The organism is Fundidesulfovibrio putealis DSM 16056 (genome assembly GCF_000429325.1).
In the GTDB taxonomy this organism is placed as follows: Bacteria; Desulfobacterota; Desulfovibrionia; order Desulfovibrionales; family Desulfovibrionaceae; genus Fundidesulfovibrio; species Fundidesulfovibrio putealis.
The window spans coordinates 396,576-453,710 of the sequence record NZ_AUBQ01000004.1; the positions used below are offsets into that span (position 1 = coordinate 396,576).

The window sequence follows — 57,135 nt, forward strand, 5'->3', positions numbered from 1 at the left end:
TTCAGGGCCACGGGGTTGCCCTGGTCGAACTCGAGTTCGATGTATTCGGCCTCGTTGGGGGCGTCCTCGGGGCGGCAGCACAGCAGGTAGCTGTGCGGGCCGGGCTCGTTCCAGGGATCTTCCAGCTCGCCGCCCTCGAAGGAGAGGTGCATGAGGTTGCGGTCGCAGCTGTAGGGCTTCTCCTTGGTGACGGGCACGGGGATGCCGTTGTCCTTGGCGAAGGCCATCAGGTCGGCGCGGCCCTTGAAGTCCCATTCGCGCCAGGGGGCGATGGTCTTGAGCTGCGGGGCCAGGGCCATGGCGGTCAGCTCGAAGCGCACCTGGTCGTTGCCCTTGCCGGTGGCGCCGTGGGACACGGCCTGCGCGCCTTCGGCCAGGGCGATCTCCACCATGCGCTTGGCGATCAGCGGACGCGCAATGGAGGTGCCCAGCAGATAGCGGCCCTCGTACACGGCTCCGGCGCGCAGCACGGGGAAGACGAAATCGCGGGCGAACTCCTCGCGCAGGTCGTCGATATAGGCTTTGGTGGCCCCGGTGTTCAGAGCCTTTTCCTCAAGGCCGTCCAGTTCCTCTTCCTGGCCCAGGTCGGCGGTCATGGTGATGACCTCGCACTGGTAGGTTTTCTTGATCCACTTGAGGATGACCGACGTGTCCAGGCCGCCGGAATAGGCCAGGACGACTTTCTTTATGCTGCTCATCGTTTAAATCTCCGCGAGGGTGTAAGGGGCGGCGTCGTACTGCTTGGTGTAGACCCACTCCAGGATGGCTTTCTGAATGTGCAGGCGGTTTTCGGCCTGATCCCAGACGATGGAGGCATCGGACTCGAAGACCTCGGTGGTGACTTCCTCACCTTGGTGCGCGGGCAGGCAGTGCATGAACTTCGCGCCGGGCGCGGCCAGTGACATGGCCTTGGAGTCGATCTGGTAGCCCGCGAAGACCTTCAGGCGCTCGGAGGCTTCGCCTTCCTGGCCCATGGAGGCGAACACGTCGGTGTTGACGAAATGCGCGCCGGTGACGGCCTGGACCGGGTCCTCGGTGAGGGTGATCTTCGCGCCCATGGCCAAGGCGGCGTCCAGGATGTCCTTGCGGGGCTGGTAGCCCTTGGGGCAGGCCAGCACCAGCTCGAAGGGAAAATACGTGGCCGAATTGATCCAGGACTGGGCCATGTTGTTGCCGTCGCCCACCCAGGCCACCTTGGTCTTCTCCAGGTCCGCGCCGCGCTCGACCATGGTCATCACGTCGCCCATCACCTGGCAGGGATGGAAGTCGTCGGACAGGGCGTTGACGATGGGGATGGTGGATTTTGCCATCATGCGGGTGAGCTTGGAGTGCTCGAAGGTGCGCATGACCAGACCATCGACATAACGCGACAGAACCCGGATGGTGTCCTCGACCGGCTCGGAGCGGCCGAGCTGGGAGTCGTTCTGGGTCATGTAGATGGTGGAGCCGCCCAGGTGGCGCACGGCCATCTCGAAGGAGACGCGGGTGCGGGTGGAGGCCTTCTCGAAGATGAGAGCCACGGTGCGGCCTTCGAGCAGGTCGGAGCGGAACTTGGTGCGCTTCATTTCGATGGCCCGGTACACCACGGCGTGAGCCTCGGCGCGGGTCATGTCATGAATTTCAAGGAATTTTTTGGGCATGCGAGCCTCCAGGTGATCTTACGGCGAAAAGAGGCAAATTAGCCGCTGACCGGGGAGATGTAAAGAGGTGAGGCGATTTGACCCGGGATCGACACGCAACCTGCCTAACCCAGTGCCTCCACAGCCGCATCCGTCATCGCCTCCATCGCCTGGCCGTGGTCATACCCGGCCAGGTGCAGGAGGCCGTGTGCCAGCAGGCGCACCAGATGCGACTGAGGGTCCTGGCCGTAGAGCGCGGCCTCGCGCGTGAGGGTATCCACGGACAAGGCCAGTTCGCCCAGGTACTGCGGCTGTTCGGGGTCTTCAGCGGGAAAGGAAAGCACGTTGGTGGGGCCGGTCATGCCCAGGAACTCCCGGTTCAGCCGGGCTATCTCCACATCGTCCACGAGACGAAGCTCAAGTGACGCACCCTGAAGCCCAAGCACGGACAAAAGCCGCCTGATGAGCGGCTTCATCTCGTTCTTCGAGAGCGGGAGCGCGGGATTCAAGGCCGCGCCGGGTTCGATCCAGATGGAATCGGTCATGGCAGATGTCGTGCCTCGCCTGTTGGTATGAATGAAATGCAAAGGCATGGCCTTTCCTGGCACTGCGACCGTCGTTCCGGCGACAGCTGGGACTGTCCCGTCTGTGCTCCGCGCGCGGGCTCGAACCGATTTGAAGACGATTCGTCGCCCGCCGCGCGGGACACGACCGTTCCAGGCCCAGCTGCCGCGCCGAACGTGAAGTCGAGTGAGTGCTCAAACCCGACACAACGGCAGACTATAGCCCCAACTGCCGCAAAACACGCGAAGCAAATTGAGGGTCCAGGGGGATCATCCACCTCTGGCCCCTGGCGGGTGCAGGGCGGAGCCCGCCGGGGTCCGGGGCGGAGCCCCGTCTCTTATGCCGCCTTTTCGGGCAGCGCCCCCTTCTCGGGCAGGGCGAGCTTCTCGCCGTTCTCTTTCGGCTTTTCCTTCCCACGTTCCATGTTCGGATACTCGATCCGGTGGTGGAAGATACCGGTGAGAATCCGGTGGAAGGTGTCGGAGGCCTGGGTCAGGTCCTTGAGCGTCAACTCGGAGCCGTCCAGCTCGCCTTCATTATAGAGCTTGCGCACGATGGACTGAATATGCCCCTTGATGCGGCTGGGCGTGGGATCCACCAGGGTCCGGCTGGAGGCCTCGATGGCGTCGGCCAGCATGATGATGCCGGCTTCCTTGGACTGGGGCTTGGGGCCGGGGTAGCGGAATTCGTCCTCGCGCACGGGTTCCTCGCCCTTGGCCTCGGCCTGCTCCTGGGCCTTGTGGTAGAAATAGGTGATGAGCGTCATGCCGTGATGCTGGCCGATGAGGGCGGCGATCTCGTCGCCGAGCTTGTGCTCCTTGGCCAGCTCCACGCCTTTCTTCACGTGGGAGATGAGGATGAGCGCGCTCATGGAGGGGGAGAGCTTGTTGTGCTTGTTCTCTTTCCCGAACTGGTTCTCGATGAAGTACTGCGGATTCTTGAGCTTGCCGATGTCGTGGTAGAGCGCGGCCACCTTGGCCAGCAGGGCGTTGGCTCCCACGGCGCGCGCGGCGGCCTCCACCATGTTGGCCACGATGATGGAGTGATGGTAGGTGCCGGGCGCGTTGACCATGAGATCCTGCAGGAGCGGCTGCTCCAGGCTCATGAGCTCCATCAGCTTGAAGCGCGATGTATAGCCGAAGACCATCTCCAGCACAGGGCTCAGGCCCAGCACCAGGAGCAGCGAAAAAACGGAGTTGAAGGCCGCGTGCACGCCGCCCGCCAGGGTCAGCTCCCCTGCTCCGTCCTGCACCAGCACCACGCCGAACCAGGACACGACGCACAGGGCCGACAGCGGCAGGATGGACCGCAGCACGTCCTGACGCGTCTCGCAGTTCCTGATGATGGTGGCGTACACGAAGCCGCCCAGCAGATAGTAGCTGAACAGGTGCACGTTGCCGCCCACCTCGTTGGTGACCAGATACGAGAGCAGAAGCACGGCGAATGAACACAGCGCCTGGGGCAGGAACATGGCCAGCACGCCTGCCGCGCCCGCGATGGGCAGGCCGAAGGCCACCTGGCTGGATTTGAGGAACGCCGGGAGATGGGCGTCCGACACGCGGGCCAGCTCCACGAACTTGGCCAGCAGCACGAAGAACGCGGTCACCAAGGCCAGGGCCAGCCAGTCACGGTGGCTGACCGCACGAATGCCGGACTTCTTGCCCTGCGAGAGGTGCAGCAGCACGAAGAACAGACAGGCCAGCAGGAACGTGCCGGGAATGGCGAAGGGTTTGAGCGAACTGGTGCGGTGGGCGTAGAGCGTCTGAAGCTTGGTCTGCTGCTCCGGCGTGACGCGCTCGCCCTGGCGCACGACCATCTCGCCCTTGTAGATGTTGGAGTACACCGGCTCCATGGCCACCACGATCTCCTGCTTGCGCAGCCGGGTGGTCTCCTGGTTGAAGACCAGGTTCGGACGCAGGAAGGGGCCGATCAGGGCGAAAACAGCCTTGCGCACGCGGATGTTCTTTTTCAGGTCGCGGCGCAGCAGCTGGTCCAGGTCGTCCTTGAGCTTCTCCAGATCAAGTGTGACGGGTGCTTCCAGGTAGAGGGTCTCCATGCCCGAGGGAAGCTCGCGCAGGAGGATCCCCTGCTTGTAGGAGGCGAAGATTCCGGGATGTCCGGCAACGCCTTTGGCGTACGCCTCTTTCATCCAGGGCATCACCTGAAGCGCCATGAGGTCCAGAAATTCCTGGGAACGCCATATCTGAATGGTTTCCCGGCTGATTTCGCTGTTCAGGTCCTCGGAGAGGGAGGCGCGCACCTTTTCGGGGTCGTCGTCGGTGCGCTTGGCCTGAAGGAGCACATCAGATGCGTGCTTGCGGAGGTACTCGTAGGATTCCGGGCTCAGATCGAAGACGGGAGGCTGGTTTTCGGCCACCTGTTCACGTTTTCGCAGGGTGGCCTCGCGGTCCTCGAACCGCAGGTTCTGGTCGGCGGTGATGTCCTGGGTGGCTATCTCACCGGCCAGGAAGACCTTGACCGGCGATTCGAAACGCACGGAGGACAGGATGCTCGCGCCCAGAATGACCACCAGAAAAACGCCCAGCCCCCAGGGGAGCGGGCGTTCCAGCGAACAGGCCATGCCCGGCTGACAGGACACGACCGGCTTCTGCGCGGAGTTATTTCTTTTCAGACGACTGAGAATGCCGCTCATAGGCTTGCACGATCCGCCCCACCAGGGGATGGCGGATGACGTCCTCCTCATTGAAATGCACGAAGCTCAGTCCTTCAACGCCGGACAGGATGGCGCGAGCCTCCGCGAGGCCCGAAGCCGCGCCGCGCGGCAGGTCCACCTGGGTCACGTCGCCGGTCACAACCGCTTTGGACCCGAACCCGAGCCGCGTCAAGAACATCTTCATTTGTTCAGGCGTTGTGTTCTGGGCTTCATCCAGGATGATGAAGGAGTCGTTCAGGGTGCGCCCGCGCATGAAGGCCAGGGGAGCCACCTCGATGACGCCCTCGGCCAGCATCTCCGTGACCCGCTGATAGTCCAGCATGTCGTGCAGGGCGTCGTACAGGGGGCGCAGATACGGGTTCACCTTCTCCATGAGGTCGCCGGGAAGAAAACCAAGCTTTTCACCAGCTTCCACGGCAGGGCGGGTCAGCACCAGGCGCTTGACCCGTCGGGCCAGCAGGTCGGCCACGGCCATGGCCACGGCTAGGTAGGTCTTGCCCGTGCCTGCGGGGCCGATGCCGAAGACCATGTCGCCGGAGCGGATGGCCCCCATGTATTCGCGCTGGGTGAAAGTGCGGGGCGAAATGGTCTTCTTGGGAGAGACGACGAAAGACTGCTCCTCGAAGAACTTGCCGAGTTTCGCTCCGGGCGTCTTGCCCAGGTGGGACAAGACCGGTTCGATGTCGCGCGGATAGACCGGCACACCGCGTTTGAGCATGCCGTAGAGCTTGATCATGGCTTCGGCCACTTGATCGAGCACCTCCTGCGAGTCGCCGCGAAGGGTCAGCACCGAGCCGCGCGAGTCGGCCCGGATGCCTGTCTTTTCGCCCACGAAGGCCAGGTTGGCGTTGTGCGGCCCGAACAGGTCCCGGGCCATGGAGGCGTCGTCGAATTCCAGCTTTCGCTCAAGGCCGTTGTTTTTTGCCATGTATTCCCGTCAATTGAGCTTTACGTCCAACCCCAGCACCCCGAGCATGGTCCCGTCGGCGGCCTCGATCGGACGGCTGACGGTGATGCACGGCGCGTTGGACGCTGTTGAGACGTAAACCTCTGATATGAAAATATCCTTGCTTTTTACCGCGCCGGTGAACCAGGGGCGCGAACTCCAGCTCTTGCCGAACCCCTCCCCTTCCTGCTGGAAAAAACCGGCCTGGGGGATGTTGCTCACCACCTGGCGTCCCGAGGCGTCGGTGATGTAGGCCAACTCCAAAAAAGCGTTGTCGGCCAAGGCTTTCCTGAGCCCGGCTTCCATCCTGGCGCGCTCCATGGACACAAGCTCCGGCGAGCAGGCCAGCTGCTCGATGACGTCCTGCACCACGCCCTGCCCCAGCAGTGTAAACACGCTGTTCAGGTTGGCAAGCGCCCCGACCTGTTCGAGCAAGGTATCAAGTCCTTGCTCGCATCTATTCATACCGTCAAGGGTCCCCGTGGAGATATCGCGCACGCTGTTCACGGTGCGCCCGATCTGGGTGCTGGCTGCCGACTGCTGTTCTGCTGCAGTGGCGATGGAGCGCACCTGATCGGAGGTGGCCTCCACGATGGAAACGATCTCGCCCAGCGCCTCGCCGGACTGACGGGCCTGCCCCGTGGCGCGTTCCACTTCAGAGGCGGCGTTCTCCATGCCGGAAGCGGCGTCGCGCGCGCCCGACTGGATGGCCTGGATCACCTGGCCCACTTCGCGGGTGGCTTCCATGGTCTTCTCGGCGAGCTTTCTCACCTCGTCGGCCACCACGGCGAAGCCGCGCCCGGCGTCGCCAGCGCGGGCCGCCTCGATGGCGGCGTTGAGCGCCAGGAGGTTGGTCTGGTCGGCGATGTCGGAGATGACGGTCATGATGCGCCCGATGGATTCGGAGCGCACGCCCAGGTCCGAGACGACGTCCTTGAGCTCCATGGTGCGGGCGTGGGCCGCTGTGATGGATTCGAGCACCGCCTCGACGACGCCGGCGCCATGCTCGGCGCGGTCGCGGGCCTTGGCTGCGAGCTGAGACGCACCCGAGGCGTTGCGGGCTGCCTCCATGACGGCCTGATCGAGCTGCTCCACGGCAAAAGCGGTCTGGACGACCATGTCCGCCTGCCTGCGTGCCGCATCGGCGGTTCCGTCAACCTCGGTGGAGAGGCTCGAGGCCACGTTCTGGATTTCGCCGACGACCTTCCTGAGCGTGCCGGAAGCTCCGCCCATTCCCTGGCGGCGCGAATTCTCGGCCCTTTGGCGGGACTGCGCCGCCTGGGTCATGGCCAGCTGGCACTGCCGAGCGCTCGCATCGGCCTGGGATTCGTGCTCCCTGGCCTGGGCGAAGAGGTCCTGCACCCGCGTCAGGAGCGTGTTGATTTCAGTTGCTATGCGGGCGATTTCATCGGAACCGGACGTCTGGCAACGGCTGCCCAGGTCGCCGTTTTCGGCGCGCGTCAGGGCGTCCAGGATGTCCCTGACCCTGCCAGTGAAGCCGACTCCCAGGACTGCACCGCAAGCAACGACAAGGGCCATGGCCCCAATGCCTGACCATAAAAGAAGCTGGCGCGTGTCCGAGAGCGTCCCGGCCAGCGCGCCTGCCCCGGCAGCGTCCATTGCTTTGCCGACGCCGAGCCATGCCGGGAGCCAGACAATCAAACTAAGTGTGATTGATACGAGGGACAAGGCCTGCAACTTGAACTTGAGGGACATACTACATTTAACCTCTAATAACAGATCAGGCAGGACCAATAGTCTGAAGAGTGCAACAGGAAAAGTCAAGAAGGAAGGCGTAAGCGGCCTTCCAGTCCGGGGTCCAGATCAACGAGAAGCGTCTTGGCGCTGTCCAGGCGCACCTGTCCAAGGGCCGCACCCTTCATCTTGCGGACCTCGGACGCTGCCGCCACCAGCACATTGGCCTTGGCGTCGTTGGCCCTCCAACTGGACAGCCCGGCCAGGACCGCAGCCTCGCGCAGGCTCCGTTCGGGAACGTCCTGGCCCGGATTATCCCGCTTGAGGATGACGTGCGCGCCAGGACCGCCCTCGGCGTGCAGCCAGAAGTCGAACGGGCTGGCCATCTCGGAGAGCAGCCTGTGGTTGGCGGCGCTGTTTTTGCCGCGAAGGATGACAAACCCGTCCGAGGAGCGGAACCGGTGCAGAGCCACGGACTGCGTCTTGGCGCGCTGCTTCGGCGTCGCCTTGGCAGGCTCGGCTGGCTGGGCCTGGCCCCTGCGCGGCGGCACGCCCCCCTCCTCGGCTTCACGCCGCAACCGCTCCACGTGCACCTGCCCCCTGCGTCCTTTGGCGGCCTTGCGGAAGAAGCGCTCCATGTTTTCGAGCACCGTGAGGGCCGGGTCCAGCGGCACTGTCAGCTGACCTTTTTCAGGATGCTCAAGTAGCATCGGCCCGAGCTTGGCCCGCTTGTCCAGCAGGGAGAGGTTGGCGGCCACGGTTTCGCCGTAGAGATGCTGCTGGATCAGGCCATCCAGCCTGCGCTGGTCCTGGTCCAGAAGGGCCATCCGCTTCTTCACGCGGGCCTTGGCGCGCTGCGGCGGTTCCTCCGGCGGGGTCAGGGCCGCGAAGAAAGCCGTCTGCGCGTATGCATGGGCGGCATGCAGGGCGTTGGAATATCGCTGCGACTCCCGCCCGGCCGGCCAGGGCAGCGGACCATCCTGCGACGATCCGGATTCACCGAGGAAAAAGCCTGACGCGCGGCCTTCAAGAAATGTTTCCAGGAACACGTCTCTATCAAGGGGGTCTTCCCGCTCGAGTGCCCGGCGCAGGCTCCTGGGGCAGGCCGGATCGTCCAGCGCCTCGGCGACGGAGCGCCACCCCGGCGCGGCGTCGAAATCATCCGGCAGGCTGTCAACAATATTGGGGGATTCGTCCATGCACAGAAGCAGGAAGCGCCCTTCTCCCGGCGTGAGTTCCAGGGCCAGGCGCTTGCGCCTCCAGTCGGTCAGGCCGCAGACCACCCTGCGCCCGCGCAGGCGCTTGCGCAGCCACATGGCCATGGTCGGAGGTTGCGCCGGGTTGACCGGCTTGACGGCTGACAGCGACAGGATGCCGGAGCGGGAGTGTGCATGGGCCAGAAGGAAGCGGCAATCCGAGGGAGAGTCGCCGTCCAGCGCAACGGGAGGCGAAAAAACGAAGGTCCAGCACCCTGGGGCCGGACTGAAGACCGTGTCGAACCGAACGCCCGTGAGGACGCCTGCCAGTTCAGGCCCAAGAAACCTGAAGAACGCAGCGTCCATCAGTCCGGGCTACTCGCCCCGCAGGTCCTCGTCGGCCTCTTGGCGGGCCTTGCACTTGATGCACAGGGTGGTGACGGGACGGGCCTTCAGGCGGGCCACGCTGATGTCCTCGTCGCACTCCTCGCAACGTCCGTACGTGCCGTCCTCGATGCGCTCCAGCGCTTCCTGGATCTTGCGGATGAGCTTTCGCTCGCGATCGCGCAGGCGCAGGGTGAAGGCGCGGTCGGATTCGGCGGTGGCACGGTCGGCGGGGTCCGCGTAGACCTCGACGGTGTCGGTCATATCCTCAATGGTCTCCTCACCTTTCTTGAGGATATCCTGGAGGGAGTCGTTCAGGTACTGCCGGAAGAAGTCCAAATCTTTCTGATCCATAAGGGAACCTCCAAGGGAGCGTCAGGACTCAAGGTACGGCGAAGTGAGTTCCCTTAAAGGATTTGCTTTTGCTCGTAAAGGGGCTTGATGCCTGGCAATGGGATCGGCACGCAACAATCACGCAAAATATGGCATATGGTAGGAAAAACTCTTTGCCATCAATTCCTGACTACATCGACATCTCCAGTCCCGGCAAGGTGTTGACACATCGGGAGCAGCAAGCCGGACTGGGCGCGTACGTTGCAAGAAAAATGTCTGCAAAGAACACTGGACAGAGCGCTTGCTGAGGCATATAAGCCCCTTCCGTTCACGAGGAAGGCCTTCTTCCGCCGTGAACGGAGCCTTCGGCACAGCAATGGCGCCGGGGCGGCGCCGGGGCGTATGCCGGAACAGCGCGGAGCAAGCTGATTTCAAAAAAATTGACTGAAAGCTTGACATCAGAGCCGGTTCCACATAGACACGCCTCTCGCCACGAGCGGGAGTAACTCAGTGGTAGAGTGCAACCTTGCCAAGGTTGAAGTCGCGGGTTCAAATCCCGTCTCCCGCTCCACTCCTCCTCCGGGGGGCTTTTTTTTCGACCGGGACAGGCCGTTGACAGTGGAGGCCACATCCACTAAAAATGACCTCCCTTTGCGTGGGGCGGCATAGCCAAGTGGTAAGGCAGAGGTCTGCAAAACCTCCATCCCCCGGTTCAAATCCGGGTGCCGCCTCCAAGATTGCGGGAGTAACTCAGTGGTAGAGTGCAACCTTGCCAAGGTTGAAGTCGCGGGTTCAAATCCCGTCTCCCGCTCCACCAGACCAGCCAAGGCCGGACCCTCGCGGGTCCGGCCTTTTTCGTGCGTGCCGCCAAAGCTCGCCTCCATTCCCCGCGACCTGCGCGCCGCACCTCCTTACTGACTCGCACACCATGAGGAGCCCCGCACCATGACAAGCGATCCGCGCATACTGGAACTCGCCCTGGATCCGGCCAGCCGCCTGGACGACATCCTGGCCCTGGCCCGGTCACGCTACCCTGTCGTCTTCGAGACAGTCAGCCTTGGCGGCATGGATATCGACCTGCTCCAGATCGAGGATCTGCCCGGCTACATCGACCGTCTAGTTGAGACCGCGCGCCCTGGCGAGAAGATCGTGCTGCCTTTCTGGGCCAAACTCTGGCCCGCCTCCTTCCCGCTGGCCATGCTGGCCGCCAGGACCACTCCGTCCCCCGGCAAGCGCCTGCTGGAGTTGGGCGCGGGCCTTGGCCTGTGCGGTCTGGCCGCAGCAAAAAAGGGGATCGACTCCCTCATCACGGACATCGAACCGGAGGCGCTCCTGTTCATCCGGGCCAGCATCCTGAGAAACGGCCTGGACGCCGTGGCCAGGGCCGGACTTCTGGACATGGGCGCCGCGCGCCTGGACGATTCCTTCGACGTGATCGTCGCCTCCGAGGCCCTGTACCTGCCCCTGCTGCACGAACCGCTGGCGGACTTTCTGGTCAGCCACCTGAAACCCGGCCAGGATTCCCACGTGCTGCTCTCCTGTGACCGCTGCCGCGAAGCAGCCCCGTTTTTCGCCCGAGTCCAACAGGACTTCCTGATCCAGCGAACCCAGTCCACCTGCCGCTCGGATTCCGGGGAGTCCCAAACCTGCGTGCTGTACCGCATGCGGAGCCGTACCAATGCGTAAGCTCGTCAGTACCCCAAAGGGATACACTTCCGACTCCGACAAACTCTGCTCCCCGGCCCAGACCGTGGAGCGCGTGAAGGGCCTTTTTGCCAAACACGGCGGCATCCTGGCGGAACTTCGCCGCACGGACACCGGCAGGCTTGGCATCCCGGTCTACCTCAGCATCTGCGGCCCCCAGGCGCGCGGCGTCATGCCCACGCGCAAGCAGATGGGCAAAGGCGCTTCCCCGGCCCAGGCCGAAGCCTCCGCCCTGATGGAACTGGCCGAGCGCTTCAGCTATTTCAGCTTCTGGGCCGACCCCAGAAACTTCACCCGCGCCACGTGGTCGCAGGCCCAGGCCCTCTGGCCAGGGCAGCTCATGCCGGTGTCCGAAATCCTCGCCTCCGTGGCCGACGGCCTGGACGAGGATCAGGCCGCGCGCCTGCTTGACCTCCTGCCCTGGCAGTTCCATCCAGTCACCCGCGTGGAGGACGGCCGGAAAGTCATGACGCCCCTGGACTGGTTCAAGAAGCTCAACGAGTTCAACGGGTCGTCCGCAGGCAACTGCCTGGAGGAGTCCATCCTCCAGGGCGCGTGCGAACTGGTGGAGCGACACGTGAGCGCCGTGGTGGACCGCCAGGAGACGCGCACGCCCACCATCCGCACGCACTCCCTGGGAGACCCGGTCCTGCGCAATCTGGTGGAAGCCTTCGAGCGTAACGGCGTGAAGCTCTGGCTCAAGGACTTCAGCCTGGACATGCCCGTCCCCACCATCGGCGCGCTGGCCTATGACCCTTCCACCCTGGGCATGAAAAGCGAGATCGTCTTCACGGCGGGCACTGCGGCCTCCCCGGTCAAGGCGGCCATACGCGCCGTCACCGAGATCGCCCAGTTGGCGGGAGACTTCGAGACCGGCAGCAACTACGAGGCTTCGGGACTGCGCAAGTTCACTGGCCTGGGTGAGATCAGCTGGGTGGTGGAAGGCCCGGACACCGACCTGGACCGCCTGCCCTGCCTGGAGCGCTCCGATATGCTCCACGAGATCGAAGCCTTCGCGCAGGGTCTTCGCGCCAAGGGATTCACCCTGTACAGCGTGGAGACCACGCAGCCCGACCTTGGGGTGGCCGCCAACTACAACCTCGTGCCCGGCTTCCTGTTCCGGGAGCGCACCCCGCACGCCAGCCTGGGCATGTTCGTGGGGCGTATGCTGGCTGAAGACGCTCCCGACGAGCTGGCCGTGCCGGGCCTTGCCACCCTGGCCGAGATATGCGCGGGCAAGCCGTATCTGCCGCTGCACCAGGGGCTTCTGGCCATGCGTCAGGGTGAGCTCGACCAGGCCATGCGCCTTTTCGAGAAGGCCGAGCAGATTCAGCCCGACCCTGAAGACGGCGCGCTGGCCACGTTCTACCGGGCCTTCGCCCTGACCCGCCAGGACAAATGGGAAAAGGCCGAGCCCCTGCTGGGCAAGGCCATCTCACAGAGTCCAGAGGTGAAGGAATACTACAACCTGCGCGGAGTGGCCCGCTTCAAGGCTGGCAACTACACCGACGCCGCAGGCGACTTCGAAGCCGCGCTGGCGCTGGATTCCGGCTCCGCCATGGACCTGGCCAACCTGGGGCTGTGCCACAAATTCCTGGGGCACAGGGACGCCGCTGTGGAGTTTTTGGGCAAGGCGCTGGAGATGGACCCCTCCCTGGAGTTCGCCAGGGAACATCTGAGCCAAATCATACCAAACGACTCTGATAGCGAAATGATTTGACAACACTCGGAATTCGCCTTTAAGACGGCACGAATTCGGGTGGGGACCACGGTAGAACGTCAAAGCGCTTGCACTGCGCCTAAGCTTCGGGTAAAGAAGCTGAGTTCTTACCTGGTGAACCGAAACAGCGGAATGCTGTTTTACTGGTTTAGGAGCCCTCATGTGGGGGCAACGGCAACTCTGGGAACAGACTGATAGTTCAAGCAACGCCAAGGAGGATGGAGAATGGCCACTGTTGAATTCAAGGGCAAAGCCTTCGAGGTTGACGAGGACGGATTCCTGCAGCGCTTTGAAGACTGGACCCCCGACTGGGTCGAGTACGTCAAGGAGTCCGAGGGCATCAAGGAACTTTCCGACGAGCACAACAAGGTGATCGAGTTCCTGCAGGACTACTACAAGAAGAACGGCATCGCCCCCATGGTCCGCATCCTCTCGAAGGTCACCGGTTACAAGCTCAAGCACATCTATGAGCTGTTCCCCTCCGGACCTGGCAAGGGAGCCTGCAAAATGGCCGGCCTGCCCAAGCCCACCGGCTGCGTGTAGTCTCACACGGCTCACGATCTCTGCGGGGTTCCGAAAGGAACCCCGTTTTTTTTCGTGTTGCGCCCGGGGACACACGTCCTGCTGCCGACCCGCCGCCCCGGTTGTGCTCCCCGCCGGGCTGCACTTCCGCAGGCGGATGCGCCTACTTCTTCTTGGCAGGCAGGGCCGACTTGCCCGACGGCAGCGCCTTCGCCCCTTTTGCAGGCGCGGCCTTCCCCTTTCCCTTCCCCTTGCCTTTTGCGGCCTTCACTTCCTCTTCCTTGAAGAGTTCCGACCGTTTCTTCTCGAAGGTCACTGCGGTCTTGATGGATGCCAGGGCCATGGCCGCGATGCTGATGATGATCACAAGTCCCTTCTGGACCTGCCACTTCTGGTTGGAGACCATGTCCCCCAGCCAGCCCAGCCCGATTTTGTTGGCAAGAAAGATGAAGCCGGGCACCGCAATCAGGCTCAGGGCCAGCCCGATCAGTTCCAGCCACATGAAGCTCTTCCCCAGAAGCAGCACGAACAGCGTGGCGTCCCGCACGATGCGTAAGGTGACGAGCCTGGCCTTGAGCAGGTTGAGGGCGGCGTCTATCTCGTCGATATAGTCCTGGGTCTTGCGGAAATTGGCCGCAACCTGGAGTGATGACGTGCGCATCCAGTTGAGCTTGGTGGCGCACGCATTGAAATCGCTGTTGAATTCGCGCAGCAGCTTACCAAACGGGAACCAGGCCGCCTCGTGGTGGATCTCCTTGAGCTCCTCATGGAAGTACTTGAGCTTGTTGTTAAGCGCGGTGATGCCTTTCTCCACGGTCTGGTGCAGATCTTTCTGCAGCTCGTCGTACTCTTTCACCACGCGGTCGAAACAGACGAAGTTGTTCACCTTGGCGATCTCGGACAACACCTCGGCCCGCTCCAGCGCCTCCTTCAGGAAAGGATGCTCGTCCCTGAACCAGCTTTTGAGGTAGTCCGCCTGTCCGGGCAGATAAGCTGCCTTTTCGTCCCGGACGGCCTTGGCCTCGCTCCAGGGCTTCCAGAGGGCGGCAAGGATGTGGATGCGTCCGCGCTCCAGTTCCGGATCCAGCAGCACATGGTTGAAGATGTTCGGATCGGTGCGGATGAGCTCGTAAAACTCGTGCAGGCCCTGATCGGTGAAGCCCATCTTCACCATGCACACGCCCTGGCGGTACATGGGCGCAGTCCAGCGCGGACATTCGGACTTCGCCTGCCGGTAGAGTCCCAGCGCGGCCTGGAAATCCGCCTGGACCTCCAGGGAGCGCCCCTCCAGGTAGGCCAGCCACCCCCGCTGCAAGGGAGTGAAGGCGCTGCGGGCAGCTTCCTGCCAGAAATACGCCGACCGGCTCCAGTCGCCCGATTCCATGGCCATGAACCCCTGGATGGAGCGCGGCTGGAAGCCCCGCCCGTGCGTGGCCAGCCCCTGGGCGATCTCGCGCTCGAAGCCGACCGCGTCGGACAATTTGAGCATCTCGATCGCTCCCCAGAGGTAATCGCCCTCGTCGGGAGCAGCCAGCACGGAAAACCCCGCCGGGAGGTCCTTGCCTTTGCTGCGCCAGATTCGCGGAACGCTCCGTATCTGACAGGGAAACGACAGCTCGAACACGCCCCGAACGATGAGGCCCATCTCGTTGTCCGCGCCGAGCATGCGCGCGAGGGTCCGTACGTCGCCCCCCGCGAGTTCGCGGTTGAGAGCGAGCCCGGCCTCGTCGAGTTTGCCCAGGTCCACGCCGCCGATCTTGAGCCAGACATCCTCGTCCAGGTCCTGCAGGGTCTTGGAGGGGCATTCCGCCGGAAGGTGCCCGGCCAGGCCGCAGTAGAAACAGGGCGGATGCGTGCCCGCCAGCAGGCTTGCGGGCAGCTTGAACGGAATCTCCCCGGTGTTCTCTCCGGAATCCTCGTCTGCCGCCAGCGAGATGTGGCACCAGTCGTCGATGCCCAGGTTTCCGGAAGAATGCCGGACATCGTTGATGCGGAAACCCTTGCCCAGGTACAGGGCGGACTTGAAGCTCATGTGCGGGAAATCCGGGGAGAGCTGCCGCCAGTCCAGGTTGACGCGCCTGGGCAGGTCCTTGTTGAAGTGCTGCCCCTTTTTCATGACGCAGGCCATGACGCAGGGCCAGTATTTCTTCCCGGTTTCGCCGCTCTTGACCGCGGCCTCGGTCTTGAGGATTTCACGGATGACGTTGCGGAAGGCCCGAACGTTGTCCAGGCTGAAGATGATGTAGCCCTCATGGCTGAGATATTTGACGGCCAGCTTCTCCATCAGGGCCTGCATCTCGGAGAAGATGGAGCGCCAGCCTTCGGCGGCGTTCTTATCCAGCGGATCGCCCAGCGGGCGCAGCATGCAGTACCAGCCCAGGGGCGAATCCTGCCCCATGGTGGTGTCCACATTCAGCAGGTTGAACCCGGCATGGGTCAGACCGGACACGTCCGCCGCAGGCTTGAAGGAGATGCCCGGCAGGGACTCGATCATAGCGTTGAAATTGGGGTGGACCAGGATTTCCAGGTCCTGCGATGCGGCGACCTCCTGGCGGAGGTATTCCTCGGGACAGGCGAAGGCCGTCTCGTACTTGTAGCCGATCAGAAGCGACGCAGGGAAAGCCTCGATGAACAGCGGCAGCCGGTTGACCCGCGCGTATCCGGCCAGCCGCCCCAGCGCCTTGAAGGCCTCGTCGCCGAAGAAGAACCACAAGGCCTGGTTGCCTTCCTGGGTCTGCTGGAATCCGCCGAACTCGCTGAAAATCTGATTGAGCACCGGCGAAAGCTGGCCGTCCCAGACCAGCCAGATTCCCACGCCGGAGGTCACCAGCTTGGGCTGGGGAATTGGTGGGATTTTCTCGACAAGCTGGGACAGTCTGTACATGGGGCTCCTCTTCGCCGTGGCCGGAAACAACTGCGCGGCGCACAGCGCCCACATTCTCTAAATGAAATGCCCAAACGCCGCAAAGTGTTGCGCACGGCTTCCCGGTTGCCGTCACATCGGACGTTTCGACCATATCCATTAGGGCATGCGGCCTGGAAGCGCCTCAACGTAGCGTTTCCCGGCGCGCAGGGGAAGATGTTCCCGCGCCGCAACGAACACGCCCCCCTCCTGCCTGAAAGAGCTTGTCCCGGCGTGGCCTGCGTGGCATAAGCTGCGGGTGGATTCATCGCTTCAGCATGCCAAGGATTCAGCAATGCCCCCCCAGGAAACAGACGCCGACTGGTATAGACGCACCGCCGAACAGACTCTCCTATCGCTTGAATCGGCTGAAACCGGGCTCACCGGGGAAGAAGCCGCCTCCCGCCTCGCCCGATATGGCCTGAACGAGCTTTCCGGCAAAGACGAGATCAACCGTCTGGCCATGCTGCTCCGTCAGTTTCAGGACCCTCTCATCTACATACTGCTTCTGGCCTCGGGCGTGGCCGCCGTGCTCGGGCAGGTGAAGGACGCGGGCGTCATCCTGGCGGTGCTGCTCATCAACGCGGGCATCGGCTTCTTCCAGGAGATCAAGGCCGAGAAGAACATCCGCGCGCTGCGCCGGATGGTGGTGCCCCTGGCCAAGGTCCTGCGCGACGGCGTCGAGACTGTGGAGGAATCGTCGCTCCTGACGCCCGGAGATGTTGTCAACCTGGCCTCGGGCGACAGGATTCCGGCGGACATGCGCCTTCTCCACGTGAACGGCCTCCTGGTGGAGGAGGCCATGCTGACGGGGGAATCCCTGGCCACGCAGAAGGACACCGAAGCGATCGACGAGGCCAACCTCACCCCCGGCGACCAGCGCAACATGGCCTTCATGGGGTCCATCGTGATCTCCGGCCGGGGGCGCGGGGTGGTGACGTCCACCGGCGACGCCACGCTTCTCGGACGCATAGCAGCCCAGGTCCAGGGCATCACCTCCGCCAAGACGCCGCTGCAATCGCGCATGGAGCAGTTCGCCCACCGCCTGGGCCTGTTCGCTCTGGCTTTCTGCGTGGTGCTCTTCGTGGCCGGACTGTTGTTGGGATTCAAGGTTACGGACCTGTTCATGATCGCCATTGCCATGGCCGTGGCCATCATTCCCGAGGGGTTGCCCGTGGTGGTGACCATCACAATGGCCATCGGCGTGCAGCGCATGGCCCGGCGCAAGGCCATCATCAGGAAGCTCCCTGCGGTTGAGACCCTGGGGTCGGCCACGGTTATCTGCTCCGACAAGACCGGTACGATCACCAGGAACGAGATGACCGTGCGCCGCATCTTCGACGGCGAGAACGACCTGGAAGTGACCGGAGCGGGATACAGGCCACAAGGCGACATCCTGCTGGACGGCAAAAGCGTGGCCCTGACCGGCAATCCGGCGCTTAAGACCATCCTGCGGGTGGGCCTTCTCTGCAACGAATCCGCCGTGGCCCTTGAGAGCGGCGACTACCAGGTAAAAGGCGACCCGACCGAGGGAGCGCTCATCGTATCGGCCATGAAGGCCGGGCTGGTCCCCGAGGCCGAAGCTGCGGCCATCCCAACCCTGGCCGTGCTGCCCTTCGAATCAGAGCAGGGCTTCATGGCCACTGCGCACTCCCTGGACGGCAGGAACCTCCTGTACGTGAAGGGCGGGCACGACAGGATCCTGGAACTCTGCGCCCAGGGCAGTGACGGGCCATACTGCCGGGCCGAAGAATTTTCCGCACAGGCCGAAAGCTACGCCGGGGAGGGCCTTCGCGTGCTGGCCATGGCCGTAAAGGAACTCCCGGACGGCGATCCTCCGGCGCGCATCACCCCGGAGACTGCAGCAGGAGCCCGGCCCATCGGGCTCCAGGGCATCATCGACCCGCCGCGCGAGGAATCCTTCGCGGCTGTCGAAGGCTGCCGCCGGGCTGGCATCCGCACCGTGATGATTACCGGCGACCACGTGGTGACGGCCCGGGCCATCGCCCAAAACATCGGAATAGGGAGCGGCCAGGACGGCGCGAGCCCCAAGGCGCTCAGCGGGCGCGAGATCGAGGCCATGAGCGACGACGAGCTCTTCCAGGCGGTCCCGGAGGTATCGGTCTTCGCGCGGGTGGCCCCGGAGCACAAACTGCGCATAACCCGGCAACTGATCCGCCGTGGCGAGATCGTGGCCATGACCGGCGACGGCGTCAACGACGCCCCTGCCCTGCGTGCGGCCCATATCGGCATCGCCATGGGCAAGGCGGGCACGGACGTGGCACGCGACGCCTCGGACATGATCCTGGCCGACGACAACTTCGCAACCATCTTCGCAGCCGTGGAAGAGGGACGCGTCGTCTACGAGAACATTCGGAAGGTGACGCTCTACCTGCTGGCGGGCGGATTCGGCGTACTCTGCTGCATCGTGGCCTCGGTGCTCCTGGGCTGGCCCCTGCCGCTGACGCCGGCGCAGATTCTGTGGTTCAACTTCGTAACCTCCGTGCTGCTGGACGTCTCCCTGTCCTTCGAGCGCGGGGAGCCGGACATCCTGAACCGGCCTCCCCGCAGCCCGGGCGAGGGGCTGCTGGACCCTCTCATCCTGCGCCGGGTGCTTGTGGTGGGGGGGCTCATGGCCCTTGCGGCCATGTGGAGTTTCAACGACATGCATTCCCAGGCTCTGGCCGCCGGGCTGGATGAAACCACAGCCCTGAACAAGGCGCGGACCCTGGCCCTTTGCGTGCTGGTCTTCTTCCAGTTCTTCCAGGCCTTCAACTGCCGCTCGCTCACGCTCTCGGCGTTCTCCCTGAATCCGCTGGGAAACCCCGCGTTGTTCGCCGCGCTGTGTGCCGCAGTGCTGCTCCAGATCGGGGTGATCTACCTGCCCGCGCTGGGATGGATCGTGGACACGGACCCCCTCTCCCCCCACGAGTTCCTGGACATGCTGGCCATGGCGGCCTCAGTTGTGGCGGTTGTGGAAATCGATAAATTCTTCACCAGGCGCGCCCGGGCGCAAAACAAACAGGCGGACTCATGATTCACCGCGACACCCACCGGGGCTACCGCCCGCCAGTCAGCCGCGCCCCGGACGAAACATGCTTCACCGTGGTGGTGGAGGAATCCGACCTGCGCATCACGGCGCGCCGCAGCCTGGAACAGGCCGGAACGCAGGAGGTCGCCAAGTACCTGAGCGCCATCCGGGGGGAGCTCAAGAACTACATCCTGCTGCATCCCCATTTCGCCACGTCGCTGACTCCGCTTGCGCCGGACCCGCACGCGCCGCCCATCGCCCAGGCCATGCTGGAAGCCGCCCTGGCCTGCCAGGTCGGTCCCATGGCGGCCGTGGCAGGGACCGTGGCTCAGGCCGTGGCCGACCGCTTTGCATGCGATTCGCCGGACATCCTGGTGGAAAACGGCGGAGACATCTACCTTCACTCCACGCGCGAGCGCATAGTGGCCTTGCTGGCCGAACCGGTGCAGGGCGCGCGTCTGGCGCTGCGCCTCGCGCCGGGGGACTTCCCCGTGGCACTGTGCGGTTCCTCGGCCACCATCGGGCATTCGCTGTCCTTCGGGTCGGCGGATCTGGTGACGGTCAAATCCCGCAACGGCTCCATCGCAGATGCGGCGGCCACGACGCTCGGCAACCTGGCCAAAAGCGCGGACCATCTGCCCCTGGTGCTTCAACGCGCCAAAGAGCTGGCCCCGGTGGGAGTGCTCGGCGTGTTCGTGCAGGTGGAAGGAAAGATCGGCGTCTGGGGGGATATGGAGCTGGCGGTCCTGGAAGAGGACGCGTAGCTTCACGCGATGCATGAAAAATGCGGCGGTCCGGCTGTGTGCCGGACCGCCGCTCGTCTTTTGATTCCCACAATCAGGCGTGGGAGAACAGCCAGGACTTCTCCACCACGTCCTCCTGCATGCCGAACACGTAGACCTTGTCCCCCTCTTCCAGCTTGAAGTTGCCATCGGGGTTCATGTGGGTCTGGTTGTCCCGGTTTACGGCCACCACGGTGAGGCAGTGCTCCTTGCGGACCTGGGACTCCATGAGCGTCTTGCCCGCCAGGGGGGAATTCTGCTCCACGGTGAACACGGCCAGATCCATGCCCGAGAGCTGCGGCGTCAGGAGCTTCTGCCCGTCCACCGGGAGGTCCGGGGTGCGCAGCATGCAGTAGTTGGCCCCGCGCGCCTCCAGGATGAAGCGCTCGATGTTCTGGTTGGGCACCAGGTACTCCACCAGCACGCGGGTGAATATCTCGATGGAGGTCTCGAATTCCTCGGGCACCACTTCGCTCGCCCCCAGGTCCAAAAGCTCCTGGGCCTCGCCCACGAAACGGGTGCGCACGATGATGCGCAGGTTCTTGCTGAGCCCCCTGGCCGTGGCCACCATGCGCCGGGTGGCCGTGGGGTCGGACACGACCACCACCAGCACGCGGGCGTTTTTGATGCCTGCATGATCCAGCACCGCCGGATAGGCTGCGTCGCCGTAGCGGATGGGCTGCCCGGCCTTTTTCTCGCGCTTCACGGTGTCGATGTTCATTTCCAGCACCAGATACGGGATCCCGGCACGCCTGGCCGCGTGGGCGATCTGCTGGCCGCCCGGCCCGAAACCCACGATGATCAGATGGTCGTGCAGGCTCTCGTGGCCGTCGATCTCCTCGTCCTTGGGCTGCGGCTGTCCACATATCCGCGCGGCCAAGGCGGGGGCGAACTGGATGAGCCAGGGAGTCACTGCCATGGTTATGACGCTTGCGGCCAGGAAGAGCTGGTAGGAGTCCTGGCTGAAGATCTGCGCGTCCATGCCCACCTTGGCCAGAACGAAGGAGAACTCACCCACCTGCGCCAGGGCCAGTCCGCCCACAATGGCCGTGCGCAGCGGATAGCCAAGCATGAGCACCGCGCCGCCAGCGCCCAGCGTCTTGATGAGTATCACCGCACCTGCGGCCCCGAGCACCATGAAGGGGTGGTTCGCAATGTAGCTCACGTCCACCAGCATGCCCACGGACACGAAGAACAGGCTGGTGAATATGTCCTTGAAAGGGAGAACCCCTTCCAGGGCGTTCAGGGCGTATTCGGATTCGGAGAGCATCAGCCCGGCCAGGAATGCGCCCAGGGACAGCGATAGCCCGACGCTCGCCGTGAGGAGCGCCACGGACAGGCAGAACACGATGGTGGCCATAAGGAACAGCTCGCGGCTGCGGGCGCGCGCCACGGTCAGAAAGAGGCGCGGAGCGACATACTTGGCCAGTATGAGCACGATGGCCACCACGCCCAGGCCCTTGAGCAGCATCCCCCCGAGCGAGGAGGCGAGATCACCCGTGGCGTTTCCCAGAAACGGCGTGACCAGCATCATAGGCACGATGGCCAGGTCCTGGAAGATGAGGATGGAGAGGCTGGTGCGGCCATGGGGGCTTTCCAGCTCCGCCCGGTTCTGAAGCTCCTTCAGCACGATGGCCGTGGAGGACAGCGCGGCCAGAAATCCCAGGAAGAGGCCCTTCTTGGTATCGAAGCCCGCCAAGGAGGACAGGGCCTCGAAGGCCGCTATGGTAAGGCCTATCTGCACCATGCCGCCCAAAAACACCGGGCGCTTGAGCCGCATCAGCTCCGATGCGGAGAGCTCCACGCCGATGGAAAACAGCAGGAGCACCACGCCCACTTCGGCCATCATCTCGACCTGATGCACGGATTTTACCAGCCCGAAGCCGCCCGGCCCGCACACCACGCCCGCAACGAGAAAGCCCACGATGGGGGCGATCCCCAATTTATGGCAGAAAAACAGGATGCCGACGCTCATCGCCAGGATAAGCACAAGCTCCGTGAGAAAGCTCAAGTCCATACGACGACTCCCAAATCTGTTTGAACACGTCTATCATTCCGTGGAGCGCCTGTCACGGCGTAGCTCGTGTCCCTTGCGTTATCCCTCTTGCACCAGGACCCCGACGCGTCATATGCTAAACAAAACAATGCCGGAGGCAGGACATGTCCGAGAACGCCTATCCCCGAATCATCCATGTGGAACCCACTACCCGCTGCAACATGCGGTGTCGCATGTGCGTCAAGACCGTCATGGACTCCAAGGAGCGCGAAGGGGATCTCCCGCTGGAACTGTTCGAACGGCTGGAGCCGAGCCTCGGAATGTGCTCGCGGGTGGTGTTCGCCGGAGTCGGCGAGCCCCTCCTGCATCCGCATCTGGCGGACATGATGCGCTTCGCCAGACGCCACATGCCCTCGGGCGCGGGCATCTCCATGCAGACCAACGGACTCCTGATGACCCCCGCGACCGCGACCGCCCTGCTGGATGCGGGCCTGGACACGGTGTGCATCTCGGTGGATTCCCTGGACGGCGCGGACGGGGGCACCCTGCACGGCGCGGCGCACCTGGAAACCGTGGGCCGGGCCTTTGCAGCGGTCCGGGGGGCGGCCATGGCCAGAGGCGGCGACGGTTCCGGCAACTCCGTCCGGCTGGGAGCCGAGATCGTGCTCATGAGGAGCAACGTCTCCGGACTGGCAGATCTGGTGCGCTGGGTTGGCGAACAGGGGGCGGACTTCGTCATCGTCTCGCATGTGTTTGCTTACGCAGAGGAAGCGGCGGGCGAATCGCTCTTCAACCCAAACCCGGACCAGGCCCGGCTCTATTTCGACAAATGGCGCGCCGTGGCCGTGTCCGAGGGGCTCGATTTCGCCGATTACTACAAGATTCTCTGGCGGGTGGGCAAGACCGACAGCCAGAAGCGGCTGGTGGAACTGGTGAAGCTCATGCAGCGCGACGCCAACGCCAACGGGGTCTGGATGAACGTGAAGAGCCTGTTCGAGTGGAGCGCCCAGGACGACGCCCTGGTCACGAAATCCCTGAACGACGCCCGCGCCGTGGCCCGGGAATTCAACATGGAGCTGACCCTGCCGCCCATGGTGGCCCTGCATGAGCGCCGCTGCGGCTTCATGGAGGACGGCGCGGCCTTCGTCGGCTGGTCGGGCGAGGTGAGCCCGTGCCATTTCCTGTGGCGCAACTACCGCTGCGTCATGGACGGCGAGCCCAAGCGGGTGCGCGCCAAAAGCTTCGGCAACATCGCCGAAAAGCCACTGGAAACAATCTGGCGGGACATGCACTATCGCCAGTTCCGTGAGATGGCCCTGGCCTACGAATACCCTTACTGCTCCAGCTGCAACGGCGGCCCGTGCAGCGACGTGACGGCCTTCGGCTCACCCTTCGAGGAGGACTGCATCGGCACCAAAACGCCCTGCTGCCACTGCCCCTGGCCGGTTGGCCAGCTGGCCTGCCTGACTTGAAACCCGGCTCATCCATTTCGCAGGACTCTGAACCGTAACGATGCTTCCCGCGAAGCCCACTGAGGGTCCAGGGGGATCATCCCCCTGGCCGCCGGAGGCTTCTCCCACAAAAACAGAGCGTGCGTTCCCACACAGAACGCACGCTCGCCTGTAAGATAGCTCCTCGTCTGTCCGGCCCTACTCCCCATCAATCAACGGTCTGGCGGTAGCGCTTCACGGCCACGACCATCATCACCAGCAGGAAGGCCGCCATGGGCCACAGCTCCGGGGCGATGTCCGCGAAGCCGTTGCCTTTGAGCACGATCCCCCGCACTATCCGCAGATAATGCGTCAGCGGCAGCACCGATCCCACCCATTGCGCCCACAGAGGCATGCCCTGGAACGGAAACATGAAGCCTGACAGCAAAATCGACGGCAAAAAGAAAAAGAACGCCATCTGCATGGCCTGGAGCTGGTTCTGGGCCACCGTGGAAAAGGTGATGCCCACGGCCAGGTTGGCTGCGATAAAGAGGATCGACACCGCCAGCAGGAGCGGCAGGCTCCCCAGGATGGGCACCTCGAAGATGACCTTGGCTGCCACGATGATGAGCAGCATCTGGATGTAGCCCACCACAATGTAGGGCACGATCTTCCCGATCATCACCTCGAAGGGGCGCACGGGGGTGCACAGCAGGTTCTCCATGGTGCCGCGCTCGCGCTCGCGGGTGATGGCCAGCGCGGTGATGATGACCATTGTCATGGTCAGCACCACGCCCATGAGGCCGGGCACGATGTTGTACTTGGTCTGGATCTCCGGATTGTACAGGCGGTGGATGCGCAGGTCCACCGGGCCGGGCTGGGCGCGTAGCGGCAGGAGTGGCCCCAGCAGGTCGCGGTTCAAGCTCTGGCTGAAGAGGTAATCCAGGGAGCCCAGGGCGAAGCCGGTGGCCGTGGGGTCGGAGGCGTCGGCCTCCACCAGCACAGTGGGGCGGTCGCCGCGCGCCAGCAGGCGTCCGAAGTCCTGGGGGATGGTCAGGACGAAGAGCACCTCGCCGCGTTCCAGCAGCTTCCTGGCTTCCGACTCATGGCTGATGACGTTGGTGACCCGGTAGTAGAGGCTGTTCTGCAGGGCCGTGACCACCGTTCGGGAGAACTCCGAATCGTCGTTGGACAGGACGGCCAGGGGCAGGTTCTGCGGGTTGGAGTTGATGGCGAAGCCGAAGAGGATCAGCTGCATCAGCGGAATGCCGATCATCATGGCGAAGGTGACGCGGTCGCGCCGCATCTGCACGAATTCCTTGACCACCATGGCCCAGAAGCGGCGCGGCGAGAAGATGTTCATCCCTTCCCCCCCTTCAGGGAGTCGTTCATCATGCTGATGAACACCTCCTCCAGGCTGGTGGCCACCTCACGAAAACTTTGCAGCCCCTGGTGGAAGGGAGCGAGGCTCGCGGCCAAGAGCGCCCGGTCCGGCCCGGAGACGTGCAGGGTGTTGCCGAAGTGGGCCACCTGCTCAACGCCCGGGAGCGCCTTGAGCGCGTGGGCCAGCTCGTAGAGTCCCGGTCCGGAGACCTCCCAGGTGGTAAGGCCCCGCGCGGCCACAACTTCGTCAACGGTTCCCTTGGCCAGCAGGTCGCCGTAGGCGATGTAGGCCAGCCGGTGGCAGCGCTCGGCCTCGTCCATGTAGTGGGTGGAGATGAGCGCGGTGAGCCCCTGGCCCGCCAGCTCGTGGACTTCATCCCAGAAGTCGCGCCGGGCCTTGGGGTCCACTCCTGCGGTTGGCTCGTCCAGCAGGAGGAGTTCCGGGCCGTGGATAAGGCTTGCCGCCAGGGCTAGGCGCTGCTTCCAGCCGCCGGACAGGGTCTGGGCCAACTGATCGGCGTAGCGGCCAAGGCTCATGCGCTCGATGGAGCGCGCCACAGCTGCCTTGCGGTCCGGCACGCCGTATACCCGGGCCATGAAGTCCAGGTTCTCGCGCACGGACAGGTCGCCGTAGAGGCTGAACTTCTGGGCCATGTAGCCCACGCGGGTCTTGATGAGGGCGGCGTCGCGGATGACGTCCATGCCCAGGCACTGGCCGCTGCCGGAATCAGGCTTCAGGAGGCCGCAGAGCATGCGGATGAAGGTGGTCTTGCCGGAGCCGTTGGGGCCGAGGAACCCGTAGATCTCGCCCTGCTCCACGCGAAGCGACAGGTTGTTCACCACCACCTTGCCCCCGAAGGATTTGGTGATGCCGGTAACGTCGATGGCCGGGCGGCTTGGGCTGGCCTGCGGCACGGGCAGGGTCACGTGCGCGCTCCGGGGGTCACGTCAACAGGCTGGCCGGGCTTGAGGCTTTTGGAAATCTCGGGGTCGAAGCGGGCCTCCACCATGAACACCAGCTTGGCCCGGAAGCCCTGGCTGTAGATGACGGGCGGGGTGTACTCGGCCTGGGGATAGATGAAGCTCACCGTGCCGGTCATGGGCGCGGGGCAGCCGTCGCAGCGCACGGTGACCTTCTGGCCCAGAGCGATCTTGCCCAAGTCCGTCTCCGGGATGAAGAAGCGCACCTTCACGTTGGCCGGGGGCAGGAGCTTCACCACCGGACTCCCGGCCTGCACCCACTCGCCCTTGTAGTGCAGGAGGTCGAACACCTGGGCGTCCAGCGTGGAGCTCTGGATTTTCTGTTGCAGATACCAGTTGGCCTGGTCCATTTCGGCCTTTGCGGCGTCGGCCTGGGCCTGGGCCGCCAGGATCTGGTCGATGCGCGATCCCAGCTTGCCCGTGGCCAGCTGCGCCTTGTAGTCGGACAAGCGTCCCTGAGCGTTCAGGAAGCTGGTGCGGGCGCGGTCGTAGTCCTCCTTGGCCACTGCTCCGGTGGACAGGAGCGCTGCCCGGCGTTCCATCTCAAGTCTGGCCAGGGCCATTTCGGCCTCGGCCTGGGAGATGCGCGCCAGAATCTGGTCGATCTCGTCGGGGCGAAGACCCTTCTTGAGGTCGTTCACGGTGTCCTGGGCGCGCTTCAGGCTGGCCCTGGCCTTGTCCACGCCCTGCTGCTCCAGGGCGTGCTCCAGGGTGAACAGGTTGTCGCCGGGACGCACGGCCACGCCGCGCGCCACAGGCAGCTCGTCCAGGCGTCCGGCCAGTTGTGAGGCCACGTACACGAACTCGCCTTCCACATAACCCTGATAGGAGGCGTCCCCCCCCTTGGAGCAGGACAGCGCCGCGAGGCAGAACAAAACAGCCAGCATGCGTCGCATCATGATTTCCCCCCGGATGTTCCGGATGTTCCAGGCGTCGGTCCGGTCGCCCTGGCGTACAGGTTCGCCAGATACGCCGCCATGTCTCCCACGCCGACCTCGGCCACGCGCCCAAGAAGACCGGGCGTTCCGGCAGCCAGACGCTTGCGGATCGGTTCGGTCAGGCAGGTGAGCATCATGGGCCCGGCGAGCGAAAAATAGGCCAGCACCGGGTCCAGGCCGACAGGCGCGGCCAGTGGAGCCACCGTTCCGAGAATCCTGCCCCACTCGTTCACCACGGCGTCCGGCAGCGTGCCGCCGCCCGAGGCCAGCTCCCAGGCCATGATCCTCGGTAGTCTGGGGTCGCCTGAAAAGAGCCCGGCCATGCCCTGAAGCACGCTGCGCAACCGGGCGGAAGGATCCCCGGCGGACGACGCTCCCGCTTCAACCACACTGGCCACGCGCGCGAACTGGCGCATGACCACCAGTTCGTACAGCCGGGCCTTGTCGCCTATGCGATAGTACAGCATGGCCTTGTTAAGTCCGGCAGCTTTGGCGATGGCGTCCACGCGCGCCCCCGCGAAACCGTGTTCTGCGAAGACGGTTGCGGCTGCGTCAAGGATTGCGGCAGTCTGGGCGTCCTGCTCGATTGATTCTTTCATGCTCATTTACCGCATGGTTTAACCATCCGGTTAAACACCGTCAAGCAACTTTTTCGGGAGTTCGCCGCCTCCAATCAGAGCGACGTACCCCGGGAAATCAGACCTTCACAGTGTATCCAAGATCGACGAGATCGGCGCGCTGGCCGCCGCGTATGCCCCAGTTATGAAGAGGCTGCTCCACCACGATGACGAAAACATCGCCCGGAGAAATCCCAAGAGTCCCCAGGTTGGCCACCACCTGGGAGAAGAGCGTGCCTTTGGCCTCCGGACTGCGCCCGGCGAATGCGAACACTTCCACCAGCACGTAGCGTTCGGTTTTTCCAGGTGGAAGCAGCCAATCGCCAGATGCGTAGCTCCGCAAGCGGATGTTGCGGTCATGTTCGGGAATGCCGAAGGCATCCACCAGGGCGGCATGGACTGCGTTCATGATTAAGGTCTTTTCCTGGGGAGTCTTTTCTCCGATGACGCTGACCTGAACGAGTGGCATGAAGACCTCTTCTGCTGGGTAGTTGAACAACGGTGCCTGCCGGAGCCCACCGGCTTCCTGCTTCGGCGTGGGGATGGCGGCCGTGTTCGTCATCCCGGGCATTTAAACCATGCACTTCACTGTGGACTGGCCTTTGGGGGCCATTCACATATTAGCACTTGCCAGACCGGCGGAAAAAGATAAGGAAGCTTTGTCTTGCGACAGTAACCCGGAGCCCGCGTTCGGCGTCCTACTCTTTTGCGTCGCCGGCCTTGTCGAGCTTGCGGGCTTCCTGCTCGGGGGTGGGGAGCGCTCCCTTGGGCACGTCTGTCGCTTTCGGGTGCGCCGCTGACGGCGAACCGGCCTCGGACTCCGCCGGTTCCCTGGCGGCGGAGGGCGAAGCCTGCACCTGAATGTCCGTCATGCGTTTCTGGATCGTGGCAAGCGTCGCCAGAATTTCCTGGAAGTCGCGCTGACGCTGGTTGGAGCATTCCTCCAGCTGGCCACGCTGCTCTGAGTAGCGGGCTTCCAGCTCGGACTGGATGCGTTCACGTTCCAGGCGCAAGGCCATCTTTTCCTCTTCCTGGCGTTTTCGCTCGCGCGAGATGTCCTCGACCTGGGAACGGGCCTCGGCCAGTTCCCGCTCCAGGGTGAGGTAGCGCGTGCCGACCAGGGTGGAGAGCGCGGCAGCCGCCGCTGTGACAATTGCGAAGAGAATGAAGGCTGCGGTTTTCATACCCGGTACGTATCCGCCTCCTGTTTCAGGCTCAAGACAAAACATTGCAAACCATGCCCGGAAGACCTACAGGACCACTCGCTTATGAATCTCCCCATTCTTCATCTTAAAAAGCACGAGGAACGCCGCCTCATGGCCGGACACCTGTGGGTGTTCTCCAACGAGGCCGACACGACCCTTAGCCCCCTGAACACCTTCAAGGCGGGCGACCAGGTCCTCATCATGTCCGCGCGCAACAAGCCGCTGGGCGTTGGCTACGTCAACCCAGCCTCGCTGATCCTTGCGCGCGTGTGCGACAAGAACCCCAAGGCCGTGCTGAACCGCGACTGGCTGCGCGAGCGCATCTCCCAGGCCCTGAGCCTGCGCGAGACGTTCTTCGACAAGCCCTACTACCGCATGGTCTTCGGCGAGGGCGACCATCTGCCCGGCCTCGTGGTGGACCGCTACGGCGACGTGCTCTCCGTGCAGCTGCTCACCGCCGGCATGGAGCGCATGCGTGAGGACGTGCTGGACGTGCTGGACGAGCTGGTCTCGCCCAAGGCGGTGATCCTCAAGGGAGACGTGCGCTCCCGCCAGCTGGAGGGCCTCCCCCTGGAGGTCGAGTGCGTCAAGGGCAGCGTCCCCGACGAGGTCGAGGTGCCCGAAGGCCCCGGTCGCTACCGCGCCAGCCTGGCCGCCGGACAGAAAACCGGCTGGTTCTTCGACCAGCGCCCCAACCGTCTGGGCATCCTGCCCCTGTGCCAGGGCAAGCGCGTGCTTGACGTGTTTTCCTACGTGGGTGCGCTCGGCATCGGCGCGGCGCTTTCGGGCGCGTCCGAAGTGGTCTGCGTCGACTCCTCCCAGGCCGCCATGGATCACGTGACCAACAACGCCGAGCTGAACGGCGTGGCCAACATCGTGTCCGCCATCAAGGGCGACGCCGCCGAAGTGCTGGAGACCCTGGCCAAGGAAGGCATGCTCTTCGACGTGGTCAGCCTGGACCCGCCTGCCTTCGTCAAGCGCAAGAAGGACCTGGAGCACGGCATCGGGGCCTACCACAAGATCAACAAGCTGGCGGCGCGCGTGTTGCAGCCGGGCGGCTTCATCCTGACCGCGTCCTGCTCCCAGAACATGGACGCCGGGCAGTTCCAGCGCACAACCTCCTCGGCGCTGTACGGACGCAAGCGTCCCCAGCTCATCCGCAGGGGCGGCCAGGGTCCGGACCATCCCATTCATCCGGCCATGCCCGAGACCGACTACCTGAAGTCGCTTCTGTACCGCCTCAACGCTTCACAAATCGCGGAAATCGGTTAATCTGATCACGTCATGAACGCCGCTTTGGAAACGCTCACAGCCCCGGTCGCACGCATCGGCGGCGCGACCATTCGAATGGTCCTCAACCTGGGGGCTTTCGGCGTGTTCGCGTTCTCGGGCCTTGCGCGCATCTTCAGCCTGCCGCTGCAATGGGCCAAGACCGTGCAGCAGGTATACTTCATCGGGGTGAAGTCCGTGTCGGTCATCGCCCTCATCGGGCTGTTCACCGGCATGGTGCTCGGCCTGCAAGGCTACTACACCCTGGTGAAGTTCGGCGCCGAAGGCCTTCTGGGCGCGGCAGTGGCCCTGTCTGTGATCCGCGAGCTCGGCCCGGTGCTGACCGCCATCATGATCACGGGCCGGGCCGGTTCATCCATGGCTGCGGAGCTCGGCATCATGCGCATCTCGGAGCAGATTGACGCCCTGGACGCCATGGACGTGAACCCCATTCGCTATCTGGTCAGCCCGAGGCTTGCCGCCGCGCTCATATGCTTCCCGCTGCTGACAGCCATGTTCGACGTGATCGCCCTCGTGGGCGGCTACATCTCCGGCGTGATGATGCTCGGGGTCAGCCCCGGCATCTACTGGTCCAGAATCCACGACAGCGTGGTGATGGCCGACGTGTCCGGCGGCTTCACCAAGTCCGTGGTGTTCGCGCTCCTGGTGGCGGCCATCTGCTGCTACCAGGGCTATACCACCCATCAGCGTCCCGGCGGATTCGGAGCCAAGGGAGTGGGCCTGTCCACCACCTCGGCGGTGGTGGCCTCCTGCGTGGCCATCCTGGCCTCGGACTACGCCCTGACGTCCTTTTTGCTGTAGGCTCTTGATTTAGGAAATTGCGAGGCGTATTTCGTGAACACAATGCAGAACCGTTCCGTTGAAATGGCCGTGGGCCTGTTCGTGCTGGCCGGGCTTCTGTGCGCCGCATACCTGACCGTGCGCCTGGGCAAGATGGAAGTGCTTGGCGCGGACGGATACGAGGTGAAGGCCCGTTTCATCGACGTGACCGGACTCAAGGACGGCGCGAACGTGGAACTCGCCGGAGTGCGCGTGGGGCGCGTGTCGGGCATTACCCTTGCCCCGGACAAGAAGGCCATCGTCTCGCTGAATCTGGCCAAGAATGTGGTCCTGACCGACGACGCCATCGTGTCCATCAAGACCAGCGGCCTTATCGGCGATAAATTCGTAAAAATCACCCCTGGCGGCGCGGGCGACCCCGTGAAGCCGGGCGGTTTGCTCACCGAGACGGAATCTTCCATCGACTTGCAGGATCTCATCGGGAAGTATGTCTTCGGCGGAGTCCAAGAGGAGAAGAAGTGATGGCGCGTTGCCTTAGCGTGCTGTTTTTCCTGTTGCTGCTGGCCGGATCGCCCCAGGCGGCCCTGGCGGGCCAGGCCAAGGAGGCGTTGCAGGCCAGCGTGGACAATGTGTTGAACGTGCTGAGCACCACCAAGCCAGGCGAACCTGGCCGCAAGGACAAGCTTTACGCCGCAGTGGGACGCGTGTTCGATCCCGAGGAGTTGGCCCGGCGCACCCTGGCCTCCCACTGGGAGCAGTTCAGCCCCGATGAGCGCAAGCGCTTCACCGTCGCATTCCAGACACTTCTTGAACGCACCTACCTGCGCCGCATTGAAGCCTACACCGACGAGAAGGTCATATTCCTGGAAGAATCGAGCCTTGGCGAAGACCGCTGCGAGGTCAGCACCAAGATCGTAACTTCTTCCAAGGAGGTACCCATCGTGTACAGGCTCATCAAGAAGAACGACTGGAAGGTCTACGATGTGATGATCGAAGGCGTGAGCCTTGTGCAGAACTACCGCAACCAGTTCAACCAGATTCTGGTCAAGGACAGTCCGGCTCAGCTCATAACAAAAGTCGAATCCATGGGCGCGGCCAGTTGACCGTGTCCGATATGGCGTATATCTTTGGGGTTGCGGTCAATCAGTGTTTCGCGTGCTCTCTGAGCCACCATACAATTTAGGATGTCCATGATGCGCCCCGTTTCCCGCAGCCCCCTGCCTCTCGTCCTGGTCCTGCTGCTTGCCCTAGGCGCCCTGAACGGATGCGCCGCCAAAAAGGCCGCACAACCTGCCGAGGCCCCCGAGGACACAGGATACCCCCAGATAGCAGACCCGCTGGAGCCCTGGAACCGCTTCTGGTTCGGCTTCAACGACGTCTTCTACATGGGCATCGGAAAGCCCTTCAGCAAGGGCTACACCACCGTACTGCCCAAGTACGCCAGGGACCGCATCGAGAACGCCTACTCCAACCTGCTCTTTCCGGCGCGCTTCATGAACGCCATCCTGCAGTTGCGCCCGGACAAGGCCTCCCGCGAACTTGGCCGCTTCATCATAAACTCCACCTTCGGCCTGGGCGGCCTCTACGACCTTGCCGCCGCAGACCCCAACATGAAGCCCCAGCGCCTGGACTTCGGGCAGACCCTGGGAGTCTGGGGCATGGGGCACGGCTTCTACCTTGTGCTGCCCATCGTCGGCCCCACCTCCCTGCGCGACACCGTAGGCATGGCCGTGGACGCCACCGCACAGCCCACCACCTACATCGACGCCCCCTACGTGCTCACCGTGGGCATAGGCGCTGTGGGCAGAATCAACAGGCTGCCGGAAATGCTGGACATCTACGAAGAGATCAAGCGCGCGTCCCTGGAGCCCTACGTGGCCTCCCGCGACGCCTACGCGCAGCTTCGCGCCCGCATGATCCAGGAAGCCCTCAAGGATGCCTGGGTGAAGACAGGCTCCCAGCCTCAGCAGTAGCACCCGGCCCGTTTTCATCGAAAATGCCCGCGCATGCCGAATGGCCTGCGCGGGCTTCCTGTTTTCCTGTTCAGCAGTCCTGCGGACAGATAAAGTGCCGGTTCCGAAAGCGCTGCGCCCTACACTTCCATTTTGTCGCTGGCGAAACGGTAGGTGTCGCGTCCCGCGTCCTTGGCGGCATACAGGGCCGCGTCGGCGCGCTGGATGAGGGGCTCGGGCTCGTCGCCGTCCCAGGGATACATGGACAGGCCCGCGCTGACGGTCATGCGGATGGCGAATCCGCCCACGCTCTTGATTTCCCTGACCGCCTTGAGCATCTTGGAGGCAACGGCCGCCACCCCTTCGGGCGTCTTCACCTCTGGCAGTATCACCAGGAACTCGTCGCCCCCCATGCGGCCCACGGTGTCCGAACGACGCAGCAAGCCATCCAGCTTCACCGCCACCGAACGCAGCAGCAGGTCGCCCACGTTGTGCCCCAGGGTGTCGTTGACCATCTTGAAGCCGTCCAGATCCAGAAGCATCACTGCCAGCAGACACCCTCGACGCCTGGCCTGGGCCAGGCCCTGCTCCAGCCGGTCCGACACCAGGAAGCGGTTGGGCAGGCCGGTCAGGGCGTCGTGATAGGCCATGTGCTTGATGGTCTCTTCAGCCAGATGTCGCTCGGTGACGTCGCGCAGCAGGATCACGTATCCGGACGATTTCCGGTCGTCTCCCATGATGCCGTTGATGCAGCAGTCCAGGAAGCGCTCGCGCCCCTTGGAATCGAGCCTGGCGGAAAAGGAATGCTGGTTGCCGCGCCGGACCTTGGCGGCAACTGATTTCATTCGCCTGGCGGAGATGCCCATGCGCTTGTGCAATTCCGATATGTCGTCCCAGGCCCCTTCGGAATGGCCGAGCCCCGCGTCCTTGAGGATATTTTTAGCTGCCTGGTTCATGAACACAATGCTGTCGCCCTCGGTGGCGGCGATGCCCATGTCCATGGACGTATTCAGAATGGTGTTCAGATAGTCGGACTTGCGGGCTGCCTCGTACACGGCCTCCCGCAGGAGTTGGTCCTTTTCCCGGATCACCTCCTTGAGCATCTCCACATACCGGGCTTCCATGCCTTTGACGATGTCCGACTGGGTCAGGAGCCCCACCGCGTGCCCCGCCTCGTCCACCACCACCAAGCGACGGATGGTCTTGTCACGCATGATCTCGGCCGCATGATGCACCGGCAGCATGCCCGTGACCGTGACCACCGGGCTGGACATGACCTGGGAGATGGGCGTGACCGCAAGGTCGATCTGATCGGCCAGGAAGACCACCATGTCCCGCTCGGTGACGATGCCCGCCGGGAGCCCCTCCCCGGTGGCAACCACGCAACTGTAAGGCCCCTTCAACATCAGGTCAAAAGCCGCCTGCACGCTCTCGGCGCTGTCCAGGGAAGCAACGGACCGGGTCATGATCTGATGCACCCGCTTGACGTCCACGAAATATTCGACGCCAAGATTCTGAACCATGTTGGTCTGGGTGACCATGCCCAGCGCCTTGCCCTTGGCGTCCACCACGACCAGATGGCGGATGCCCTGCTCAAGGAGCATGGTAAACGCCTGGGGGATGGGCGTGTCCGGCCCGGCTGTGAGTACCGGGCTGGACATCAATTCGCTCACGTTTCTGGAGAACACGTCCCGGCCCAAGGTTCCCACGGCGGCGATGACGCCCCGCTCAGTCAGGATTCCCACCGGGCAACCCCGCCTCATCGCCAGAATGGAACTGATACGGTTTTGGCGCATGCACTCCAGGGCTTTTTTCATGGGAGCGCTCGCTGGGACGCCGACAACTCCCGGCGTGAGGATGTCGTTCAGTGTACTGCTGGCGCCTGGACGCTTCAGGGAGTATGGGGAGGAAGGGTATGTATGCATGCGTGTCTGTCACTTTAACAATACTGAACGCCTTCCGGCAATAGGTTGCATACGTATCTGCAATTGCATGGCAACACCTCGAAATTCAGCTTCATTTTCTGAATCCACGCAACTGCATGCGGTCGCAGTTATGGACGCAGTTGTCGTATTGCGACTCTTCCTGGATGTTCTTCACCCAGGCCTGCTCGGTGGTTTCGGGCTGCAACTTTGGTTTCCTGCAAGCCTGCACGCACCGCCTATATTGCTCATCCAGCTTCCGTTCCTGGTCAGTTCCGCCGGATGCGGCCAGGCAAGATGTGGATATGGCCAGAATGCATGCGAGCACCATCAATCGCATAAGCCACCCCTTGCGGTTGAAAATGTCATACGCCGCGCTCAATCAACCGTATCGACAGTTTTTTTAAAAGCCTTATGTCGTCTGCGGCACTGTTCCGTTCTGGACAGACTCCTCACATTGTTGCATGGGAAACCGAAACGCAAGCCGGAGTGTTTATGCGCCATGTTTCGTGGCCTCTTCTCGCCCTCGTGGTGGTGCTGCTGACCTGGGGTTCACCCTGGGCGCAAAGCAGGCCAAACAACGCCACCCCGGAACTCAACCGTGACCAGGACGACAACGTCCCGGATGTGATCCAGTATATCGTCCAGCAGCGCACGCAGTGGGACTTCGAGCCCGGCAGCCCGGAATCGCGAGCCTTCACCCAGTTGCTCAACTTCGGCGACAGGCCCTGCTACGTGCTGGAGGGACGCATCATCCCTTCTCTGGTAGGCGACGGCTTCGAGGCGGAATGCCGCTGCCGGGACGGAAGCGTCCGGTTGCTGGATTACGATGAGAAGCGCGTTTTCACCGAGCGGATGTACATTGACCACCGACCATACGAACTTCCTGAGATATATGTAAAAAAGCCGGAAGACGAAGTGCTGACCGTGCTGAAAACGACGAAATAGACACCCCTTGCATTTCCCCGGGGACAGGACGACACAGGGACGACGCCCACAACACGGCGTCCAAAGGCATAAGCAGGCAGGTATAACGTGAGCTCACCAACACCCCGGAAACTCGGCGCGCAGGAGGCCATACGCAAGTTCTGCGTAGCCTGCATGGGGGGCTCTTACCTTCTGGTGGCGCAGTGCGCCGAAGCCTCCTGCCCGCTGCATGAGTTCCGCCAATCCCCGGCCCCCGACCTTGCGAAGGCCACGCGCCCCCCGGTGCGGGCCATCCGCCGCCAGTGCCTGGCCTGCTGCTGCGGCGACCGCGACAGGGTGCGGGCCTGCGCCGCCTCCCCGGCCTGCAAGCAGCCCTTTGAACCGTGCGTGCTCTGGCGCTTCCGGCTCGGCTCCAGGCCTGAAATATTCGAGCGCCGCAAGAAAAAGGCTCGGAGCACGCTGCTCACCCTGCCGGGCCTCACCCTCGAGAAGACTGAGACTGCCTGACGCCGGGAAAGCCTTACCCTCCCTTTCGTCCCGGCTTCCTTGTCCATTCATCCCCGATTTTTTGCACCTCATCTGATTCGTTGACTCAAGAATAAGTCTGGGGCATAGAATGAATTCATGCATGCCTGCCGCCTGCCGCTGTCTGGACAACCGGACGGTCTGAGCCTTATGCCGCGTCCGAATAGTCGGACGACATGTGCCAATCCGGTGAACCGGACACGGCACCCTGCTCCAACGTGCTGATATTACTAACACAGCACTGTTGGAACGAAAGTTGTAAAGAACCGCGACAGTTCTTCGCCACGGGACGGACATCATGCCGTGCCGCTACCCGAAGCAGAACAAGTCGGAAATTCCGGGCACGAACCCGGCTTCCAGCGTGGAGTCAGAATGCACCTTGACGCGCTTTTCAGCCCGAAAACCGTGGCCGTTATCGGCGCGTCCAGAACTTCAGGCAAAATCGGACATACCATACTTCAAAATATGATCGAGGCTGGTTTCAGGGGCGAGTTGTACCCCGTAAACCCTCATGCCGACTCCATTCTCGGCCTTAAGGCGATGCACAGCATAGCCGAACTCCCCTCGCCCCTGGACCTGGCCGTGCTGGCCGTTCCGCGCGATGCCGTCGTGCCGTCGCTCAAGGCGCTTTTGGCCCATCGACTGCGCGCGGCCGTGGTGGTCTCCGCCGGGTACCGCGAGTCCGGCAAGGAAGGCTGGAAGATCGAAGGCGAAGTGGCCCGCATCTGCCGCGACAACGACATCGCGCTCATCGGCCCCAACTGCCTGGGGGTGCTCTCCACCGCTGACGGCGTCAACGCATCTTTCGCCCCGGGCTTTCCCCGCAAGGGCAACATCGCCTTCTTCTCCCAGTCGGGTGCCCTGTGCTCCGCCATCCTGGACTGGGCCATCGGCGAGTCCATCGGCTTCTCCAAGTTCGTGAGCCTGGGCAACAAGGCCGTGGTGGACGAGACCCACATGCTCTACGCCCTGGCCCAGGACCCCGACACCAAGGTGGTGCTCGGCTACGTGGAGAACGTGGAGCACGGCGAGGCCTTTCTGCGCATGGCCCGCAAGATCACGCGCGAAAAGCCCGTGATCATGCTCAAGGGCGGCACCACCGCCGCCGGAGCCAAGGCCGCGTCCTCGCACACCGGGGCAATGGTCGGCTCCGAGCACGCCTACGAGGCGGCCTTCCGCCAGACCGGCATCCTTCGCGCCCACACCGTGTCCGAAATGTTCGACCTGGCCCAGGCCTTCTCCACACAGCCCCTGCCCCAGGGGCCGCGCCTGGCCATCGTCACCAACGCGGGCGGTCCTGCCGTACTGGCCGCAGACGCCGCCGAGAAGTCGCTCCTCAGCATGACGCCGCTCTCGGCCCAGACAGTCGAAGCCCTGAAGGCCGACCTCCCCACCACCGCCGGCATATACAATCCCGTGGACATCCTGGCCGACGCCACCGGGGAGCGCCTGGAACGCGTGGCCTCCGTGGTGTTGGACGACCCCCTGGTGGACAGCATGATGGTGCTCATCGCGCCCACGGCCTTCACCGACCCCGTTAAGCTGGCCCAGGCCGTGGTGAACGTCGCTGCCGACACCCACAAGCCAGTCATGTGCTGCTTCATGGGCAAGGCGCGCATGGAGCCGGGCATCGCCATTCTGCGCGAGGCGTCCATCCCCTGCTACTCCTTCCCGGAGCAGGCCGTGCGCAGCCTGGAGGCCATGTACCGCTACGGCGTGCGCAAAAGCCGTCCCTCTCCGGTGATGGCCAGCGTGGAAGGCCGCAAGGACGTGGTGCGCCGGGTGATAAAGGACGTCCGTGCCCAGGGCATGACCGACATTCCCGAGGACCTGGCCCACGAGATCCTCAAGGCCTACGACCTTCCCGCCGCCAGGGCCGCCCTGGCCCGCACTTCGGACGAGGCCGTGGCCGCAGCCGCCAAGATCGGCTACCCTGTGGTATGCAAGGTCGCCTCGCCACAGATTTCCCACAAGGCGGACGCCGGAGCGGTGGTGGTGGGAGTAGAAACTCCCGACGCCCTGCGCCAGGCATTCCTTGAAATCACCGGACACGTGAAGATCACTCGCCCCGACGCCCACGTCACCGGATGCATGATCCAGGAGCAGGCCCCCCAGAACATGATGGAGGTCGTGATCGGATTTCGCCGCGACGACCACTTCGGGCCGCTTCTGCGCTTCAGCCTGGGCGGCATCTACATGGACGTGCTGGGCGACATCTCCTACCGGCTGGCCCCGGTGTCCATGCACGACGCCCGCCAGCTCATCCGGGGAATCGACTCCTACATGCTGCTCAAGGGCGTGCGCGGTGAACCCGCCGCCAACATCGAGACCCTGGAGGACATCGTCATCCGGCTCTCGCAACTGGCCATGGACTTCCCGGAAATTTACGAAGCCGAACTCGGCCCGGTGCTCGTCAACAATGAACGTGCCGTCGTGGCCGACGCGCGCCTGATGCTTCTGCCACGCTAGCAAGGAGACCAGCACTCATGCCCGGCCTGTACATCGGTTCCACCGCGCCCTTCTCCGGCAAGAACACCCTCTGCCTGGGACTTGGCATGCACCTGCGCAAGGAAGGCCTCTCCGTAGGCTATTTCAAACCCGTGGGGGCGCAGGCGGCCAGGATCGGAAACGATTGGGGCGATCTGGACGCAGCCGCCATCAGCCAGGCGCTGGGGCAGAAGCTGGCCCCCAATGTGGCCACACCAGTGCTGGTCACCCAGGATTTCATGCACAAGGTCTTCGCCCAGGGTCCCTGCCAGGACCGCACCGCCGACATCATCAGCGCGTACAAGAAGGTGTCCAAGGGCAAGGACGTCACCCTGGTGGGCGGCTCCGGCAGCTTCCTGCACTCGGGCCTGTACGCCTGCCTGGACGGCGTCACAGTCTCCAAGGCGCTGGACGTCCAGGTGGTCATCGTGGACCGCTGCACCCACGAGATGAACTACGACGCCCTGCTGGCCATCAAGGACCAGATGGGCGAGAAGATGCTCGGCTGCGTGCTCTCCGACGTTCCCGGCCATTACCAGGAAGAGGTCAACAACGTGCTGGCCCCGTTCCTGGCCCGTCGCGGCGTGAAAGTCCTGGGCGTTCTGCCTCATGACCGCCTGCTGGGTTCGGTGTCCGTGAACGTCCTGGCCGAACGCCTGGGCGGCAAGCTCATCTCCAGCGCCCACCGAGGCGACGTGGTGGCGGAGTCGTTCCTCATCGGCACCATGCAGGTGGAGAACTTCCTCACGCACTTCCGCAAGTACCCCAAGGCAGCCGTCATCCTCGGCGGCGACAGGTCGGATTTGCAACTGGTGGCCATCGAGGGCCGCTGCGCCTGCCTGATCCTGACCGGCAACCTCTACCCCAACGACATCATCCTGGCGCGCGCCGAGAACGCCGAGGTGCCCATCATGGTGGTGCGCGAGGACACGTACTCCGTGGCCCGGCGCATGGAAGCGCTGCTGGCCCGGCACAAACTGCGAGATCAGGACAAATTCCAACAAGCATCCCAACTGGTTGCGGCCAACGTTGATATGGCTGCGATCAGGCAGGGTCTTGGGCTCTAACCAACCCACATACATACCCCAAAAGGAAACAAGGAACATGGCACAGAAACTGATCAAGACCGTGGACGGCAACACCGCCACTTCTTGGGTGGCATACGCCCTCTCCGAGTGCGCCGCCATTTACCCCATTACTCCTTCCTCGAACATGGGCGAAATGGTCGACGAGTGGTCCTCCCAGGGCATGAAGAACATCTTCGGCCAGAACGTCAGCGTGCGCGAGCTTCAGTCCGAGGCCGGCGCCGCAGGCGCGGTTCACGGCTGCCTGGCCGCAGGCGCCCTCACCAGCACCTACACCTGCTCGCAGGGCCTCTTGCTGATGATCCCCAACATGTACAAGATCGCCGGCGAGTTGCTGCCCGGCGTCTTCCACGTGTCCGCCCGCGCCGTGGCCGCCCACGCGCTGTCCATCTTCGGCGATCACCAGGACGTCATGGCCTGCCGCCAGACCGGCTTCGCCATGCTGTCCGGCTGCTCCGTCCAGGAAGCCCATGACATGGCCCTGGTGGCCCACCTGTCCGCCATCGAGTCCAGCGTGCCCTTCCTGCACTTCTTCGACGGCTTCCGCACCTCCCACGAGGTCCAGAAGATCGAAGTGCTCGACTTCTCCGAGATCCAGAAGATGGTGAACATGGACAAGGTCGCCGAGTTCCGCGCCCGCTCCATGAACCCCGAGCATCCGCAGATCCGCGGCACCGCCCAGAACCCCGACATCTACTTCCAGGGCCGCGAAGCCTCCAACAAGTTCTACCAGGCCGTCCCCGGCATCGTGAAAGAGGCCATGAAGAAGGTCTCCGAGGCCACCGGACGCTCCTACGGCCTGTTCAACTACTACGGCGCTCCTGACGCCGAGCAGGTCATCGTGGCCATGGGCTCCTCCTGCGAGACCATCAAGGAAGTCATCGACGCCATGAAGGGCCAGAAGATCGGCCTGGTCACCGTGCGCCTGTTCCGTCCCTGGTGCTCCGAGTCCTTCCTGGCCGCCCTGCCCAAGACCGCCAAGACCGTCACCGTGCTGGACCGCACCAAGGAAGCCGGCTCCCTGTACGAGCCCCTGTACCTGGACGTGGCCACCACCCTGCGCGACGCGGGCAACGGCGTGACCCTGCTGGGCGGCCGCTACGGCCTGGGCTCCAAGGAGTTCACCCCCGCCATGGTCAAGGCCGTGTACGACAACATGACCGGCGCCAAGAAGAACCACTTCACCGTGGGCATCGAAGACGACGTGACCGGCTTCTCCCTGGCCGTCCCGGCCTTCGCCGACACCACCCCCGCCGGCACCGTGCAGTGCAAGTTCTGGGGCCTGGGCGCTGACGGCACCGTGGGCGCGAACAAGGAAGCCATCAAGATCATCGGTGACAACACCGACATGTACGCCCAGGGCTACTTCTCCTACGACTCCAAGAAGTCCGGCGGCATCACCGTCTCCCACCTGCGCTTCGGCAAGGAGCCCATCCGCTCCACCTACCTGGTCAACGCCGCCGACTACGTGGCCTGCCACAAGGCCAACTACGTCACCCTGTACGACGTGCTGGACGGCATCAAGGACGGCGGCACCTTCGTGCTGAACTCCTCCTGGTCCCTGGCCGACATGGAGAAGGAGCTGCCCGGCAGCGTGAAAGCCGCCATCGCCAAGAAGAAGCTCAAGTTCTTCAACATCGACGCCGTGAAGATCGCCGCCGGTGTTGGCCTGGGCGGACGCATCAACATGATCATGCAGACCGCGTTCTTCAAGCTGGCTGGCGTGCTGCCCTTCGAGAAGGCCGTCGAACTGCTGAAGAAGTCCATCCACAAGGCTTACGGCAAGAAGGGCGAGAAGATCGTCCAGATGAACATCGACGCCGTGGATCAGGCCGTGGCCGCCCTGGAAGAAGTGAAGTACCCCGCTTCCTGGGCCGACGCCAAGTCCACCCCTGCCTCCACCGCCTCCCTGCCCGACTACGTGGCCAAGATCGCCAAGCCGGTCCTGGCCCAGCAGGGTGACGCCCTGCCCGTGTCCCTGTTCGACCCCGCAGGCATCATGCCCGTCGGCACTTCCCAGTACGAGAAGCGCGGCGTGGCCATCAACGTGCCCGAGTGGATCAAGGACAACTGCATCCAGTGCAACCAGTGCGCCTTCGTCTGCCCCCACTCCGCCATCGTGGCCACCGTGCTGACCGATGCCGAGAAGGCCAAGGCTCCCGCCACCTACGAGACCCTTCCCGCCCAGGGCAAGGAACTCAAGGGCATGCACTTCCGCATCCAGATCAACACCCAGGACTGCCTTGGCTGCGGCAACTGCGCCGACATCTGCCCCTCCAAGAAGAAAGCCCTGGAGATGAAGCCCATCGACACGCAGACCGCCGTGCAGATCCCCAACTACACCTTCTGCCAGACCGTGTCCTGGAAGGACGGCCTCATGAAGCGTGATTCCGTGAAGGGCTCCCAGTTCTACCAGCCCCTCATGGAGTTCTCCGGCGCATGCTCCGGCTGCGGCGAGACCCCCTACGTGCGCGTGCTCACCCAGATGTTCGGCGAGCGCATGATCATCGCCAACGCCACCGGCTGCTCCTCCATCTGGGGCGCATCGGCTCCCACCACCCCCTATTGCGCCAACAAGGACGGCCACGGCCCGGCTTGGGGCAACTCCCTGTTCGAGGATTGCGCCGAGTTCGGCTTCGGCATGGGCTTCGCCACCACCCAGCGCCGCGAACTGCTCAAGTCCAAGGTCAAGGCCGCCTCGGCCGAAGCCGAAGGCGACATGAAGGCCGCTCTGGAAGGCTGGCTGTGTGATTCCGACAATGCGGAGAAGTCCGCCCTGTTCGGCAAGCAGATCAAGACCCTGCTGGCCGCCATGCCCTCCAAGTCCGCTGCCTTCAAGGCCATCGAGGTCGATACCGACCTGCTGGTCAAGAAGTCGGTGTGGTGCTTCGGCGGCGACGGCTGGGCCTACGACATCGGTTTCGGCGGTCTGGACCACGTCATTGCTTCCGGCGAGGACATCAACATCCTGGTCATGGACACCGAAGTGTACTCCAACACCGGCGGTCAGGCCTCCAAGTCCACCCCCACCGGCGCCATCGCCAAGTTCGCCGCTGCCGGTAAGCGTACCCGCAAGAAGGACCTGGCCCGCATCGCCATGACCTACGGCAACGTGTACGTGGCCACCGTGTCCATGGGCTACAACAAGCAGCAGCTGATGAAGGCCTTCGCGGAAGCCGAGGCGTACCCCGGCCCCTCCATCATCCTGGCCTACGCCCCCTGCATCAACCAGGGCCTCAAGCGCGGCATGGGCAAGACCCAGGAACAGTCCAAGCTGGCCACCGCCTCCGGTTACTGGCCCCTGTTCCGCTACAACCCCCTGCTGGCCGACGAGGGCAAGAACCCCCTGCAGATCGACTCCAAGGCTCCCGACGGAACCGTTCTCGAGTTCATCATGAGCGAGAACCGCTTCGCCGCCCTGGACAAGATGATGCCCGAGCAGGCCAAGAAGCTGCGCGAGATCCTGGAAGCCGACGTCACCGGCCGCTGGACCCAGCTGTGCCTGCTGGCTGGCGTCGATCCGGCTACCGGAGCCGCCAAGGTTGCTGTCGCTCCTGCGGAAGCCGGAGCTGAAGGCTGCACCCTGACCGCCACCGCCGAGCACACCAGCGGCGGCGGAGAGGCCTGCGACGACGGCCGCGCCGGCAAGTAGCAACGAAACGACAACACCCTGCCCCGGAACGGACGAAAGTCCGTTTCGGGTGCAGGACAGAATGTTTCCGGGGGGCCGCCCCGCCCCTCGGAACACCAAAAGGACGGTCATCGGGCCGGCTGACAGTCACCCCCTCGCGGTATCGCCCCACCACACCCCGCCCATGAGCCGCGAGCCTCACCACGCTGCCCACCCTGTCGGCTAGCCCAACCGCGCGGGGGGAGAGAAATCTCCCCCCGCTTCCTTTTGGGCTTCCTATGACTGACCAACCGAGCGTCGTACGCGATCCAGCCGACACACGGCAGTTCTTCCCCCGCAACATGGAGGAGAAACGATCTGTACAGTCGCTGCTATCAGGGGAACGAAAACGAGAATTTTATGAAGAGACAGGGGGAAAAAGACTTCCCAGGCGGATAGGTCTTCCTCGCCGGACGGGTTGGAGCGGCTCCAGGAACAAAAACGAATCGTTTCCTGATGCTTGCCTGCGCACCCCCTGCATGTACGGGAAGTAGCTTGCCGCCGCGCATCTGGCGGCGGCAAGCTGCCCAAAAAAAGATAAAGAATCCAGTCTAACGGAACGCCCCGGGGGTGAAGCCTATGTTGGTGATGGCGGCTTTCACCACTTCGTCGGATACGGGCTTGGTCTCTTCGTAGGTGGCGGTGCCGAAGGTGAGGTCGACCTTCACGTTGGCCAGACCGTCGATCTTCGAAAGCGCCTCGGTGACGGACTGCACGCAGTGGTTGCAGCTCATGCCTTTGACTTCGATGGTTTTTCTGCTCATGCGAACCTCGCAGGGAAGTAGTTATCAGCGAGTGAATCCTACACAAAACCGACGAAAGCGCAAAGGCTACGCGCCTGCTGTCCAACAGAAGCTCCCTCTTGATGAAAAGAAATGAGAACGTTCCCCAATACAAGAGCAACTTTCCTCAACGGGGATATTTCAACTTTCCCGCCCTCGACGCGAAGCTACTTGAATGTTTTTGAAGGAGAGTCCAGAGAGGAATCTTTTTTCAAACAGTTTCCTCTCTGGCCGCCGGAGGCATTCGGCAGCGTCATAACTAACAAAAAGGCTGCCCCGAAAGGCAGCCTTGATTGTCTCACATCGAAAAAATGAAAACTATGCGGCGTTCTGGCCCAGCCAGCGCATGGCCTCGGTGAAATCCAGCGTGCCTGTGTAGATGGCCCGACCGCTGATGACGCCATTCAACCCCTTGGAAGCCAGGGGAGCGAGCGCCTTCAGATCGTCCAGGGTGGCCACGCCGCCTGCGGCGATCACCTGCATTGTGGTCTTGGCCAGGAGCGCTTCCATGGCCGGGATGTTCACCCCGGTCTGCATGCCATCGCGGCTGATATCCGTATACACCATGAAGGCCGTGCCCTGTGCTTCCAGGCGGGGGAGCACGTCATCCACGGTCAACCCGGAATCCTCCACCCAGCCTTTGGTCTTGAGCTTGCCGTGGTCGGCGTCCAGAGAAACGCAGATCTTTCCGGGCAGCGCGGCGCACAGCTCGCCGTAGAGGTCGGGGTCGGCCAGGGCCATGGTGCCGATGAGCAGACGGGACACGCCCGCGTCCACATAGGCCTTGGCCGTGGCCAGATCTCGGATGCCGCCGCCAAGCTGCACCGGAATGTCCCCGGCGCGCTTGCAGATGGCGGCCACCAGCCCACGGTTCCTGGGCTCGCCGTCAAAGGCTCCGTCCAGGTCCACCACGTGCAGCGCCTTGGCCCCAAGATCGAGCCAATGCCCGGCAGCGGCCACCGGGTCCGGATCGAAAACCGTAACCTGATCAGCCAGACCTTGTTTGAGACGCACGCACTTGCCGTCTTTCAAGTCGATGGCCGGGTACAGAATCACAGACCGAACTCCTTGAGAGCCTGGGCGATGCCTTCGCTGGCCAGATCGGCGGCGGTGACCCACTGGCCCCGGCGCTTGAAGAACTTGTCGGCCTCCAGGATGTTATCCGTAAGAGCCTTCTGCTGGTAGTCGTAGTGGGAGTGGTTGACCAGTCCGCCGGTCTTCACGTTCACCAGATACAGATCCATGATGACCCAGGCAGGGCTGGTGGAACCGGCGGCAGAGCCCTCTCGTTCCTTCCAGTGGGTGACGATGGGCACCAGCAGGTACTGGGCGTCCAGACACTTGCCGACTTCCTGCCAGTACTTGAGGGTCGCCAGACGGTTGGCGTCGGGGGAGCGGCGGGCCGAGTCCATGCAGGTCTTGACCTTGGAGCCGACAATGATGTTGCGCTCCGGAGTGATCTTCATGGCCCTGGTGAGGGCGGCGTCCAGATCGCCCAGGGAATCGGCCTTGGGGGCGACGGCCCTGTCGGGCAGGTACCCGGCCAGCAGTTCCCAGGGTTCCTGGGCCACGGTGAAGGGGGCCACGCCCACAGTGAACTGGGGGTTCATTTTGGAATCCACCTGGGGCGGACGGCGTTGGCACCCGGAGGCGAAGAGGACCGACACAGCCAGCAGAACGAGAATAGCGCGGTTGATACGCATCAGCCTAGGCTCCCTTTGGTGCTCGGCACCCCGGCCCTGTCCCGCGCCACGGCTTGGCGCAGCGAAACGCCAAGGGCCTTGAACGCGGATTCCAGCAGGTGATGCCCGTTTTTGCCGTACAGCATGCGTACATGCAGGTTCATCTGGCCCTTGAAGGCAACGGACTTGAAGAACTCGCGCCAGACGTCTTTTTCCTCACCGGCGATTTGGGCGGGCAGCAGGTCGTCCTCATACACGAGATAGGCGCGGCCGGAGAGGTCCACCACAGCCTCGGACAATGCTTCGTCCAGAGGGAAGCGGGCGAATCCGACGCGGTTGATGCCGGACTTGTCACCCAGGGCTTCGGAGAGGGCCTGCCCCAGGCACAGCCCCACGTCCTCCAGGGTGTGGTGGGCGTCGACATGCAGGTCTCCCTTGCAGAAGAGCTTCAGGTCGAATCCTGACCAGAAGGCCAGAAGCGTCAGCATATGGTCCGCGAACCCCACGCCGGTGGACACCTCGGCTTGCCCGCTGCCGTCCAGGTCGAGCTCCAGTTCGATGGAGGTCTCCTTGGTGGTGCGTGTGATCTGGGCTCTACGCATGACTCTTGTCCGTGGCTGACGCGGCAGGCTTGGCTTCGGCAACGGGCTTTGCGGCGGCTTCAGCGGTCGCGGTCGTCGCGGTGGCGACCTGCCCGGAACCTGCTGCGTCGGACGAAGCCGTGGCCGTGGCGGCAGCCTTCGTGTCGGTCGCAACTTCAGACGAAGCATTGGATGCAACGTCGGACGCAGGCGATGCCGCATCCGGTTTGGTGGCATCGGCCACTGCCTCGGCAGGCTTGGCGTCGTCGCCGAAGAGTTCCTTCTTGGTCTCCTCGATGCGCTTGGCCTCGTCGGCCTTCTCGATCTCGCGCTCGAGCGTGGACTTCACGTCCGTGCTCATGCGCCGGAACTCGGAAAGCCCCTTGCCGACGGACTTCATCAGATCGGGCAGCTTGGACGGTCCGATGAGGACCAGGGCCACGATCAGGATGATGACGAGCTCAGTGGAACCAATGCCGAACATGAGTTACTCCCACTCGATGGTCGAGGGCGGCTTGGAAGAGACGTCCAGGACCACCCGGTTGATGCCCTTTACTTCATTGATGATGCGGTTGGAAATCCTGGCCAGGATGTCCGTGGGCACGCGCGACCAGTCGGCGGTCATGGCGTCCAGGGAATCCACGATGCGCAGCGCGCAGACGTTCTCGTAGGTGCGGTCGTCGCCCATGACGCCCACTGTCTTGAGCGGCAGCAGCACTGCGAAGCCCTGCCAGACCTTGCGGTACCAGTCCGATGCCAAAAGCTCGTTCTGAACGATCTTGTCGGCCTTGCGCAGGATGTCCAGGCGCTCGCGGGTGATCTCGCCGATGATGCGGATGGCCAGGCCCGGTCCGGGGAAGGGGTGCCGCCAGATGATGCTCTCCGGCATGCCCAGTTCGTAGGCCACCTTGCGCACTTCGTCCTTGAACAGTTCGCGCAGGGGCTCGACGAGCTTGAGGTCCATCTTCTCCGGCAGGCCGCCCACGTTGTGGTGGCTCTTGATGACCACCGAGGGGCCGCCCTTGAAGCTCACGGACTCGATGACGTCGGGGTACAGGGTGCCCTGGGCCAGCCATTTGACGCCCGGGATGGCCTTGGCTTCCTTTTCGAAGACCTCGATGAAGGTGTGGCCGATGATCTTGCGCTTCTTCTCCGGGTCCTGGACGCCTTCCAGACGGTCCAGGAAAAGATCCTGGGCCTGGACGAACTTGAGGTTCAGGTCGAAGTGTTCACGCAGATAGTTGACCACTTCCTCGCCCTCATGAAGGCGCAGCACGCCGTTGTCCACGAAGATGCAGTGCAGACGCTTGCCGATGGCCTTGTGCAGCAGCACGGCCACCACGGTAGAGTCCACGCCGCCGGACAGCGCGCAGACCACGTGGTCGTCACCCAGCTTGGCGCGGAGAGCTGCAACCTCGTCTTCCACGTAGCTGGCCATGGTCCAGCCGGTGCCGACCTTGGCGATCTTGAACAGGAAGTTGCGCAGGATGGTCTCCCCGTCTTCGGTGTGGGCCACTTCCGGGTGAAACTGGAGCGCGAAGATGTTGCGGGAGACGTCCTGCATGGCGGCGGCGTCCACGCTGGGGGTGCGGGCGATCACCGAGAAGCCGGTGGGCACGGACACGACGTGGTCGCCGTGGGACATCCACACAGTAAGAGGCGCGTTGGTGTCCACGCCTTCAAAGAGGACGCTGGACCCGGTCACGGTCAGCTCGGCGCGGCCGTACTCGCGCTCCTTGGCAGCGGCAACTTTGCCGCCTTCCAGGGTGTGCGCCAGAAGCTGCATGCCGTAGCAGATGCCCAGCACCGGAACGCCCAGTTCCAGCACGGCGGGGTCCAACTGGGGCGAATCGTCGTCGCCCACGCTGCACGGTCCGCCGGAAAGGATGACGGCCTTGGGAGCAATGGCCCGAAGCTTGTCCGCGCCGATGGAGCAGGGATGGATTTCGGAGAAGACCCCGGCCTCGCGCACCCGGCGCGCGATGAGCTGGGTGTACTGGGAGCCGAAGTCCAGGATTACGACGGTGTCGTTGTGTTGCATTTAGTAGCTCTCCACCCTGTAGTTGGGAGATTCCTTGGTGATGATGACGTCGTGGACGTGTGATTCGCGAAGCCCTGCCGGAGATATGCGGGTGAAACGGGGCTTTTCCTGGAGGTCCTTGATGTTGGCGACGCCCACGTAGCCCATGCCGGAGCGCAGGCCGCCCACCATCTGGTAGATGGACTCTGACACATGGCCCTTGAAGGGAACGCGGCCCACGATGCCCTCGGGCACCAGCTTGGAGGTCTTGTCCTGCGAGTAGCGGTCGGCGCTGCCCTCGCGCATGGCGTCGATGGAGCCCATGCCGCGATAGATCTTGTAGGTGCGGCCCTGGTACAGCATCGTCTCGCCGGGGCTTTCCTCGGTGCCAGCAAACATGGAACCCATCATCACGGTGTCGGCTCCGGCGGCGATGGCCTTGACCACGTCGCCCGAGAACTTGATGCCGCCGTCGGCCACGCAGCAGCGGTCATGCTCGCGGCAGGCGCGCACGGCTTCCATGATGGCGGTCACCTGGGGAACGCCGACGCCGGCCACGATGCGGGTGGTGCAGATGGAGCCCGGCCCGATGCCCACCTTCACGGTGTCGGCTCCGGCGGCGATAAGAGCCTTGGCTCCCTCATAGGTGCCCACGTTGCCCGCGATGAGCTGGCACTTGGGGAACTGGGAGCGGATGGCCTCAACAGCGGTCAGGATGTTGCGGGTGTGGCCGTGGGCGGAGTCCAGCACGATGAAGTCGCATCCGGCTTCCATCAGGGCCTCCACGCGTTCATCGCGCCCGGCTCCAACGCCGACCGCGCCGCCGGTGCGAAGGCGCCCCAGGGGGTCCTTGCAGGCGTTGGGATATTTCTGGATCTTGTCGATGTCCTTGATGGTGATGAGGCCCTTCAGCTTCTTGTGCTCATCCACCACCAGGAGCTTTTCGATGCGGTGGACGTGCAGGTGCTCCTTGGCGATCTCCAGCGGAGTGCCGACAGGGACGGTGATCAGCTTGTCGCTGGTCATGACGTCGCGCACCAGGGTCACGTCGTCGTCCACGAAGCGCACGTCGCGGTTGGTGACGATGCCCACCAGGCCGTCGTTCTCCACCACGGGAAGGCCCGAGATGGAGTATTCGGCCATCACCTTGAGGGCGGCGGCAACGGTCATCTCCGGGTGCACGGTCACCGGATCGATGATCATGCCGGATTCGCTCTTCTTGACCTTCTCCACTTCCAGCTTCTGCTGGGCCACGGACATGTTCTTGTGGATGACGCCCGCGCCGCCGTTGCGGGCCATGGAGATGGCCATGCGCGACTCGGTGACGGTGTCCATGGCTGCGGACAAAAGTGGTATGTTCAGCCGGATTTCCGGAGTGAGCCAGGTGGAGACGTCCGCCTGGTCAGGCAGGATCTCCGAATAGGCGGGAATGAGCAGTACGTCGTCGAACGTGAGGCCAAGGCTGTTTATTCTGTCCATGCGCCCTCCGCAGGCGGATTAGTCGAGTCCAAGATATGCCGAACGCACCTTCGGATTTTCAAGAAGGTCCTTGGCCGGGCCTTCCAGCGTGACCGCGCCGGTCTCCAGCACGTAGCCGCGATGGGCGATGTGCAGGGCCATCTGCGCGTTCTGTTCAACCAGCAGGATGGTGGTCCCCTCCCGGTTGATCCGCTGGATTATCTCAAAGATGTTCTCCACCACAATAGGAGCAAGCCCAAGGCTGGGTTCGTCCAGCAGGAGCAACTTGGGTCTTGCCATGAGCGCGCGCCCGATTGCAAGCATCTGCTGCTCGCCGCCGGAGAGCGTGCCGCCGTGCTGTTTCATGCGCTCACGCATCTTGGGGAACAGCTCGTAGACTTTTTCCTCGTCGGCCTTCACGCCGTCCTTGTCGTTTCGCAGGTACGCGCCCATGAGCAGGTTCTCGCGCACCGTGAGGCGGGGAAAGATCATGCGGCCCTCGGGCACCTGGGTGATGCCCCTGGCCACGATCTTTTCCGTGGTCATCTTGGTGATGTCCTCGCCAAGGAACATGATCGTGCCCTGCCTGGGCTGGGTGACTCCGGACACGCTCATGAGCGAGGTGGTCTTGCCAGCGCCGTTGGCGCCGATAAGCGTCACGATCTCGCCCTGGTTCACGGTGAGCGTCACGCCCTTGAGGGCATGGATGGAGCCGTAATAGGTGTGGATGTCCGTCATACTAAGCATGAGCCGCCCCCCTGCCCAGATAGGCCTCGATGACCTCCGGGTTTTCCCTGATCTCGCGCGGGCCGCCCTCGGCGATCTTGACCCCGTGGTCAAGCACCACCAGATGCTCGCAGATGCTCATGACCAGCTTCATGTCATGCTCGATGAGCACGACCGTGACGTCCTTTTCCAGGATGGCGTGGATGAGATCCACCAGGGAGCCGGTCTCCTGGGGGTTCATGCCTGCTGCGGGCTCGTCCAGAAGCAGGAGCTTGGGCTGGCTGGCCAGGGCGCGGGCGATCTCCAGGCGGCGCTGGTCGCCGTAGGAAAGGGAGCTGGAGAGGTCCAGGGCCTTGTGCTTCAGGCCCACGAAATCCAGGTACTCCAGGGACTGCTCCACCAGGAGCTTTTCCTCGGCCTTCTGAGCCCTGGTGCGAAGCACCGCGCCCCAGAAGCCCTGCGCCGCCCGGCAGTGCCGTCCGATGCGCACGTTGTCCAGAACCGGCAGCGAGCCGAAGAGGCGGATGTTTTGGAAGGTGCGGGCCACGCCCATCTGGGTCATCTGCTCGGGGCGCGAACCGCCCACGGAAACGGGCGCGCCGCCCTTGTCGAAGGTGATGGTCCCTTCGGTGGGGGTGTAGATGCCCGCGATGCAGTTGAACATGGTGGTTTTGCCAGCGCCGTTGGGGCCGATGAGCCCCAGGATGCGGCCCTTCTTTACCTCGAAGCTCACGTCGGCCAGGGCCAGGAGGCCGCCGAAACGCTTGCTCACTCCGTCGATCTTGAGAATGGTGTCCATGCCCTACCCTGCCCGCTCCGTCTGGAGCCTGGCCTTGAGGTCCATAATGAGTCTGCTCTTCTTGCTGGTGGCGGCGATGGCCGGGAAGAAGCCGCCAGGCTTGAAGCGCATGATGAGAATCATGAGAAGGCCGTAGGCCAGAAAGCGCGTCTCCGTGGGCAGGCCGAAATGAGGCAGCACAACGCGCAGCACCTCGCCCAGGGCGATGAGCACAATGGAACCGACGATTGCGCCCTTGATGTTGCCAAGTCCGCCCAGCACGATCATGCACAGCACCAGGAAGGATTCCCAGAACTTGAACACGTCCGGGGCCAGGAACATGGACCAGCGCGCCATGAAGCAACCCGCCAGCGCGCCCACGGCGGCCGAGAACGCGAAGGCCACCGACTTGTAGACCATCAGGTTGATGCCGCAGCTGGCCGCAGCCAGGGGGTCTTCCTTGATGGCCAGCCAGGCGCGGCCCAGGCGAGAATCCTCGATACGGCACATGACCACGTACACGAAGGCCACCATCAGGAGGCCCAGATAGTAGTACGGGGTCTCGCTCAGGAAATCATAGCGCCAGTCGATGCCGAGCCACGTGAGGTTGATGTCGATGGGCGGGATGCCGGGCATGCCCAGCGGCCCGCGCGTGAGCCAGATCTCGTTGGTGAGAAACAGCACCACGAGTTCCGTGAACCCGAATGTTACGATGGCGAAGTAGTCGCCGGAAAGCCTGAGCGTCGGAGCGCCGCGCAGCACGCCGCACAGCGCGCCAAGCGCGGCAGCCAGGGGCACCACAATCCAGAAGCTCATGTCGTAGTTCAGGGAGAGGATGCCCGCCGTGTATGCGCCGATGCCGTAAAAGCCCACGTAACCCAGGTCCAGAAGGTTGCAGAAACCGGGCAGGACGTTCAGCCCCATGGCCAGCACGGCGTACACCATGATGAGCACGGCCACGTGCACAACGTATTCGCTGCTGAGGAACGGAATGAACGGAAAGGCCAGCAGAACGCCCAGCCCCAGGAGCTTCAGTGCGGTCGATTTGCCTGACATCATAAGCCCCCTTATGCCTTCTGGCCCACGCTCTTGCCGAGAAGGCCCGAGGGCCTCAGCAAGATGACCGCGATCATGACCGCATAGCCCAGGCCGTCACGGTATTGCGAAGACACGTAGCCCGCGCCCAGCGTCTCGGCCACGCCGAGCACCACGCCGCCGAGCATGGCTCCGGGCACGGAGCCGATGCCGCCGAGCACCGCCGCCGCAAAGGCCTTGACTCCCGCGTTGTAGCCCATGGTGGCGCTCATGGTGTTGTAGTACATGGCGACCAGAATGCCCGCTGCCGCGCCGAGGCTCGAGCCCAGGGCGAAGGTGAAGGCGATGACCCGGTTGACGTTGATGCCCATGAGCGCAGCAGCCGTGGCGTTCTGGGCCAGGGCGCGCATGGCGGTTCCGACCTTGGTCTTGTTGATGATGAGGGTCAGCCCGATCATCATGGCGGTGGTCAAAACATAAATGAAAAGTTGCAGACCGGAGACGCTGACCGAGCCGAGGGTAAACGCCTGCTCGCTGAAATACTGGGGTACGGCGGCGCGGGGAAAGGGAGCCGGGCGCGATCCCCAGATGATCATGGCGATGTTCTGCAGAAAGATGGAGACGCCGATGGCCGTGATGAGCGCCGCAAGACGCGGGGCCTTGCGCAAAGGCTTGTACGCGATGTGGTCGATGGAGACGCCCATCAGCGCGCAGAGCGCCATAGCCAGGACCATGGCCGGAAACAGCGGTACACCAAGGGAATTGATGAATGTTACGCACAGGAACGCACCGAACATGTACACCTCGCCGTGGGCGAAGTTGATCAGTTCGATGACGCCATAGACCATGGTGTAGCCCACGGCTATGAGCGCGTAGATGAGGCCCAGGGTCAACCCATTGAATAGTTGTTGTTCAAACACGGCCTTCTCCGAACCGGGGTTTTGCGACGCGTGGCGCGGTGTATCCGCCCTCCCTGAAACCGGACCGGAACGGTCGGCGTAGGGTTCGCATCGAAGTCAGCGCCGGATGCGCTGGCATCGCGGACGCCTTGCAGAACAGAACGAACCCGCCTGGAATGAAATGCAGCGGCACACTTCCGCACGGGCGATTCAAACAGTCATTCGAGGGAAACGAAACAGGCTGGACAATCATCCAGCCTGCTTCGAATCTCTTAAGCCCAAGAAGCCTAGTTCGTCATCTGCTTTTCGGCGGGGACGAACTGGCCGTTCTTGACCATCTTCACGTAGGCAGGCTTCACGCAGTCGCCCTTCTCGTTGAAGTAGGTCAGGCCGGTGATGCCCTTGTAGGCTTTTTCCTTGGTGTTGATGGAGGCCAGGTACTCGCGGATCTTGGCGCGGTCGGCGCCGACCTTGGAGACGGCCTCAAGGATCATACCGGCGGCGTCATACGCGTTGGCGCTCATCCAGTCAACATCACGCTTGAACTTGGCCTTGTAGGCGTCGATGAAGGCCTTGGCGTCGGGACCGGCGGTCTCGGCCAGGAACGGGGTGGTAAGGTAGGTGTTGTCGGCAGCAGGTCCGCCCAGCTTGATGTAGTCGGCGTTGTCCATGCCGTCCGCGCCGAACTTGGGCACGTTCATGCCAAGCTTCTTGGCCTGGTCGGAAATGAGGGCGGCCTCGGAGTAGTAGCCGGAGATGAACAGCGCATCGGGAGCAGCGCCCTTCAGCTTGGTCAGCTGGGGGGTGAAGTCGGTGGCGCCCTTCATGTAGGCTTCCTCGCCGACCACGGTGAGGCCAATGGCCTTGGCCTGCTTCAGGAAGGCGTCCTTCAGGCCGATGCCATAGTCGTTGTTCTCATAGAACACGGCCACTTTCTTCAGGCCCAGGACCTTGGACATGTAATCGGCCAGGAAGACGCCCTGGAAGTCGTCCAGGTACACGTTGCGGAAGCTCCAGTACAGGCCCTTGGAATCCTTGCCCTTGTCGGAGATGGTCACGTTGGTGGCGGTGGGGGACAGGGCGGCGACGCCGATACGCACATAGTTGGGCAGCGCGGCCAGGTGGGCGCCGGAACACAGGTGGCCCACGATGGCCACGAGGTCCTTGTCGCCGGCGATCTTGGTACCCACGGTGGCGGCTTCCTTGGGATCGCATTGTTCGTCGAAGTACACGGCTTCGACCTTCACGCCGTTCACGCCGCCCTTGGCGTTGATCTCGTCAACCTTCATGCTCACGCCGGCCTTGACGTTGTCGCCGTAACCGGCGGCGGAGCCGGTGAAGGGGGAAGGAACGGCGATCTTGATGACGTCAGCCGCCATGGCCAGACTGCCGACAGCCAGGAATGCGGCCATGGCGAGAGCCATGACCAGACCACGTTTGAACTTCATGCCTGTCTTACCTCCAGAATAGGGTTCATGGTTGCGCCACTTCGGGCGCACGGCCTCCACGGTCTGCCTGTGCCAGATTTTCACAAGAAAGGAAAAAGCCGACATAACTCCGTGCTTCTGTAACCCACGGGTGGAAAAATGCAATGCTTCCATAATGTTCCGCTGTGCGGAACAACAGGCCTGCAACCCGCGCCAGCCATGAATCATACCGCCTAATACGGTCGGAAAAGACTTACGAACCCGGCGACAATTCCTTACGGGCCTGTTCCTTGGTCTGCGGGTCAGCCTTGGGGTTGGCAACCACAGCCTCGAAATAGGCCCTGGCCTTGGCCGCGTCCTCCAGGCCGTGTTTGTAGACGGCCCCGAGGTTGAACTGGGCGTGGAAGTTGCCCGGCTCGACCTCCAGCAGACGCTCGAACTTTTTGGCGGCCTCAGCGGGTCGTTCCAGACGGAAGAGCGTCACGCCGTAGAGGTTCAGCAGGTGCGGCTCGTTCGGGTCCTTTGCGGAGGCCTTTTCCAGAATGGCCAAGGCCTTGTCCCACATTTCCGCCGTAGCGAACGCCTCGGCCGCTTCTTCCATGGCTCCCAGGTCGTCGGGGTTGGCCTGGAGCCTGGACATGGCCTCCATCACCTGATTCATGGCGCTTCCGCCCGGCATGCCCTCGCCCCCCGGAGCGCCGCCGCGCGACTCCACGGAGGACACCAGGGAGGGATTCTGCGCCCTGTAGGCGAAGGACCAGACAAACATGGCCGCGATGGCCAGGAACATGACGGCGACAACGGCCTTGTTGGCCTGAGGGGGATGCATGCTAGTCATCTTTCAGCGTTTCCAATTGTTTCAAGCGACGTTCCAGACGCTTCTGGCGCGTGGCCATGAAGACCAGATATCCACAGAGTCCAAGCCAGACGATCGCGTTGGCTATAAGCAGAAAACCTTCCTTGCCCATGACTGTACTTACCTCGTCTGGTGAAGAAACACGTGTCTGAGAGCCGCGCCCTGGCCGAGCTGGCGCGATCTGAGCGACAGAAGCGCCGCCCAGAAAAGTCCTACCGCCGCGATGCTCACAAGTATGGTCGTGAGCATCTCCGGCTCCAGTCCGCCCCCCTGGGAGCCGAACACCGTGGGGTGGATGGAGCGCCATTTGCGCGCTGAATAAAACACCAGGGGAACGTCCAGAAAGGCCACCACGCCGAGCGCCGCGCGCACAACAGGGCCGCGTTCGCCCCCTGCCCCGCTCTGGCGAAGGATGAGGTAGGCGCTGTAGACGAACCACATGATGAGCGTGGTGGTCAGGCGCGGGTCCCAGGTCCACCAGACGTTCCAGATGGGCTTGCCCCACAGGGAACCGGTGATGAGAGCCAAGCCGGAAAACAGCACCCCCAGCTCGCAGGAGGCTCCGGCCAGGCGGTCCCAGCGGTTGTCCTTCTTGACCAGCATGAGGACCGAGGCCACGAACACCACGAAAAAGCTTCCCAGAGCCCACCAGGCCAGGGGCAGGTGGATGTAGAAAATCTTCTGCACCACTCCCATGGACTGCTCCACGGGGGCGTACACCCAGATGAACCATTGGGCCACGCAGAGGGCCACGGCCGCCAGGGCGGCCAGCACGGCTGTCATCCTATTCCTCGCCTGTGTAGATGAACGGAAAAAGAACCAGCGCGGCAGCGGAAAACACCGCCGCGAATGCCCCGGCCAGCCCGAGCCAGTCCAGGCTCGAATCCAGGCCCTCGCCGCCGAGGATGACCCCTTCCAGCACCCGGATTCCTGCCAGCAGCACCGGAATGATGAGCGGGAAAAAGATCACGGTCAGGAGCGACTCGCGCGAAGTCTTGCCTGAAGCCAGCGCGCCCATGAGCGACCCGAGCGCAACGAGGCCTACGTCCACGACCACCACGCAGCCAAGGGCCAGGGGCATCGAACCAGACACACTCTGCCCCAAAAAGGCTGCGACCGCCACGCCAAAAACAAGCTGGCAGGCCAGCACCAGGGTGAGCCCGGCCAGGGCCTTTCCCAGCCACACGGCCTGCGGCGCGATGGGGGCCATGGCCAGTCCCATGCGCGCGCCGTTGCCCTCTTCCAGGGCGTACAGACCGCTGAAGACCAACACCTGGGAAAACAGCGTGGACAGCCAGAAGATGGCGGCGGCGGCCAGGGCAGGCACTTCCTCGCCGGGTTTGCGCGAGAGGCTGAACACGAAGATGATGAGCAGCCCCAGGAGGGCCGTCTGGGCCAGCCCCTGCGCGCCGCGCAGGCACAGGCGCAGGTCCTTTCCGGCAATTTTCAGGGATGCGCTCAGCACGGAGAACCTCCCGCTGCCTGAAGACAGGGGACGGCAGGTACCAGACGCCGGTTATCCTGTACGCCGCGCCTCAGCATGTGGTGGCTCCAGCCATCACAGAGAGGTCGAACCCGGAGACGGGACCGAAATAGGCTGCGCGTCCCCGGTCCAGGTGCAAGACGTCGTC

The 57,135-nt window shown here is 63.4% G+C and carries 49 protein-coding genes, 3 tRNA genes and 1 pseudogene (2 of these 53 running past the window's edge); 19 read left to right on the forward strand and 34 right to left on the reverse strand.

Annotation, left to right across the window (positions count from 1 at the left end; genetic code table 11):
* The 8 genes from G453_RS0104830 to dksA form a co-directional block, all read right to left on the reverse strand.
* On the reverse strand, positions 1-698 hold the 5' portion of the coding sequence (locus G453_RS0104830; protein ID WP_027190139.1) for an argininosuccinate synthase. 496 nt of this gene lie to the left of the window's left edge; 698 of the gene's 1,194 nt are visible here — the first part of the coding sequence; the start codon lies at positions 696-698; the stop codon falls past the left edge of the window.
* 3 nt (positions 699-701) lie between these two features.
* On the reverse strand, positions 702-1,640 hold the full coding sequence (gene argF / locus G453_RS22405; RefSeq protein ID WP_051271710.1) for an ornithine carbamoyltransferase: 939 nt from the start codon (positions 1,638-1,640) through the stop codon (positions 702-704).
* Between the two features lie 104 nt (positions 1,641-1,744).
* Positions 1,745-2,164 (reverse strand): rRNA maturation RNase YbeY, encoded by a 420-nt coding sequence (gene ybeY / locus G453_RS0104840; protein WP_051271713.1) that lies wholly within the window; start codon positions 2,162-2,164, stop codon positions 1,745-1,747.
* A 356-nt stretch (positions 2,165-2,520) separates the two neighbouring features.
* Positions 2,521-4,782: an HD family phosphohydrolase gene (locus G453_RS22410; RefSeq protein ID WP_169725288.1), complete on the reverse strand. Its 2,262-nt coding sequence runs from the start codon at positions 4,780-4,782 to the stop codon at positions 2,521-2,523.
* Positions 4,783-4,801: 19 nt separating this feature from the next.
* Positions 4,802-5,785 (reverse strand): PhoH family protein, encoded by a 984-nt coding sequence (locus tag G453_RS0104850; RefSeq protein WP_027190141.1) that lies wholly within the window; start codon positions 5,783-5,785, stop codon positions 4,802-4,804.
* A gap of 9 nt (positions 5,786-5,794) precedes the next feature.
* A complete protein-coding gene (locus tag G453_RS22415; RefSeq protein WP_051271717.1) occupies positions 5,795-7,423 on the reverse strand; it encodes a methyl-accepting chemotaxis protein in 1,629 nt (542 codons plus the stop codon).
* A 161-nt stretch (positions 7,424-7,584) separates the two neighbouring features.
* Entirely contained in the window at positions 7,585-9,060 is a 1,476-nt protein-coding gene (locus tag G453_RS0104860; RefSeq protein WP_027190142.1) for an NFACT RNA binding domain-containing protein, read from the reverse strand.
* 9 nt (positions 9,061-9,069) lie between these two features.
* Positions 9,070-9,432, reverse strand: a complete 363-nt coding sequence (gene dksA / locus G453_RS0104865) for an RNA polymerase-binding protein DksA (RefSeq protein ID WP_027190143.1) — start codon at positions 9,430-9,432, stop codon at positions 9,070-9,072.
* Positions 9,433-9,907: 475 nt separating this feature from the next.
* Between dksA and G453_RS0104870 the strand changes: the two genes are divergently transcribed.
* The 6 genes from G453_RS0104870 (at position 9,908) to G453_RS0104895 (ending at position 13,378) form a co-directional block, all read left to right on the forward strand.
* Positions 9,908-9,982, forward strand: a tRNA-Gly gene (locus tag G453_RS0104870).
* Between the two features lie 88 nt (positions 9,983-10,070).
* A tRNA-Cys gene (locus tag G453_RS0104875) sits at positions 10,071-10,145 on the forward strand.
* 5 nt (positions 10,146-10,150) lie between these two features.
* Positions 10,151-10,225: transfer RNA gene (locus tag G453_RS0104880), tRNA-Gly, on the forward strand.
* 131 nt (positions 10,226-10,356) lie between these two features.
* Positions 10,357-11,097, forward strand: a complete 741-nt coding sequence (locus tag G453_RS22420) for a class I SAM-dependent methyltransferase (RefSeq protein WP_051271720.1) — start codon at positions 10,357-10,359, stop codon at positions 11,095-11,097.
* Complete coding sequence (locus G453_RS0104890; protein WP_027190144.1) at positions 11,090-12,835, forward strand: YcaO-like family protein; 1,746 nt, start codon at positions 11,090-11,092, stop codon at positions 12,833-12,835. Before G453_RS22420 ends, G453_RS0104890 begins: the two co-directional genes overlap by 8 nt.
* A gap of 225 nt (positions 12,836-13,060) precedes the next feature.
* Positions 13,061-13,378: a TusE/DsrC/DsvC family sulfur relay protein gene (locus G453_RS0104895; RefSeq protein ID WP_027190145.1), complete on the forward strand. Its 318-nt coding sequence runs from the start codon at positions 13,061-13,063 to the stop codon at positions 13,376-13,378.
* A 142-nt stretch (positions 13,379-13,520) separates the two neighbouring features.
* Here G453_RS0104895 and G453_RS0104900 read toward each other — a convergent pair whose 3' ends face one another.
* Positions 13,521-16,241: a tetratricopeptide repeat protein gene (locus G453_RS0104900; RefSeq protein ID WP_027190146.1), complete on the reverse strand. Its 2,721-nt coding sequence runs from the start codon at positions 16,239-16,241 to the stop codon at positions 13,521-13,523.
* Between the two features lie 313 nt (positions 16,242-16,554).
* Between G453_RS0104900 and G453_RS0104910 the strand changes: the two genes are divergently transcribed.
* Both G453_RS0104910 and G453_RS0104915 read left to right on the forward strand, forming a co-directional pair.
* Positions 16,555-19,296, forward strand: coding sequence for a cation-translocating P-type ATPase (locus G453_RS0104910; RefSeq protein WP_027190147.1), 2,742 nt, complete (start codon positions 16,555-16,557; stop codon positions 19,294-19,296).
* Complete coding sequence (locus tag G453_RS0104915) at positions 19,293-20,054, forward strand: UPF0280 family protein (RefSeq protein WP_027190148.1); 762 nt, start codon at positions 19,293-19,295, stop codon at positions 20,052-20,054. The genes G453_RS0104910 and G453_RS0104915 overlap by 4 nt, the downstream gene beginning before the upstream one ends.
* A 73-nt stretch (positions 20,055-20,127) precedes the next feature.
* Here G453_RS0104915 and G453_RS22425 read toward each other — a convergent pair whose 3' ends face one another.
* Positions 20,128-22,089, reverse strand: coding sequence for a monovalent cation:proton antiporter family protein (locus G453_RS22425; protein ID WP_043644398.1), 1,962 nt, complete (start codon positions 22,087-22,089; stop codon positions 20,128-20,130).
* Between the two features lie 143 nt (positions 22,090-22,232).
* Between G453_RS22425 and G453_RS22430 the strand changes: the two genes are divergently transcribed.
* A complete protein-coding gene (locus G453_RS22430; RefSeq protein ID WP_043644401.1) occupies positions 22,233-23,540 on the forward strand; it encodes a radical SAM/SPASM family putative metalloenzyme maturase in 1,308 nt (435 codons plus the stop codon).
* Between the two features lie 187 nt (positions 23,541-23,727).
* Here the strand turns inward: G453_RS22430 and G453_RS0104930 are convergent, their stop codons facing one another.
* The 6 genes from G453_RS0104930 to G453_RS0104955 all read right to left on the reverse strand — a co-directional run bounded on the left by G453_RS0104930 (position 23,728) and on the right by G453_RS0104955 (position 28,601).
* Positions 23,728-24,861 carry an ABC transporter permease gene (locus tag G453_RS0104930; RefSeq protein ID WP_027190149.1) on the reverse strand — a complete coding sequence of 378 codons (1,134 nt, stop codon included), beginning with the start codon at positions 24,859-24,861 and terminating at the stop codon, positions 23,728-23,730.
* Positions 24,858-25,808 (reverse strand): ABC transporter ATP-binding protein, encoded by a 951-nt coding sequence (locus tag G453_RS0104935; protein WP_235731697.1) that lies wholly within the window; start codon positions 25,806-25,808, stop codon positions 24,858-24,860. The genes G453_RS0104930 and G453_RS0104935 overlap by 4 nt, the downstream gene beginning before the upstream one ends.
* Positions 25,805-26,761 carry an HlyD family secretion protein gene (locus tag G453_RS0104940; RefSeq protein WP_156920805.1) on the reverse strand — a complete coding sequence of 319 codons (957 nt, stop codon included), beginning with the start codon at positions 26,759-26,761 and terminating at the stop codon, positions 25,805-25,807. Before G453_RS0104940 ends, G453_RS0104935 begins: the two co-directional genes overlap by 4 nt.
* Entirely contained in the window at positions 26,758-27,399 is a 642-nt protein-coding gene (locus tag G453_RS0104945) for a TetR/AcrR family transcriptional regulator (RefSeq protein ID WP_043644579.1), read from the reverse strand. Before G453_RS0104945 ends, G453_RS0104940 begins: the two co-directional genes overlap by 4 nt.
* Positions 27,400-27,496: 97 nt before the next feature.
* Positions 27,497-27,988, reverse strand: coding sequence for a tautomerase family protein (locus G453_RS0104950; protein WP_084502103.1), 492 nt, complete (start codon positions 27,986-27,988; stop codon positions 27,497-27,499).
* 127 nt (positions 27,989-28,115) lie between these two features.
* Positions 28,116-28,601 (reverse strand): hypothetical protein, encoded by a 486-nt coding sequence (locus tag G453_RS0104955; RefSeq protein WP_027190154.1) that lies wholly within the window; start codon positions 28,599-28,601, stop codon positions 28,116-28,118.
* Positions 28,602-28,685: 84 nt separating this feature from the next.
* Between G453_RS0104955 and G453_RS0104960 the strand changes: the two genes are divergently transcribed.
* The 5 genes from G453_RS0104960 to G453_RS22435 all read left to right on the forward strand — a co-directional run bounded on the left by G453_RS0104960 (position 28,686) and on the right by G453_RS22435 (position 32,665).
* On the forward strand, positions 28,686-29,894 hold the full coding sequence (locus G453_RS0104960; protein WP_027190155.1) for a class I SAM-dependent rRNA methyltransferase: 1,209 nt from the start codon (positions 28,686-28,688) through the stop codon (positions 29,892-29,894).
* 12 nt (positions 29,895-29,906) lie between these two features.
* The gene (locus G453_RS0104965) at positions 29,907-30,713 is read left to right on the forward strand and encodes an MlaE family ABC transporter permease (RefSeq protein WP_027190156.1); all 807 of its coding nucleotides are present in this window, start codon (positions 29,907-29,909) and stop codon (positions 30,711-30,713) included.
* 42 nt (positions 30,714-30,755) lie between these two features.
* The gene (mlaD, locus tag G453_RS0104970; protein WP_027190157.1) at positions 30,756-31,214 is read left to right on the forward strand and encodes an outer membrane lipid asymmetry maintenance protein MlaD; all 459 of its coding nucleotides are present in this window, start codon (positions 30,756-30,758) and stop codon (positions 31,212-31,214) included.
* Complete coding sequence (locus G453_RS0104975; protein ID WP_027190158.1) at positions 31,214-31,795, forward strand: Tgt2/MlaC family protein; 582 nt, start codon at positions 31,214-31,216, stop codon at positions 31,793-31,795. Before mlaD ends, G453_RS0104975 begins: the two co-directional genes overlap by 1 nt.
* 87 nt (positions 31,796-31,882) lie before the next feature.
* Positions 31,883-32,665 (forward strand): MlaA family lipoprotein, encoded by a 783-nt coding sequence (locus tag G453_RS22435; RefSeq protein ID WP_051271727.1) that lies wholly within the window; start codon positions 31,883-31,885, stop codon positions 32,663-32,665.
* A 119-nt stretch (positions 32,666-32,784) separates the two neighbouring features.
* Here G453_RS22435 and G453_RS0104985 read toward each other — a convergent pair whose 3' ends face one another.
* Positions 32,785-34,569, reverse strand: coding sequence for a diguanylate cyclase domain-containing protein (locus G453_RS0104985; protein ID WP_084502104.1), 1,785 nt, complete (start codon positions 34,567-34,569; stop codon positions 32,785-32,787).
* 492 nt (positions 34,570-35,061) lie between these two features.
* Between G453_RS0104985 and G453_RS0104995 the strand changes: the two genes are divergently transcribed.
* The 5 genes from G453_RS0104995 to nifJ all read left to right on the forward strand — a co-directional run bounded on the left by G453_RS0104995 (position 35,062) and on the right by nifJ (position 43,242).
* A complete protein-coding gene (locus tag G453_RS0104995; protein ID WP_027190161.1) occupies positions 35,062-35,514 on the forward strand; it encodes a hypothetical protein in 453 nt (150 codons plus the stop codon).
* A gap of 87 nt (positions 35,515-35,601) precedes the next feature.
* Positions 35,602-36,000, forward strand: coding sequence for a restriction endonuclease (locus G453_RS22440; RefSeq protein ID WP_205620050.1), 399 nt, complete (start codon positions 35,602-35,604; stop codon positions 35,998-36,000).
* Between the two features lie 390 nt (positions 36,001-36,390).
* Positions 36,391-38,487 carry an acetate--CoA ligase family protein gene (locus tag G453_RS0105005; RefSeq protein WP_027190162.1) on the forward strand — a complete coding sequence of 699 codons (2,097 nt, stop codon included), beginning with the start codon at positions 36,391-36,393 and terminating at the stop codon, positions 38,485-38,487.
* A gap of 17 nt (positions 38,488-38,504) precedes the next feature.
* Positions 38,505-39,572, forward strand: coding sequence for a phosphotransacetylase family protein (locus G453_RS0105010; protein ID WP_027190163.1), 1,068 nt, complete (start codon positions 38,505-38,507; stop codon positions 39,570-39,572).
* Positions 39,573-39,609: 37 nt separating this feature from the next.
* Positions 39,610-43,242, forward strand: coding sequence for a pyruvate:ferredoxin (flavodoxin) oxidoreductase (nifJ, locus tag G453_RS0105015; protein WP_027190164.1), 3,633 nt, complete (start codon positions 39,610-39,612; stop codon positions 43,240-43,242).
* Between the two features lie 569 nt (positions 43,243-43,811).
* Here nifJ and G453_RS0105020 read toward each other — a convergent pair.
* From G453_RS0105020 to G453_RS0105100, 17 genes and pseudogenes are all read right to left on the reverse strand, one after another.
* Positions 43,812-44,024 (reverse strand): heavy-metal-associated domain-containing protein, encoded by a 213-nt coding sequence (locus G453_RS0105020; protein ID WP_027190165.1) that lies wholly within the window; start codon positions 44,022-44,024, stop codon positions 43,812-43,814.
* Positions 44,025-44,360: 336 nt separating this feature from the next.
* Positions 44,361-45,098 carry a 1-(5-phosphoribosyl)-5-[(5-phosphoribosylamino)methylideneamino]imidazole-4-carboxamide isomerase gene (hisA, locus tag G453_RS0105025; protein WP_027190166.1) on the reverse strand — a complete coding sequence of 246 codons (738 nt, stop codon included), beginning with the start codon at positions 45,096-45,098 and terminating at the stop codon, positions 44,361-44,363.
* Positions 45,095-45,745, reverse strand: coding sequence for a hypothetical protein (locus G453_RS0105030; protein ID WP_027190167.1), 651 nt, complete (start codon positions 45,743-45,745; stop codon positions 45,095-45,097). The genes hisA and G453_RS0105030 overlap by 4 nt, the downstream gene beginning before the upstream one ends.
* The gene (gene hisB, locus G453_RS0105035) at positions 45,745-46,326 is read right to left on the reverse strand and encodes an imidazoleglycerol-phosphate dehydratase HisB (RefSeq protein ID WP_027190168.1); all 582 of its coding nucleotides are present in this window, start codon (positions 46,324-46,326) and stop codon (positions 45,745-45,747) included. Before hisB ends, G453_RS0105030 begins: the two co-directional genes overlap by 1 nt.
* Complete coding sequence (gene tatB, locus G453_RS27040; RefSeq protein WP_084502105.1) at positions 46,319-46,789, reverse strand: Sec-independent protein translocase protein TatB; 471 nt, start codon at positions 46,787-46,789, stop codon at positions 46,319-46,321. The genes hisB and tatB overlap by 8 nt, the downstream gene beginning before the upstream one ends.
* Before the next feature lie 3 nt (positions 46,790-46,792).
* The gene (guaA, locus tag G453_RS0105045) at positions 46,793-48,346 is read right to left on the reverse strand and encodes a glutamine-hydrolyzing GMP synthase (protein WP_027190169.1); all 1,554 of its coding nucleotides are present in this window, start codon (positions 48,344-48,346) and stop codon (positions 46,793-46,795) included.
* The gene (gene guaB, locus G453_RS0105050; protein WP_027190170.1) at positions 48,347-49,804 is read right to left on the reverse strand and encodes an IMP dehydrogenase; all 1,458 of its coding nucleotides are present in this window, start codon (positions 49,802-49,804) and stop codon (positions 48,347-48,349) included. It abuts the gene before it with no gap.
* An 18-nt stretch (positions 49,805-49,822) separates the two neighbouring features.
* A complete protein-coding gene (locus G453_RS0105055; RefSeq protein WP_027190171.1) occupies positions 49,823-50,530 on the reverse strand; it encodes an ABC transporter ATP-binding protein in 708 nt (235 codons plus the stop codon).
* Complete coding sequence (locus G453_RS0105060) at positions 50,523-51,308, reverse strand: ABC transporter ATP-binding protein (protein WP_027190172.1); 786 nt, start codon at positions 51,306-51,308, stop codon at positions 50,523-50,525. The genes G453_RS0105055 and G453_RS0105060 overlap by 8 nt, the downstream gene beginning before the upstream one ends.
* A gap of 3 nt (positions 51,309-51,311) precedes the next feature.
* Complete coding sequence (locus G453_RS0105065) at positions 51,312-52,343, reverse strand: branched-chain amino acid ABC transporter permease (RefSeq protein ID WP_027190173.1); 1,032 nt, start codon at positions 52,341-52,343, stop codon at positions 51,312-51,314.
* A gap of 11 nt (positions 52,344-52,354) precedes the next feature.
* Positions 52,355-53,242, reverse strand: a complete 888-nt coding sequence (locus G453_RS0105070; protein WP_027190174.1) for a branched-chain amino acid ABC transporter permease — start codon at positions 53,240-53,242, stop codon at positions 52,355-52,357.
* A 266-nt stretch (positions 53,243-53,508) separates the two neighbouring features.
* Positions 53,509-54,669, reverse strand: a complete 1,161-nt coding sequence (locus G453_RS0105075) for an ABC transporter substrate-binding protein (protein ID WP_027190175.1) — start codon at positions 54,667-54,669, stop codon at positions 53,509-53,511.
* A 232-nt stretch (positions 54,670-54,901) separates the two neighbouring features.
* Positions 54,902-55,477 (reverse strand): tetratricopeptide repeat protein, encoded by a 576-nt coding sequence (locus tag G453_RS22450; protein WP_027190176.1) that lies wholly within the window; start codon positions 55,475-55,477, stop codon positions 54,902-54,904.
* Position 55,478: 1 nt separating this feature from the next.
* Positions 55,479-55,616, reverse strand: coding sequence for a CcmD family protein (locus G453_RS27045; protein WP_084502107.1), 138 nt, complete (start codon positions 55,614-55,616; stop codon positions 55,479-55,481).
* 8 nt (positions 55,617-55,624) lie between these two features.
* Positions 55,625-56,287 carry a cytochrome c biogenesis protein CcsA gene (ccsA, locus tag G453_RS0105090; protein ID WP_027190177.1) on the reverse strand — a complete coding sequence of 221 codons (663 nt, stop codon included), beginning with the start codon at positions 56,285-56,287 and terminating at the stop codon, positions 55,625-55,627.
* A 1-nt stretch (position 56,288) separates the two neighbouring features.
* Entirely contained in the window at positions 56,289-56,969 is a 681-nt protein-coding gene (locus G453_RS0105095; RefSeq protein ID WP_027190178.1) for a heme exporter protein CcmB, read from the reverse strand.
* A gap of 70 nt (positions 56,970-57,039) precedes the next feature.
* Positions 57,040-57,135, reverse strand: a pseudogene (locus tag G453_RS0105100) (ABC transporter ATP-binding protein); its annotated part runs 501 nt beyond the window's last position; the annotation flags it as partial.

What these genes read in the sequence shown, in the direction of transcription:
- G453_RS0104965 (WP_027190156.1), top strand. Translation starts at nt 29,907, where the DNA reads ATGAACGCCGCTTTGGAAACGCTCACAGCCCCGGTCGCACGCATCGGC.
- G453_RS0105005 (WP_027190162.1), top strand. Translation starts at nt 36,391, where the DNA reads ATGCACCTTGACGCGCTTTTCAGCCCGAAAACCGTGGCCGTTATCGGC.
- G453_RS0104955 (WP_027190154.1), bottom strand. Translation starts at nt 28,601, where the DNA reads ATGAAAACCGCAGCCTTCATTCTCTTCGCAATTGTCACAGCGGCGGCT.
- G453_RS0105055 (WP_027190171.1), bottom strand. Translation starts at nt 50,530, where the DNA reads ATGCTTAGTATGACGGACATCCACACCTATTACGGCTCCATCCATGCC.
- ybeY (WP_051271713.1), bottom strand. Translation starts at nt 2,164, where the DNA reads ATGACCGATTCCATCTGGATCGAACCCGGCGCGGCCTTGAATCCCGCG.
- G453_RS0104890 (WP_027190144.1), top strand. Translation starts at nt 11,090, where the DNA reads ATGCGTAAGCTCGTCAGTACCCCAAAGGGATACACTTCCGACTCCGAC.
- G453_RS0105020 (WP_027190165.1), bottom strand. Translation starts at nt 44,024, where the DNA reads ATGAGCAGAAAAACCATCGAAGTCAAAGGCATGAGCTGCAACCACTGC.
- guaB (WP_027190170.1), bottom strand. Translation starts at nt 49,804, where the DNA reads ATGGACAGAATAAACAGCCTTGGCCTCACGTTCGACGACGTACTGCTC.
- G453_RS22430 (WP_043644401.1), top strand. Translation starts at nt 22,233, where the DNA reads ATGTCCGAGAACGCCTATCCCCGAATCATCCATGTGGAACCCACTACC.
- G453_RS0104895 (WP_027190145.1), top strand. Translation starts at nt 13,061, where the DNA reads ATGGCCACTGTTGAATTCAAGGGCAAAGCCTTCGAGGTTGACGAGGAC.
- G453_RS22435 (WP_051271727.1), top strand. Translation starts at nt 31,883, where the DNA reads ATGATGCGCCCCGTTTCCCGCAGCCCCCTGCCTCTCGTCCTGGTCCTG.
- nifJ (WP_027190164.1), top strand. Translation starts at nt 39,610, where the DNA reads ATGGCACAGAAACTGATCAAGACCGTGGACGGCAACACCGCCACTTCT.
- G453_RS0104910 (WP_027190147.1), top strand. Translation starts at nt 16,555, where the DNA reads ATGCCCCCCCAGGAAACAGACGCCGACTGGTATAGACGCACCGCCGAA.
- G453_RS0104960 (WP_027190155.1), top strand. Translation starts at nt 28,686, where the DNA reads ATGAATCTCCCCATTCTTCATCTTAAAAAGCACGAGGAACGCCGCCTC.
- G453_RS0104860 (WP_027190142.1), bottom strand. Translation starts at nt 9,060, where the DNA reads ATGGACGCTGCGTTCTTCAGGTTTCTTGGGCCTGAACTGGCAGGCGTC.
- dksA (WP_027190143.1), bottom strand. Translation starts at nt 9,432, where the DNA reads ATGGATCAGAAAGATTTGGACTTCTTCCGGCAGTACCTGAACGACTCC.
- ccsA (WP_027190177.1), bottom strand. Translation starts at nt 56,287, where the DNA reads ATGACAGCCGTGCTGGCCGCCCTGGCGGCCGTGGCCCTCTGCGTGGCC.
- guaA (WP_027190169.1), bottom strand. Translation starts at nt 48,346, where the DNA reads ATGCAACACAACGACACCGTCGTAATCCTGGACTTCGGCTCCCAGTAC.
- G453_RS0105010 (WP_027190163.1), top strand. Translation starts at nt 38,505, where the DNA reads ATGCCCGGCCTGTACATCGGTTCCACCGCGCCCTTCTCCGGCAAGAAC.
- G453_RS0104850 (WP_027190141.1), bottom strand. Translation starts at nt 5,785, where the DNA reads ATGGCAAAAAACAACGGCCTTGAGCGAAAGCTGGAATTCGACGACGCC.
- G453_RS0104940 (WP_156920805.1), bottom strand. Translation starts at nt 26,761, where the DNA reads ATGATGCGACGCATGCTGGCTGTTTTGTTCTGCCTCGCGGCGCTGTCC.
- G453_RS27045 (WP_084502107.1), bottom strand. Translation starts at nt 55,616, where the DNA reads ATGGGCAAGGAAGGTTTTCTGCTTATAGCCAACGCGATCGTCTGGCTT.
- G453_RS0104950 (WP_084502103.1), bottom strand. Translation starts at nt 27,988, where the DNA reads ATGCCCGGGATGACGAACACGGCCGCCATCCCCACGCCGAAGCAGGAA.
- G453_RS22425 (WP_043644398.1), bottom strand. Translation starts at nt 22,089, where the DNA reads ATGGACTTGAGCTTTCTCACGGAGCTTGTGCTTATCCTGGCGATGAGC.
- G453_RS0105060 (WP_027190172.1), bottom strand. Translation starts at nt 51,308, where the DNA reads ATGGACACCATTCTCAAGATCGACGGAGTGAGCAAGCGTTTCGGCGGC.
- G453_RS0104900 (WP_027190146.1), bottom strand. Translation starts at nt 16,241, where the DNA reads ATGTACAGACTGTCCCAGCTTGTCGAGAAAATCCCACCAATTCCCCAG.
- G453_RS22420 (WP_051271720.1), top strand. Translation starts at nt 10,357, where the DNA reads ATGACAAGCGATCCGCGCATACTGGAACTCGCCCTGGATCCGGCCAGC.
- G453_RS22450 (WP_027190176.1), bottom strand. Translation starts at nt 55,477, where the DNA reads ATGCATCCCCCTCAGGCCAACAAGGCCGTTGTCGCCGTCATGTTCCTG.
- G453_RS0104975 (WP_027190158.1), top strand. Translation starts at nt 31,214, where the DNA reads ATGGCGCGTTGCCTTAGCGTGCTGTTTTTCCTGTTGCTGCTGGCCGGA.
- G453_RS0104945 (WP_043644579.1), bottom strand. Translation starts at nt 27,399, where the DNA reads ATGAAAGAATCAATCGAGCAGGACGCCCAGACTGCCGCAATCCTTGAC.
- G453_RS0104995 (WP_027190161.1), top strand. Translation starts at nt 35,062, where the DNA reads ATGCGCCATGTTTCGTGGCCTCTTCTCGCCCTCGTGGTGGTGCTGCTG.
- G453_RS22415 (WP_051271717.1), bottom strand. Translation starts at nt 7,423, where the DNA reads ATGGACGCTGCCGGGGCAGGCGCGCTGGCCGGGACGCTCTCGGACACG.
- G453_RS0105030 (WP_027190167.1), bottom strand. Translation starts at nt 45,745, where the DNA reads ATGCGTATCAACCGCGCTATTCTCGTTCTGCTGGCTGTGTCGGTCCTC.
- G453_RS0104915 (WP_027190148.1), top strand. Translation starts at nt 19,293, where the DNA reads ATGATTCACCGCGACACCCACCGGGGCTACCGCCCGCCAGTCAGCCGC.
- G453_RS0105075 (WP_027190175.1), bottom strand. Translation starts at nt 54,669, where the DNA reads ATGAAGTTCAAACGTGGTCTGGTCATGGCTCTCGCCATGGCCGCATTC.
- hisB (WP_027190168.1), bottom strand. Translation starts at nt 46,326, where the DNA reads ATGCGTAGAGCCCAGATCACACGCACCACCAAGGAGACCTCCATCGAA.
- G453_RS0105065 (WP_027190173.1), bottom strand. Translation starts at nt 52,343, where the DNA reads ATGTCAGGCAAATCGACCGCACTGAAGCTCCTGGGGCTGGGCGTTCTG.
- argF (WP_051271710.1), bottom strand. Translation starts at nt 1,640, where the DNA reads ATGCCCAAAAAATTCCTTGAAATTCATGACATGACCCGCGCCGAGGCT.
- tatB (WP_084502105.1), bottom strand. Translation starts at nt 46,789, where the DNA reads ATGTTCGGCATTGGTTCCACTGAGCTCGTCATCATCCTGATCGTGGCC.
- mlaD (WP_027190157.1), top strand. Translation starts at nt 30,756, where the DNA reads ATGCAGAACCGTTCCGTTGAAATGGCCGTGGGCCTGTTCGTGCTGGCC.
- G453_RS0104985 (WP_084502104.1), bottom strand. Translation starts at nt 34,569, where the DNA reads ATGCATACATACCCTTCCTCCCCATACTCCCTGAAGCGTCCAGGCGCC.
- G453_RS0104930 (WP_027190149.1), bottom strand. Translation starts at nt 24,861, where the DNA reads ATGAACATCTTCTCGCCGCGCCGCTTCTGGGCCATGGTGGTCAAGGAA.